Origin of the sequence: Terrisporobacter othiniensis, assembly GCF_000808015.1 — a bacterium.
In the GTDB taxonomy this organism is placed as follows: Bacteria; Bacillota; Clostridia; order Peptostreptococcales; family Peptostreptococcaceae; genus Terrisporobacter; species Terrisporobacter muris.
Map to the genome: position 1 here is coordinate 1 of NZ_JWHR01000113.1, position 57,671 is coordinate 57,671.

Annotated in this window: 51 protein-coding genes, 1 pseudogene and 1 riboswitch (1 of these 53 running past the window's edge); of the genes and pseudogenes, 40 read left to right on the forward strand and 12 right to left on the reverse strand. The window is 28.5% G+C overall.

All coding sequences use genetic code 11. The features are described 5' to 3' along the window. Positions 1 to 59 precede the first annotated feature (59 nt). From QX51_RS13975 to QX51_RS14020, 10 genes are all read left to right on the forward strand, one after another. On the forward strand, positions 60 to 776 hold the full coding sequence (locus QX51_RS13975) for a DUF5714 domain-containing protein (RefSeq protein WP_242842747.1): 717 nt from the start codon (positions 60 to 62) through the stop codon (positions 774 to 776). A 32-nt stretch (positions 777 to 808) separates the two neighbouring features. Then, the gene (locus QX51_RS13980) at positions 809 to 2,332 is read left to right on the forward strand and encodes an NAD(P)H-hydrate dehydratase (protein WP_039680514.1); all 1,524 of its coding nucleotides are present in this window, start codon (positions 809 to 811) and stop codon (positions 2,330 to 2,332) included. 70 nt (positions 2,333 to 2,402) lie between these two features. Further along, entirely contained in the window at positions 2,403 to 2,840 is a 438-nt protein-coding gene (locus QX51_RS13985) for an NfeD family protein (protein WP_039680515.1), read from the forward strand. 42 nt (positions 2,841 to 2,882) lie between these two features. Continuing rightward, positions 2,883 to 3,836, forward strand: a complete 954-nt coding sequence (locus tag QX51_RS13990) for an SPFH domain-containing protein (RefSeq protein ID WP_039680516.1) — start codon at positions 2,883 to 2,885, stop codon at positions 3,834 to 3,836. Between the two features lie 293 nt (positions 3,837 to 4,129). Next, the gene (gene glgB / locus QX51_RS13995; protein WP_039680517.1) at positions 4,130 to 6,025 is read left to right on the forward strand and encodes a 1,4-alpha-glucan branching protein GlgB; all 1,896 of its coding nucleotides are present in this window, start codon (positions 4,130 to 4,132) and stop codon (positions 6,023 to 6,025) included. Between the two features lie 105 nt (positions 6,026 to 6,130). After that, positions 6,131 to 7,279 carry a glucose-1-phosphate adenylyltransferase gene (locus tag QX51_RS14000; RefSeq protein ID WP_039680518.1) on the forward strand — a complete coding sequence of 383 codons (1,149 nt, stop codon included), beginning with the start codon at positions 6,131 to 6,133 and terminating at the stop codon, positions 7,277 to 7,279. A gap of 15 nt (positions 7,280 to 7,294) precedes the next feature. Beyond that, entirely contained in the window at positions 7,295 to 8,425 is a 1,131-nt protein-coding gene (gene glgD / locus QX51_RS14005; protein ID WP_039680519.1) for a glucose-1-phosphate adenylyltransferase subunit GlgD, read from the forward strand. A gap of 20 nt (positions 8,426 to 8,445) precedes the next feature. Continuing rightward, a complete protein-coding gene (gene glgA, locus QX51_RS14010; RefSeq protein WP_039680520.1) occupies positions 8,446 to 9,885 on the forward strand; it encodes a glycogen synthase GlgA in 1,440 nt (479 codons plus the stop codon). Between the two features lie 12 nt (positions 9,886 to 9,897). Further along, complete coding sequence (locus QX51_RS14015; protein WP_039680521.1) at positions 9,898 to 12,354, forward strand: glycogen/starch/alpha-glucan phosphorylase; 2,457 nt, start codon at positions 9,898 to 9,900, stop codon at positions 12,352 to 12,354. Further along, complete coding sequence (locus tag QX51_RS14020) at positions 12,332 to 14,239, forward strand: glycoside hydrolase family 13 protein (protein ID WP_039680522.1); 1,908 nt, start codon at positions 12,332 to 12,334, stop codon at positions 14,237 to 14,239. Before QX51_RS14015 ends, QX51_RS14020 begins: the two co-directional genes overlap by 23 nt. Before the next feature lie 44 nt (positions 14,240 to 14,283). On the opposite strand, the gene QX51_RS14025 is transcribed toward QX51_RS14020, so the two are convergent. After that, positions 14,284 to 14,697: a single-stranded DNA-binding protein gene (locus QX51_RS14025; protein ID WP_039680523.1), complete on the reverse strand. Its 414-nt coding sequence runs from the start codon at positions 14,695 to 14,697 to the stop codon at positions 14,284 to 14,286. Positions 14,698 to 14,897: 200 nt separating this feature from the next. Here QX51_RS14025 and QX51_RS19605 point away from each other — a divergent pair, with 200 nt between their 5' ends. Further along, the gene (locus QX51_RS19605) at positions 14,898 to 16,784 is read left to right on the forward strand and encodes a PAS domain-containing sensor histidine kinase (protein ID WP_052233066.1); all 1,887 of its coding nucleotides are present in this window, start codon (positions 14,898 to 14,900) and stop codon (positions 16,782 to 16,784) included. 39 nt (positions 16,785 to 16,823) lie between these two features. On the opposite strand, the gene QX51_RS14035 is transcribed toward QX51_RS19605, so the two are convergent. Then, entirely contained in the window at positions 16,824 to 17,255 is a 432-nt protein-coding gene (locus tag QX51_RS14035) for a GtrA family protein (RefSeq protein ID WP_039680524.1), read from the reverse strand. A 118-nt stretch (positions 17,256 to 17,373) separates the two neighbouring features. On the opposite strand from QX51_RS14035, the gene QX51_RS14040 reads away from it, so the two are divergent. The 9 genes from QX51_RS14040 to QX51_RS14080 all read left to right on the forward strand — a co-directional run bounded on the left by QX51_RS14040 (position 17,374) and on the right by QX51_RS14080 (position 26,527). Beyond that, positions 17,374 to 18,231: an Mrp/NBP35 family ATP-binding protein gene (locus QX51_RS14040; protein ID WP_039680525.1), complete on the forward strand. Its 858-nt coding sequence runs from the start codon at positions 17,374 to 17,376 to the stop codon at positions 18,229 to 18,231. A 21-nt stretch (positions 18,232 to 18,252) separates the two neighbouring features. Beyond that, positions 18,253 to 18,441 carry a hypothetical protein gene (locus tag QX51_RS14045; RefSeq protein ID WP_039680526.1) on the forward strand — a complete coding sequence of 63 codons (189 nt, stop codon included), beginning with the start codon at positions 18,253 to 18,255 and terminating at the stop codon, positions 18,439 to 18,441. Positions 18,442 to 18,584: 143 nt separating this feature from the next. After that, on the forward strand, positions 18,585 to 19,850 hold the full coding sequence (locus tag QX51_RS14050; RefSeq protein ID WP_039680527.1) for a pyridoxal phosphate-dependent aminotransferase: 1,266 nt from the start codon (positions 18,585 to 18,587) through the stop codon (positions 19,848 to 19,850). Between the two features lie 30 nt (positions 19,851 to 19,880). Further along, the gene (iorA, locus tag QX51_RS14055; protein WP_039680528.1) at positions 19,881 to 21,665 is read left to right on the forward strand and encodes an indolepyruvate ferredoxin oxidoreductase subunit alpha; all 1,785 of its coding nucleotides are present in this window, start codon (positions 19,881 to 19,883) and stop codon (positions 21,663 to 21,665) included. Position 21,666: 1 nt separating this feature from the next. Continuing rightward, entirely contained in the window at positions 21,667 to 22,266 is a 600-nt protein-coding gene (locus QX51_RS14060) for an indolepyruvate oxidoreductase subunit beta (protein ID WP_039680529.1), read from the forward strand. Between the two features lie 123 nt (positions 22,267 to 22,389). Beyond that, on the forward strand, positions 22,390 to 23,475 hold the full coding sequence (gene buk, locus QX51_RS14065) for a butyrate kinase (protein ID WP_039680530.1): 1,086 nt from the start codon (positions 22,390 to 22,392) through the stop codon (positions 23,473 to 23,475). Positions 23,476 to 23,570: 95 nt separating this feature from the next. Continuing rightward, on the forward strand, positions 23,571 to 24,392 hold the full coding sequence (locus QX51_RS14070; protein ID WP_039680531.1) for a MerR family transcriptional regulator: 822 nt from the start codon (positions 23,571 to 23,573) through the stop codon (positions 24,390 to 24,392). Between the two features lie 16 nt (positions 24,393 to 24,408). Continuing rightward, positions 24,409 to 25,320 (forward strand): bifunctional enoyl-CoA hydratase/phosphate acetyltransferase, encoded by a 912-nt coding sequence (locus tag QX51_RS14075; protein ID WP_039680532.1) that lies wholly within the window; start codon positions 24,409 to 24,411, stop codon positions 25,318 to 25,320. Position 25,321: 1 nt separating this feature from the next. Continuing rightward, the gene (locus QX51_RS14080; RefSeq protein WP_039680533.1) at positions 25,322 to 26,527 is read left to right on the forward strand and encodes an MFS transporter; all 1,206 of its coding nucleotides are present in this window, start codon (positions 25,322 to 25,324) and stop codon (positions 26,525 to 26,527) included. A gap of 244 nt (positions 26,528 to 26,771) precedes the next feature. On the opposite strand, the gene QX51_RS14085 is transcribed toward QX51_RS14080, so the two are convergent. Then, complete coding sequence (locus tag QX51_RS14085) at positions 26,772 to 28,157, reverse strand: APC family permease (RefSeq protein WP_039680534.1); 1,386 nt, start codon at positions 28,155 to 28,157, stop codon at positions 26,772 to 26,774. Between the two features lie 298 nt (positions 28,158 to 28,455). Here QX51_RS14085 and murI point away from each other — a divergent pair, with 298 nt between their 5' ends. Continuing rightward, positions 28,456 to 29,232 (forward strand): glutamate racemase, encoded by a 777-nt coding sequence (gene murI, locus QX51_RS14090; protein ID WP_039680535.1) that lies wholly within the window; start codon positions 28,456 to 28,458, stop codon positions 29,230 to 29,232. A 110-nt stretch (positions 29,233 to 29,342) separates the two neighbouring features. Here the strand turns inward: murI and QX51_RS14095 are convergent, their stop codons facing one another. The 3 genes from QX51_RS14095 to QX51_RS20710 form a co-directional block, all read right to left on the reverse strand. Further along, complete coding sequence (locus QX51_RS14095) at positions 29,343 to 30,854, reverse strand: HAMP domain-containing sensor histidine kinase (protein WP_242842748.1); 1,512 nt, start codon at positions 30,852 to 30,854, stop codon at positions 29,343 to 29,345. A 91-nt stretch (positions 30,855 to 30,945) separates the two neighbouring features. Further along, positions 30,946 to 31,668, reverse strand: a complete 723-nt coding sequence (locus tag QX51_RS14100; protein WP_039680536.1) for a response regulator transcription factor — start codon at positions 31,666 to 31,668, stop codon at positions 30,946 to 30,948. A gap of 192 nt (positions 31,669 to 31,860) precedes the next feature. Beyond that, the gene (locus QX51_RS20710) at positions 31,861 to 32,004 is read right to left on the reverse strand and encodes an ATP-binding protein (protein WP_161791928.1); all 144 of its coding nucleotides are present in this window, start codon (positions 32,002 to 32,004) and stop codon (positions 31,861 to 31,863) included. Between the two features lie 1,033 nt (positions 32,005 to 33,037). Here QX51_RS20710 and QX51_RS14105 point away from each other — a divergent pair. The 3 genes from QX51_RS14105 (at position 33,038) to QX51_RS21255 (ending at position 35,501) form a co-directional block, all read left to right on the forward strand. Then, positions 33,038 to 33,820: a PIG-L deacetylase family protein gene (locus QX51_RS14105; protein ID WP_052233068.1), complete on the forward strand. Its 783-nt coding sequence runs from the start codon at positions 33,038 to 33,040 to the stop codon at positions 33,818 to 33,820. A gap of 114 nt (positions 33,821 to 33,934) precedes the next feature. Further along, positions 33,935 to 35,176, forward strand: a complete 1,242-nt coding sequence (pepT, locus tag QX51_RS14110) for a peptidase T (protein ID WP_039680537.1) — start codon at positions 33,935 to 33,937, stop codon at positions 35,174 to 35,176. Positions 35,177 to 35,315: 139 nt separating this feature from the next. Then, positions 35,316 to 35,501: a YitT family protein gene (locus QX51_RS21255; RefSeq protein ID WP_242842749.1), complete on the forward strand. Its 186-nt coding sequence runs from the start codon at positions 35,316 to 35,318 to the stop codon at positions 35,499 to 35,501. 293 nt (positions 35,502 to 35,794) lie between these two features. Here QX51_RS21255 and QX51_RS14120 read toward each other — a convergent pair whose 3' ends face one another. Next, the gene (locus QX51_RS14120) at positions 35,795 to 36,730 is read right to left on the reverse strand and encodes a D-aminoacyl-tRNA deacylase (protein ID WP_039680539.1); all 936 of its coding nucleotides are present in this window, start codon (positions 36,728 to 36,730) and stop codon (positions 35,795 to 35,797) included. A 5-nt stretch (positions 36,731 to 36,735) separates the two neighbouring features. After that, positions 36,736 to 37,974, reverse strand: a complete 1,239-nt coding sequence (gene dpaL, locus QX51_RS14125; RefSeq protein WP_039680540.1) for a diaminopropionate ammonia-lyase — start codon at positions 37,972 to 37,974, stop codon at positions 36,736 to 36,738. 182 nt (positions 37,975 to 38,156) lie between these two features. Between dpaL and QX51_RS14130 the strand changes: the two genes are divergently transcribed. The 6 genes from QX51_RS14130 to QX51_RS14150 all read left to right on the forward strand — a co-directional run bounded on the left by QX51_RS14130 (position 38,157) and on the right by QX51_RS14150 (position 42,669). Beyond that, entirely contained in the window at positions 38,157 to 38,369 is a 213-nt protein-coding gene (locus QX51_RS14130; RefSeq protein WP_039680541.1) for a hypothetical protein, read from the forward strand. A gap of 39 nt (positions 38,370 to 38,408) precedes the next feature. Then, positions 38,409 to 39,062 (forward strand): DMP19 family protein, encoded by a 654-nt coding sequence (locus tag QX51_RS14135; protein ID WP_039680542.1) that lies wholly within the window; start codon positions 38,409 to 38,411, stop codon positions 39,060 to 39,062. Positions 39,063 to 39,136: 74 nt separating this feature from the next. Continuing rightward, a complete protein-coding gene (locus QX51_RS14140) occupies positions 39,137 to 40,504 on the forward strand; it encodes an MATE family efflux transporter (RefSeq protein WP_039680543.1) in 1,368 nt (455 codons plus the stop codon). A 78-nt stretch (positions 40,505 to 40,582) separates the two neighbouring features. Continuing rightward, a complete protein-coding gene (locus tag QX51_RS19610; protein WP_052233069.1) occupies positions 40,583 to 40,789 on the forward strand; it encodes a MerR family transcriptional regulator in 207 nt (68 codons plus the stop codon). Positions 40,790 to 40,803: 14 nt separating this feature from the next. Next, positions 40,804 to 41,409 (forward strand): hypothetical protein, encoded by a 606-nt coding sequence (locus QX51_RS14145; RefSeq protein ID WP_052233070.1) that lies wholly within the window; start codon positions 40,804 to 40,806, stop codon positions 41,407 to 41,409. A gap of 33 nt (positions 41,410 to 41,442) precedes the next feature. Then, positions 41,443 to 42,669, forward strand: a complete 1,227-nt coding sequence (locus QX51_RS14150; RefSeq protein ID WP_074429492.1) for an MFS transporter — start codon at positions 41,443 to 41,445, stop codon at positions 42,667 to 42,669. Positions 42,670 to 42,835: 166 nt separating this feature from the next. Here QX51_RS14150 and QX51_RS14155 read toward each other — a convergent pair whose 3' ends face one another. Further along, positions 42,836 to 43,477, reverse strand: a complete 642-nt coding sequence (locus QX51_RS14155; RefSeq protein ID WP_039680545.1) for a cyclase family protein — start codon at positions 43,475 to 43,477, stop codon at positions 42,836 to 42,838. A 112-nt stretch (positions 43,478 to 43,589) separates the two neighbouring features. On the opposite strand from QX51_RS14155, the gene QX51_RS21265 reads away from it, so the two are divergent. Both QX51_RS21265 and QX51_RS21275 read left to right on the forward strand, forming a co-directional pair. Beyond that, positions 43,590 to 43,742, forward strand: a complete 153-nt coding sequence (locus QX51_RS21265; protein WP_242842750.1) for a hypothetical protein — start codon at positions 43,590 to 43,592, stop codon at positions 43,740 to 43,742. A gap of 30 nt (positions 43,743 to 43,772) precedes the next feature. Then, positions 43,773 to 44,771: pseudogene (locus QX51_RS21275) on the forward strand (M20 metallopeptidase family protein). A gap of 60 nt (positions 44,772 to 44,831) precedes the next feature. On the opposite strand, the gene QX51_RS14165 reads toward QX51_RS21275, so the two are convergent. Beyond that, positions 44,832 to 45,347 carry a spore coat protein gene (locus QX51_RS14165; RefSeq protein WP_039680546.1) on the reverse strand — a complete coding sequence of 172 codons (516 nt, stop codon included), beginning with the start codon at positions 45,345 to 45,347 and terminating at the stop codon, positions 44,832 to 44,834. A gap of 140 nt (positions 45,348 to 45,487) precedes the next feature. Between QX51_RS14165 and QX51_RS14170 the strand changes: the two genes are divergently transcribed. The 8 genes from QX51_RS14170 to QX51_RS14210 all read left to right on the forward strand — a co-directional run bounded on the left by QX51_RS14170 (position 45,488) and on the right by QX51_RS14210 (position 56,460). Next, the gene (locus QX51_RS14170; protein ID WP_039680547.1) at positions 45,488 to 47,152 is read left to right on the forward strand and encodes a ribonuclease J; all 1,665 of its coding nucleotides are present in this window, start codon (positions 45,488 to 45,490) and stop codon (positions 47,150 to 47,152) included. 123 nt (positions 47,153 to 47,275) lie between these two features. Next, entirely contained in the window at positions 47,276 to 47,935 is a 660-nt protein-coding gene (locus QX51_RS14175; protein WP_200886405.1) for an ABC transporter ATP-binding protein, read from the forward strand. Then, positions 47,916 to 51,266: an ABC transporter permease gene (locus QX51_RS14180; RefSeq protein ID WP_242842753.1), complete on the forward strand. Its 3,351-nt coding sequence runs from the start codon at positions 47,916 to 47,918 to the stop codon at positions 51,264 to 51,266. The genes QX51_RS14175 and QX51_RS14180 overlap by 20 nt, the downstream gene beginning before the upstream one ends. A gap of 102 nt (positions 51,267 to 51,368) precedes the next feature. Further along, positions 51,369 to 51,572: a hypothetical protein gene (locus QX51_RS14185; protein ID WP_039680550.1), complete on the forward strand. Its 204-nt coding sequence runs from the start codon at positions 51,369 to 51,371 to the stop codon at positions 51,570 to 51,572. 352 nt (positions 51,573 to 51,924) lie between these two features. Beyond that, entirely contained in the window at positions 51,925 to 53,430 is a 1,506-nt protein-coding gene (locus QX51_RS14190; RefSeq protein WP_039680551.1) for a DUF1846 domain-containing protein, read from the forward strand. A gap of 81 nt (positions 53,431 to 53,511) precedes the next feature. Further along, the gene (gene dinB, locus QX51_RS14195; RefSeq protein ID WP_039680552.1) at positions 53,512 to 54,609 is read left to right on the forward strand and encodes a DNA polymerase IV; all 1,098 of its coding nucleotides are present in this window, start codon (positions 53,512 to 53,514) and stop codon (positions 54,607 to 54,609) included. A 101-nt stretch (positions 54,610 to 54,710) separates the two neighbouring features. Beyond that, positions 54,711 to 55,634, forward strand: coding sequence for a cation diffusion facilitator family transporter (locus tag QX51_RS14200; RefSeq protein WP_039680553.1), 924 nt, complete (start codon positions 54,711 to 54,713; stop codon positions 55,632 to 55,634). Positions 55,635 to 55,691: 57 nt separating this feature from the next. Then, positions 55,692 to 55,881: riboswitch (cobalamin riboswitch) on the forward strand. Between the two features lie 141 nt (positions 55,882 to 56,022). Further along, complete coding sequence (locus QX51_RS14210) at positions 56,023 to 56,460, forward strand: SoxR reducing system RseC family protein (RefSeq protein WP_039680555.1); 438 nt, start codon at positions 56,023 to 56,025, stop codon at positions 56,458 to 56,460. Positions 56,461 to 56,557: 97 nt separating this feature from the next. On the opposite strand, the gene QX51_RS14215 is transcribed toward QX51_RS14210, so the two are convergent. Together QX51_RS14215 and QX51_RS14220 are read right to left on the reverse strand one after the other, a co-directional pair. Further along, the gene (locus QX51_RS14215) at positions 56,558 to 57,040 is read right to left on the reverse strand and encodes a threonine/serine exporter family protein (RefSeq protein WP_039680556.1); all 483 of its coding nucleotides are present in this window, start codon (positions 57,038 to 57,040) and stop codon (positions 56,558 to 56,560) included. A gap of 4 nt (positions 57,041 to 57,044) precedes the next feature. Further along, a protein-coding gene (locus QX51_RS14220) for a threonine/serine exporter family protein (protein ID WP_039680557.1) crosses the window boundary here: on the reverse strand, positions 57,045 to 57,671 show its 3' portion. Its footprint extends 156 nt past the window's final position; only the last 627 of its 783 coding nucleotides appear in the window; its start codon lies beyond the right edge, outside the window; the stop codon is at positions 57,045 to 57,047.

The window sequence follows — 57,671 nt, forward strand, 5'->3', positions numbered from 1 at the left end:
AATTTATCCTTTATTTTTTATATTAAAAGAATTACTATTTCTTATAAGAAGAATTAAATATGAAAGGATTTTTAATAAAAATGAATAAATCTAATTGTTTAATTTGTAATAAAGAACTTGTATATTTTAATGAAAGTAAAAAAATGAAATGTTATTATTGTGATAAAGAATTTTACTCTACTACATCATGTGAAAATGGACATTATGTATGTGATATATGCCATAGCAATGATGCAAATAAAATAATTAAAACTTATTTAATAAACTCAAAAGAAAAAAATCCCTTTATAATGGCAAGATCTTTGGAATATCATCCATCCATAAAAATGCATGGCCCTGAACATCATTTTTTAGTTCCAGCAGTACTTACTACGGCATATTTAAACACAATAGGAGAAGAATATAAAAAGGGTGAATACTTAGATGAAATTGAAAAGAGAGCAAAGAATGTATTAGGGGGATTTTGTGGTTTTTATGGTGCTTGTGGAAGTGGTATAGGAAATGGAATTTTTATGAGTGTAATATTAAATGCTACACCATTATGTAATGAAGAATGGTCACTAAGTAATTTGATAACATCAAAAACTTTGAAAATAATAAGTGACTATGGTGGACCAAGGTGCTGTAAAAGGGTATCTAATATTGCTATGGAAACAGCTATAGACTTTATTGATGAATATTTTCAAGTGAAATTAGAAAAAGAAGAAAACTTTAAGTGTGAATTCAAAGAGTATAATAAGGAATGTATAAAAAATAGATGCAAGTATTTTAAATAAGTAAAATATACTTACATTAAGAGGTGATGTAAATGAGAATAGGAACTTCTATGTCAACTAAGAGACTAGATGAGGTTTGTGTTAATGAGTACAAAATTCCTCTAATAGTTATGATGGAAAATGCCATATTATCAGCAATTAAGCATTTAGATATGGATTTATATGATAAGTATATAGTTGTTAGTGGTGTAGGAAATAATGGTGGAGATGGTCTTGGAATAGCAAGACAATTAAAAGCTAGGGGGAAGGATGTAAAGGTATTTGTAGTTGGAAGTATGGAAAAAATCACACCATGTTCAAAAACCAATTTAGATATACTAAAGGCTATGAATATATCTTGTAGAACTTTAGATATAAAAGGAGAAAATATCAATATATTAGAAGAGTTAAAGACTAGTATAAAAAATAGTGATGTATTAGTTGACTGCATTTTTGGAACTGGTTTAGAAAGAGAAGTTAAAGGTGTTTTTAAGGATATTATAAATATTATAAATACAAATAAGAATTTAGTTTACTCTATAGATGTACCATCTGGAATAAATGCAACCACAGGTGAAATTTTAGGAGTATGTATAAAAGCTGATAAAACAATATCATTTGAGTTTTATAAAAGAGGTTTTTTAAAGTATGAAACAAAAGAATATATTGGAGATGTGGTAGTAGAGCACGTAGGAATACCTGAGCATATAATAAAAAAATATGATGACAATGAATATATTACATCGATAGATTTTGTTAAAGGTAATATAAAATCAAAAAACAAATTTAGTTTTAAAAACAATTTTGGTAAGGTTACTATATTCGCCGGATCAAAGGGATTTTCTGGAGCTGCATTTATTGCTAGTGAGGCGGCTATTAAAAGTGGCAGTGGATTAGTTACTTTAGTTTGCGATGAAGATATACAAGATATAATTAGTTCAAAAGTAAGTGAAGGAATGACTGCCAATTATAAAGAGGAAAATCGAATCAACAAATTAATTGAAACTTCTAGTGCCATAGGATTTGGGTGTGGAATGGGAGACAATAAATTAACATTAGAAAGATTAGAATATGTTTTAAATAAGAGCAACTGTCCTATGATAATAGATGCAGATGGACTAAATGTGCTAAAAAATAATATAAATATATTAAAGAAGTGTGAAAATAGGATCATAATAACGCCCCATTTGGGTGAGATGTCTAGATTAACAGGAAAGTCAATTTCATATATAAAAGAAAATAGACTAGATGTAGCAAAAGAATTTGCAAAAGAAAATAATATAATAGTTTTACTCAAAGGTTATGAGACTATTATCACCGATGGAAACATTTTATATATAAATCCAACTGGTAATAGCGCCATGGCAAATGGAGGTATGGGAGACTGTTTGCTTGGTATGATAACTTCTTTTATTGGGCAAGGGCTAGAAATATTTAATGCAGTAGTGTGTGCAGCATATATACATGGATACATAGGTGATATTTTATCTAAAAAACTATATACAGTAAATGCAACACAAATTATAAATGAAATTCCTAGTATTATGAATGAGTTTGATATTGAAATTAATTTGTAACTATTACCAATATTTATATTGTTATACTATTATAAAGAAAATGAATTTCTAAATGGAGAAGAGGGATATAATGAATACAGTGTGGTTAATTGTTGCAGTAGCATTTGGAATAGCTGAATTAATGACAACAAGTTTAACTTTAGTATGGTTTAGTATAGGGGCCTTAATTTTAATGGTTTTAAGTACATTTATAGAAAGCATAATAATTCAGATAGCATTATTTGCTGCTATTTCAATTACTTTATTAGTTGTATTTACAAAATACTTTGTGGATAAAGATAAAACCTATAAATATAACACAAATTTACAAGGTATAGAGCAAAAAACAGGTATTGTTAAAGAAGAAATACCTCAATATATGACAGGAATTGTAACATTGACAGGAGAAGATTGGACGGCTATATCTGAAGATGGTGAAAAAATTCAAGTAGGACAATTAGTTAAGGTAATAAGAATAGAGGGTGTCAAGTTAGTTGTAAAACCTGTTAACAATCAAGAAGAGAAGTAATTAATAAAATTAATTATAAATTTATAAAAAGGAGAAAAAGGTATGATAAAATTAGTAGTCATAATACTTATAGTAGTAGTTCTAAGTTTAAGTTGTGTAAAAGTCATTAAACAATCAAAAGTCGGTATAGTAATTAGGCTTGGTAAGTTTCACAAAAAAGCTGATACAGGAGTTCACTTTTTAATACCATTCTTAGATCAAATGGCTTATGTTATTGATTTGAGAGAAAATGTGGTTGATTTTCCACCACAGCCAGTTATAACAAAAGATAATGTAACTATGCAAATAGATACAGTAGTTTATTTCCAAGTTACAGATCCTGTTAGATATGTATTTGAAATATCAAATCCAATATCTGCCATAGAAAATTTAACTGCAACAACTCTTAGAAATATAATAGGGGAGTTAGATTTAGATGAAACTCTTACATCGAGGGATTTAATAAATACAAAAATGAGATCTATACTAGATGAAGCAACTGATAAATGGGGTATAAAAGTTAATAGGGTAGAGCTTAAAAACATAATGCCACCACAAGATATACAAGTTGCAATGGAAAAACAAATGAGAGCAGAAAGAGAAAGAAGAGAGTCAATACTTCAAGCAGAGGGGAATAAAGCAGCGTCAATACTTCAAGCAGAAGGAGAAAAGCAATCAGCGATACTTAGAGCAGAAGCTCAAAAGGAAGCAATGGTTAGAGAAGCAGAAGGAGAAAAACAATCTCGTATACTTAGAGCTCAAGGGGAAGCAGAATCTATAAGACAGATTGCTCAGGCCAAGGCAGAAGGTGAAGCAACTATAATTAAAAATGTATTCCAAGCAATGAAAGAATCTGACATTGATGATAATATGTTAGCTCTTAAATCTATGGAGGCTCTTGAAAAACTTGCAGAAAGTGATTCTACTAAACTTGTTCTTCCATCAGAAACAGTTAATTTCTTAGGTTCTTTTAAAGGAATTAAAGAAGTTTTAAGTAGCGATAAGAATAATAAATAATTAAACGAAGATACTCTAAAGACAATAGATCTTTAGAGTATTTTTTTGTCTTATAAAAAGTGTACAATTGGTAAAAAATATATGGAAATTTTTAATAAAGTGATATACAATTAATTTTAAAAAAAACTAATTGTTAATTTTAGTACGAATTATAACTAAAATTAACCGTTGTAAAAATTGAATAAAGTTAGTTAAAATTTTATAAAAAAAAAGGGGGATTTAGATTTTACTAGAAATATATAAGATGCAAAAAATTATCATTTGGGGGGATTAAGATTAAATATTTAGACATAATTACTAAAGAAAAAATAGACAAATTTATTTCAGGAAATTCTTTAGATAGTTATAAATTTCTTGGAAATCATAAAGTGGAATATAAAGGGGAAGTTGGAAATTCTTTTGCTGTATGGGCACCAAATGCAAAAGCTGTATATCTAGTGGGGGATTTTAATAATTGGAATGAAACATCCCATTCTTTAACAAACATGTATGATAGTGGTATTTGGTCAATATTTACTACAGATCTAGGGGAAGGGGAAATTTATAAATACAATGTGGTTGGATGTGATGGAGTAAGCCGATTAAAATCAGATCCATATGGTACATTTTCTGAATTAAGACCTAAAACAGCATCAGTAGTATATGAGGGAATAGATTATAAGTGGAAAGATAAAAAATATTTAGAAAAAAAGAATAAGATAATAACAAATAATGAACCTATGAATATATATGAGGTTCATCTAGGTTCCTGGAAGAGAAAATGGGACGGGGGGTTTTTCTCATTTGAAGAGTTATATGAAATGATTGATTATGCAAAAGATATGGGATATACACATATTGAGTTAATGCCTATAACAGAACACCCATTAGATATGAGTTGGGGATATCAGACTGTAGGGTATTATGCTACTACAAGTAGACATGGTAATCCTGATGAATTTAAAGCATTTGTAGACAAATGTCATGAAAATAATTTAGGAATAATATTAGACTTTGCATATAGTCATTTTTGTAAGGATGAGCACGGTTTATATAGATTTGATGGCTCTCCTCAATTTGAATACGAAGATCCATTAAAAGCAGAAAATTTAGGATGGGGAACGGTTCACTTTGATTTAGGAAAACCTGAGGTTAATAGTTTTTTATTATCAAATGTAATGTATTGGTTTAAAGAGTTTCATGTGGATGGTATTAGGGTAGATGCTGTTAGCTCCATATTATATTTGGACTATGATATAGGTGATTGGAGACCAAATAAATATGGAGGACGAGAAAATATAGAAGGAATAGATTTTCTAAGACGATTAAATGAAGTTGTTTATGAGAATATAAAAAATCCATTAATAATAGCTGAAGAATCAACATCATGGCCAATGGTTACATCACCTACTTATTTAGGTGGATTAGGGTTTAGTAATAAATGGAATATGGGGTGGATGAATGATACTTTGAAATACATGGAGATGGACCCTATATATAGAAAGCATCATCATAATTTAATAACTTTTTCATTTATGTATGCATTTTCAGAAAACTTTATTTTACCACTATCCCATGATGAGGTTGTTCATGGCAAAAAGTCATTGCTAGATAAAATGTCAGGAGATGAATGGCAAAGATTTGCAAGTTTAAGATTATTATATTCTTACTACATGATACATCCAGGTAAAAAATTATTGTTTATGGGAGGAGAATTTGGCCAAGGTCTTGAATGGAGATACGCCTATGGTTTGGAGTGGCAATTGCTAGATAGAGAACAGCATGCTAAAACAAAAGTTTTTGTAAAAGAATTAAATAATTTATATAGAAAAGAAAAAGCTTTATATGAAATTGATAATTCATATGAAGGATTTGATTTCATAGACCCTCATAATGAGGATCAAAGTATAGTTACATTAATGAGAAAAGGTAAAGATGAAGGTGAGTTTATTATAGGTATTTTAAACTTTACACCTGTAGTTTACTACGATTATAAGGTTGGAGTGCCTTATTTAGATATATATGAAGAAGTATTTAATAGTGACGATGAAAAATACTGGGGATCAAATCAAACTATGAAAAATACTGAGTTATATGCTATTGATAACAAATGGCATAATCAACCTTATCATATAAAAATAAAAGTACCGCCATTGGGAGCTACATTTATAAAACTTAAATCTAATCCAATAAATAATAAAAATGAGTAAATAAGAAAAAGTAATAAATCTACAAGTCTTATTAAATAAGTAATAAAGGCAAATAAGCTTAATGAATTATGGGAGTAATTGAACTTTAATAAAGGGGGAAACTGAATGAAACAAGAGATGCTAGCAATGATTTTAGCTGGGGGGCAAGGATCAAGATTAGGTGTTTTCACAAAAAGAATAGCAAAGCCAGCAGTATCATTTGGAGGAAAATATAGAATTATAGACTTTGTTTTAAGTAATTGTTCTAATTCCGGTATAGATACAGTTGGAGTACTTACACAATATAGACCAAGGATTTTAAATTCGCATATTGGAATGGGAAGTCATTGGGATTTAGATAGAATAAATGGAGGAGTTTATATACTTCAACCATATATGAGTGAAAAAGAGGGGCACTGGTATAATGGTACAGCAAATGCAATATATAAAAATATGAACTTTATAGATGATTATGATCCAGAATATGTATTAATTTTATCTGGAGATCATATTTACAAAATGGATTACAGCAAAATGTTGGAGTTCCATAAGGAAAAAAATGCAGAAGCTACAATTGCAGTTATAGAAGTTCCATGGGATGAGGCAAGTAGATTTGGAATAATGAATGCAGATGATGATAAAAAAATATATGAATTTGAAGAAAAACCTGAGAATCCTAAAAGTAATTTAGCTTCCATGGGTGTATATATATTTAACTGGAGAACATTAAAACAATATTTTTTAAGAGGAAGAAAAACTAAAGAATGTTTTGATGACTTTGGAAAAGATGTAATTCCAGCGATGTTAAAAGATAATCAAGAAATGTATGCATATCCTTTTAAAGGATATTGGAGAGATGTTGGTACTATACAAAGTTTATGGGAAGCAAATATGGATTTGATTAAAACTCCAGAAGCTGTGGATTTAAGCGATTCAAATTGGAGAATATATACAAATACGATGGATCTTCCACCACAATATATTGGACAAAATGCCAGTATAAAAGAAGCTTTAATAGCAGATGGTTGCTCAGTACTAGGAACAATTGATAATACGGTTTTATCACATAAGGTTGATGTTGGAGAGGGAAGCATAATCAGAAACTCTGTAATAATGCCAAATGTTACTATAGGTAAGAATGTAGTAATAGAAAAAGCAATGATAGCGGAAGGTGCAGTAATTAAGGATAATGCCGTGATAAAAAGTGATACAAATGAAATAAGTGTTGTGTCAGAGTATGAAGTAGTTAATGCTAAAGAAAAAGTTGAAGCTTAAAAGGGGGAGAAGATTATGAAAAATCAATGTATGGGATTAATTAACCTTGATAAAAAAGGCAATCCAAATATAAATATATTAAATTATGCAAGACCATTAACGTCTACTCCAATAGCTGGTAGATATAGAATTATAGATTTTGTTTTATCTAATATGGTTAATTCAGGTATTACTAATGTTGGAATCTATGCTAAAGAAAAATATAGATCATTAACGGATCACTTAGGAAGTGGAAAAGACTGGGATTTGAGCAGGAAAAAAGGTGGACTTTATATATTTAGTCCAGAAAATACTAAGTACAATAACAATTATGGATTTAGAACGGGAGATATATACTCTATACTAGCAAATATAGATTATATAGAAAAAAGTAAAGAAGAATATATACTTATTGCGCCAGGATATATGTTGTGTAGCATGGATTATAAAGAAGCTCTTAAATATCATAAACAATCAAAAAATGATATTACTGTTATATATAAACATATAACAAACGCAGATGAAGATTTTTTAGGGTGTATGACATTAAATATGGATAGTAATAATAGAGTTTTAAATATAGGTGGAAATATAGGAGCTTTCCCTAGTGCAAACATATCTATGGAAACTTATATTATGAAAAGAACTGATTTTATTAAATGTATATATAAAATAGCTAGTTTGGGAACTCATTCATATTTTGAAGACTATATAAAGAGAGAAATATCTAATATACAAGTTGGAGGATATGAGTTTAATAATTATTTAAAATGTATAAATTCTATTCAAAGTTATGCACAGGCAAGTAAAGAAATGTTAAGACATGATGTGGCAGCAGAACTATTTAATTCTGAAAGAAAAATATTTACTAAGGATAAAAGTCAAGCACCAACTATATACATGAAAAATGCTAATGTGAAAAATTCCTTTGTGGCAACAGGTTGTAAAATTGATGGAACGGTTGAAAACTGTACATTATTTAGAAAGGTTGAAGTAGGAAAGGGAGCTATAGTAAGGAACTGTGTAATAATGCAAAATTGCAAAATAGAGCCAGGAGTAGTTTTAGAAAATGTTATATTTGATAAAAATATTACAATCTCAAAAGGAAAAGAATTAAAAGGAGATAAGGACTACCCTATGGTCATAGAAAAAAACCAGAAGCTTTAAGAGTAAAAGGGGGAAAATAAATGAAGATACTTTATGTGACTGCAGAATGCTGGCCATTTGTAAAAACAGGAGGTTTAGGAGATGTTTCCTATGCCCTTCCAAAAGCTCTAAAAAAAGAAGGGGTTGATGTAAGGGTTATAATGCCGAAATACTCTACCATACCATCATATTTTAAAGACAAATTTAAACCGGTTGCAGAGTTTAGTGTAAAAGTAGGATGGAGAAATCAATATTGTGGTATAGAAAGCATGGAATTAGATGGTGTCACATTTTATTTTATAGATAATGAATTTTATTTTAAGAGGTCTGATCAACCAAGTATATATGGACATGGTGATGATCCAGAACGATTTGCATTTTTTAGTAATGCAGTATTATCATCTATGGAAAAATTGAATTTTTATCCAGATGTTATTAACTTAAATGATTGGCATACGGGGATGATACCATTATTGCTGAAAGAAGACTATGCTCATTTGAAGAAATATCAGGATATAAAGACAGTTTATACTATACACAATTTACAATATCAGGGCATATTTAATAAAGAAATAGTAGGAAATATTTTTGATATATCTTATGATCACTTTAATAATGGAAATATAGAATTTTATGGAGATATTAACTTTATGAAGGCTGGAATTGTTTTTGCCGATAAGGTTACGACTGTAAGTAAAACTTATGTAGAAGAAATACAAACACCTTTTTATGGTGAAGGATTAGACGGACTTTTGAAATCAAACTCTTATAAATTAGAGGGCATTTTAAATGGTATCGATTATGATTTAAATGATCCATCTACAGACAAAGCTATATTTGAAAAATTTGATGTAAATTGTATTCACAAAAAAGTAGAAAATAAAATAAAATTACAAAAAATATTAGGATTAGAAGTTAATCCAAATATTCCTTTAGTGGGGATTGTATCTAGATTAACTTCACAAAAAGGCCTAGATTTAATTAACTATATGATGCCTGAAATAATGAGAGAAAATTTGCAAATGGTCGTACTAGGTACAGGTGAGCATCAATATCAGTCTATGTTTAATTATTATAATTCAAATTTTAGTAACAAATTATCTGCAAGAATTACATTTGATAGCGCCTTTGCACAGCAAATTTATGCTGCATGTGATATTTTTCTGATGCCATCTTTGTATGAACCTTGTGGAATAGGGCAAATGCTTGCCATGAGATATGGTGCAATCCCAATAGTAAGAGAAACCGGTGGACTTAAAGATACTGTAACTCCTTATAATAAATATACAGGTGAAGGTAATGGATTTAGTTTCGCTAATTATAACGCTCATGAAATGTTCTTTACACTTCAAAAAGCAATTAGATTGTATCAAGATAAAAAGGTTTGGAATAACCTAATTATAAATGCAATGAATACAGATAATAGTTGGAAGAAATCTGCTCAAGACTATATAAGAATATTTAATGGCTTAATAAGCTAAAGGGGCGATTTAATGATTACAATAAATAAAAAGCGATTTAAAGAATATTTCAGAAGAAAAATGAATAATTTATATGCTCAAACCCTTGAAGAAGCAAGCAATGAAGAACTTTTTAATGTATTATGTTATGTTATAAAAGATATGATTTCAAGGGATTGGGAAGGCAGTAGAATATATGAAGAAAAAGCAGTATTTTATTTTTCTATAGAATTTTTACTGGGAAGACAATTAAAATCTAACCTATTAAATCTTGGATTTGAAGATACTATAAGACAAGGTCTAAATGAACTAGGAATAAATTTAGATGAAATAGTTGAAGCAGAACCAGATCCAGCTCTAGGAAATGGGGGGTTGGGTAGATTAGCCGCATGCTTTCTTGATTCTATGGCATCCGTTGGAATTAGTGGTCATGGATATGGAATAAGATATAAATACGGATTATTTGAGCAGAAATTTGTAAATAATTCTCAGGTTGAAGTTCCAGATAATTGGCTTATAAATAGTTCTTATTCATGGGAAACAGTTAGACCAAATAGGGCAGTATTAGTAAAGTATGAAGGAAAAATTGATATGGAAGAAGATGATGAAGGTAATCTAAGGGTTACCCACAAGAACTATATTCCTGTGATGGCAATGCCTTATGATATACCTATAATTGGTTATGAAAATGAATGCATAAACACACTTAGAATATGGAAAAGTGAAATACCAACAAGAGATTTTGGGAGGTCATCTCTATATGCTAAAAATCAAGCGGCTAGTTATGAGGATGCATTAAAATATAAGTATTATGCAGAAGAAATTTCTCAAACTTTATATCCAAATGATTCAAACTATGCAGGCAAATTGTTAAGGTTAAAGCAAGAATATTTCTTCGTTAGTGCAGGAATTCAAGATATATTTAGAAAATGTAGAAGATATAAAATTAAACCGCAAGAATTACCAAATAAAATTGCTATTCATATAAATGACACTCACCCAGCTTTATGTATCCCTGAAATGATGAGGATATTATTAGATGAAGAAGGATTATCTTGGGATGAAGCATGGAATATTACTACAAGGGTAATATCTTATACAAACCATACAATATTATGTGAAGCATTAGAAAGATGGTCGGAAGGTATAATGAAAAAGCTTCTACCAAGAATGTATATGATAATTGAGGAAATTAATAGAAGATATGTTAATGCTTTAAGAAAAAAAGGTTATGGTGAAGATAAGGTAAAAAGAATGGCTATTATGTATGATGGAGAAATTAGAATGGCTAATTTATGTATAGTTTCAAGCTATAGTGTAAATGGTGTAGCAGCTCTTCATACTAAATTATTAAAAGAAGAAGTTTTAAAGGATTTTTATGAAGAAGAGCCTTATAAGTTCAATAATAAAACAAATGGTATATCTCATAGAAGGTGGCTTATGAGTTCAAATCCAGAACTAGCTAATTTAATAACAGAATTGATTGGGAATAAGTGGATAAAAGATACAGCTCATTTAAAAGAATTAGAAAAATTTGTGGATGACGAGAATGTATTGAATAGATTAGAAGAGATTAAGTTTAACAATAAGGTTAAATTAGCTAACTATATAAAAGAAAATAATAATATATCAATAGATCCTAACTCCATATTTGATGTTCAAGTTAAAAGACTTCATGCTTATAAAAGACAACTTATGAATATTTTGCATGTACTTGCTTTATATCATGAAATACTAGATAATATGGATTTAGAGTTGGATATTCAGCCACGAACTTTTATATTTGGAGCAAAGGCAGCACCAGGATATTACTTAGCAAAATGTATAATAAAATTAATAAATTGTGTTGCTGATTTAGTAAACAATGACCCTAGAGTAAAAGACAAAATCAAAGTTGTATTTATAGAAAATTATGGTGTATCACTAGCTGAAAAAATAATTCCGGCAGCTAATGTGAGTGAACAAATATCAACTACTACAAAAGAAGCATCAGGAACTAGTAATATGAAGTTTATGATGAATGGTGCTCTAACATTAGCTACACTAGATGGAGCTAATGTGGAAATATGCCAACAAGTAGGCAAAGATAATATGTTTTTATTTGGACTTAGTGCTAAACAAGTATTGGATTATGACAAATATGGTGGATATTCATCTAAAGACTTGTATCATTCTAATAAGTGGCTAAGAAGAGTTGTTGATGATTTAGTTAATGGATTTATACCTGGCCTTGGAAAAGAAGGTAGGGAAATCTATGATGCATTAATAACTTATAATGATGAATATTTTGTTCTTAGAGATATTGATGAATATGCTGAGGCACAGCAAAGGATAAGTAATCTTTATAAGGATAAAATTAAGTGGAATAAGATGTCTCTTATAAATATTGCAAACTCTGGAATTTTCTCTAGTGATAGAACTATAAATGAATATATAGAAGATATTTGGTTTAAAGGGTGTGATGAGGATGTGCAAAACAATATCATTTAACTCCTGGAATGAATATTTTAAGGCTCCATTTGGAGCCTTAAAAGTTAATCAAGGAGCAGATATTAAGGTTAATACAAATATTAAGGTTAATACAAATGAAGAAGTATACAGTATTTATTTAGTAATAACAAAAGAAGATGAAAACTTAAATAGTGAAGAGATAAGACGAATTCCACTAATTAAAAAAGAGGAAAATATATATGAATGTAAAATAGAACCATTATTTATTCCAGCGATATATTATTATTATTTTGAAGTAGAAGTTAATAGTGATGGACAGAATAAGAAGAAATTTTATGGAAAAATAAGACAAAATGGAGAAGCTTGTGAATATAGTTTCGATAATTTAAATAAATATCAGTTAACAGTTTACGAAGAAAGTAAATCACCAACATGGTTTAAAGAAGGTGTTTTATATCACATATTTGTAGATAGATTTAACAACGGTAATAGAACCGGTAAGCCAAGCAATCCAAAGAAAAATAGTTTTATATATGCTAACTGGGAAGATGATCCTATGTATATAAAGGATGAAAATGGAGATATCATAAGATGGGATTTTTATGGAGGTAACCTTAAGGGAATTATTAATAAATTGGGATACCTTAAGAAACTTGGAATAAGTATTATATATCTAAGTCCAGTTTTTGAATCTTCTAGTAATCACAAATATAACACAGGAGATTATAAAAAGATTGATCCTATGTTTGGAGATGAAGAAATATTTTCAGAATTGATAGAAAAAGCTAATGCAAAAGGTATATCAATAATACTTGATGGTGTATTTAGTCATACAGGAGCTGACAGTATTTATTTTGATAAATTTAATAATTATGATAGTAAAGGTGCTTATAATAATGAAGACTCTATATACAGAAGTTGGTATACTTTTGATGATTCTAAGGTAGGTTACAAATGTTGGTGGGGAATTAAAGACTTACCAAACGTAAATGAATTAGAACCTTCATATATGAACTACATAATTAAAGATGAAGAAAGTGTTTTAAATAAATGGACAAAGATGGGAGTTAAAGGATGGCGACTAGATGTAGTAGATGAATTACCAGATGAGTTTTTAACTGAATTTAAAAAGGAGCTAAAAAAATCCGAAAGCGATTCCGTTTTGATTGGAGAAGTATGGGAAGATGCTTCCAATAAAATAAGTTATGGGCAACGAAGAAAATATCTCTTAGGTAAACAATTAGATTCGGCCATGGGATATCCATTTAGAAAAGGAATATTATCTTTCCTAAGAGGTGAGATGGCATCTTATGAACTTAATGATTTATATATGAATATAAAAGAAAATTATCCACCAGATGCATTTAAAGCTAACCTAAACTTATTGGGTACTCATGATGTAAGAAGGGTAAAAACAGAGCTTGATAATGACAAAGATATGATTAAACTTGCTGTATTAGCACAGATGACATTTGAAGGAGTTCCATATATTTATTACGGTGATGAGGCAGGCCTTGCAGGTGGTAAGGATCCAGATAATAGAAGAACTTACCCTTGGAAAAATGAAGATAATGAGATGATAGACTTCTATAGAAATTCTATTCAAACTAGACATAGGATAAAAGCTTTATTAAAAGGAGAAACTAATTTTATTTACACTAAGGATGATGATGTTTTTGCTTATGAAAGATTTATTGATGAGGATAGTTGTTTAATAATTATAAATAGAAGTGAAGAGTATAAATATATAGATTTTGATTTAGACTATGATTTATTAGATGAGATAGGAATAAAATACACACCAGGTGACTATGGAGTTACTTTAGAAAAGGAAAATGGGAAATTTGTAATAGATATTGAACCAAAATCTTTTATGATATTTAAAATGAAAAATATTACAAGGGAAGCATTTGAACAAGTATAGAAAAAATGTGTAGATTATTAATTTAATCTACACATTTTTCATCATTAAAATGGAATTTCGCTTTCACATATATTGTTATCAAAAACTTCGTCTGTAAAGATTTCTTCACTATTAAAAGTATTTTCAGTTTTTTTACTTTGTTTAGAATCTATAAATCTAAATGAATCACAATGGATTGTTATAGATTTTCTGTTTTCTCCATTTGTAGATAAATATTTATCTACTTTTATTTTCCCCTCAATATAAACCAATCTACCTTTGGCCATATATTCACTAAAAACCTCTGCTTGCCTATTCCATACTTCGCAGTTAATAAAATCAGTATCATGCTCTCCTTGAGCATTTTTATAACTTCTATTAACAGCCAAAGTAAATTTAGTTACAGCTATATTTTTTTCACCTAAATATTTCAGTTCTGGATCATGACATAATCTTCCTACTAATATGACCTTATTCATTAAAAGCCTCCTTGTATTAAAAGAATTATAAATATTAGTAAAATTATGGACAAACATAGGTTCGTATATACATATAGTTAGGAAAAAATTTAATTTTATGAACTGAAGAAAAAAATATGAAAGGGTGATATAATTAAAATAATAATGAACGTTAAAATCTATGTTAATTTGATAGAGAATTAAAAATAAGGGGTTTTATTATGAAAAAAGAAATTTATGAAAGTATAATAAAAAATAGCAAAATAGCTTACTTAATAATAAATTGTAAGATGGATAATCATAATAAATATATTGGCATAGAGGTACTTGAACAAAATAAAGAATTTGAGAAAATTTTTAAATTATTAACAGAAAATAATGTATTTGAAAAGGAAGTAACAGAATTAATAATAAATAATTGGATAAAGAAAAGTTTTAAAGGTGATGAACTTGATAAGTTTATAAAAGATGTAATAAAAACTGGTCATAGGAAGATAGAATACACAACTGAATTAAATGGTAGAAATTCAATCGTAGATATGTATTACTTAGAAGACTATTTTATGTTAATATATTCAATCGATTGTAATATAGGTCATAAGGAAGAAAACTTAAAAATATATAATTGGGCAAAAGACTTGAATGGAGTATATATTGATATACATGAAGGTTGTAATCACGACTTAAAACTAGGTAATAAAAAGAGCACTCTAGGAAAAAGAGATATAGATTTATGGGAAGAATCTGAAATTATTCAATTTAGAAATCAAGAGAATATTGTAATAGCAAATAAAAATGCAAAAACTTTTTATCAAACATTAACAAAAAAAGATGGTAATAAAATGTACTTAGAGTCAACTTTATGGCCCATCATAGATGATAATGATAATGTAATAGGAACTAGGGGCTTTAGTATAAAAATTAATGATAAGTTGATTTTTGAGAAAAGTTTAGAGCAAAATCAAGAAAATTTTAGGGAAATAACAAAATATTGTGACTCAGTATTTATTATTAGAGATGAAGAAAGAGCAACTTATATTAGTCCAGCTTTTAGAAATGTTTTTGAATCTAATCCAGATGATTTGTATAAAGATATTAGTAAATTAGATGATTATTTTAAACGAGTAGAAAGCAATGATTATAATATAAGTTACGAATTTGAATTTGATGAATGTAACGAAGGAACGGGAAAAGTAAAATTAGATAACGGAAAAGAAAAATGGATTTGGTATAAATTTTTACCAATAAAGGATTCTAAGGGAAATGTATCAAAAAGAGTAGGTATTTTAACAGATGTAACAGAAAAAAGAAAAGTAGAAGATGAGAAAAATCAACTTAAATTAGATTTTTTTGCAAATTTATCTCATGAGTTAAGAACGCCAATCAATCTTATATCAAGCACAATTCAGTTAATCAAACTAAATTTAACGAAATTATCACCACAAGAGGCTAATAAACTTTACAAATATATAGATATCATGGAAACTAATAGTTTAAGACTTGTAAGACTTATAAATAATTTATTAGATTCAACGAGAATTGATGCGGGATTTATAAGTTTTACTCCGATAAATGCAGATATAGTCAGATTTATAGAAGACATATGTGGCTCTATTGTAGAATTTATAGAATTTAATAATATGCACTTAATTTTTGACACTAATAAGGAAGAAGATATAGTTCTATTTGATCCAGATATTATAGAAAGAACGATGCTGAATTTATTATCAAATGCAGTCAAATTTAATAAAAAATATGGGAATATATATGTGAATCTATGTACTAAAGAAGATAAAATTATAATTAGCGTGAAAGATGAAGGTATAGGAATTCCAAAGGAAAAAGCTAATTGTATATTTGAAAGATTTGAGCAAGTTCAAAGTAAAGATAGAATAGAAAAACAAGGAAGTGGAATAGGATTATATTTGGTAAAATCTCTTGTTACATTGCACGGAGGAAGTATAAAGGTAAATAGTAAGGTTAATCAAGGGAGTGAGTTTATAGTGGTTATACCTAAACAAGTAATAAAAAACGGTGAAGAGTTTTTGATGAAAAAAAATGAAGAAGTTAGATATAGCAGAGCAAATATAGAGTTTTCAGATATATAAGAAATGAACACATTATTAATTTAAAAATTAGTAATGTGTTTATTTCTTTTCTTCTGAATGTTTTATAACTAATCTCATTAAAAAGAACACTGGAATAGTTGAAAAAATAGGAGCTATTATGGGAGCTATAGCTTCATCTAAATCTAATAGATTAACTAATGCCAATATAATTCCTAGATTTAGAGCATATTCAAATACATAAACTAAAAAACTAAGCAGGTATTTCTTTAAAGAATACTTTTGATCTTTAAATGTAAACTTGGAGTTTAAATAATAAGATGCAGTAATACTTATAATGCTTGTAGTAGTATAGGCAACTAGATAATTAATTTTGAAAACTAGATATAAAGTTAAATAAAATATTTGAGCTACCACAAAATTAGCAGTCCCAATAAGATTAAATTTTATATATTCTATAATTTTATCTTTATATAACTTTAGTTTATCTATAATTGTATTCTTAATAGTCAACACATCCTTTTAAAAAGTGATTATTTATATTTTATATTATTATTATGTTCATTGACAAAATAAATATAAAGAACTATATTTATTTTGTAGATATAGCTATTATTAGGGGGGAGTAGAAATGTCAAGTTGTAATTCGTGTCCATCAAATGGATCTTGCAATAAGGAACAATCAAGCTGTTTAGTTGAGAATAATCCACTAAATAAAATTAAAAAAATTGTAGGTGTTATGAGTGGTAAAGGTGGAGTAGGAAAATCTACAGTATCAGCATTAATAGCAAAAAATTTAGCAAAACAAGGGTATAAAGTAGGTGTATTAGATGCTGATATAACAGGACCTAGTATTCCAAGACTTTTGGGAGTGGATAAGCAAAGAGCAAGAGCAACAGAGGAATTTATATATCCAGCAGTAACAAAAGATGGAATAAAAGTAATGTCTTTAAACTTATTAATAGAAAATGAAGAAGAGCCTGTTATTTGGAGAGGGGCAATGGTTTCTAATGCAGTGAAACAGTTTTATACAGATGTTTTATGGGAAGAGTTAGATTACCTTATAATAGATATGCCTCCAGGAACAGGAGATGTAGCACTAACAGTTATGCAATCTATTCCTATAAATGGTATAGTAATGGTTACAGTACCTCAAGATATGGTATCAATGATAGTTACAAAAGCTGTTCATATGGTTCAAAAGTTAGATATAGATGTTATAGGTGTAGTTGAAAATATGAGCTACATAACATGTCCAGACTGTGGTAAGAAGATTCAAATATTTAATGGACAAAATAATAGAAAATTCCTTGATGATATGAATTTGGAACTTTTAGGACAATTACCAATGAATTCTGGAATAGGAAACGTATCCATAGGTATTTATAAGGATGGTGATGAAGAGGTAGAAGGATTATTTAATCCTATAGTAATAAATATGGTTAAATCATTAGAGAAAAAAGAAAAAGAAGTTTCAAATGTGTTTTAGGTATAAATAAGGAGTAAAAAAATGAAATTAGGAGATGTTTTTGTTTTTGGTGTTGATTTAGTATTATTTACATATTTTACTCAAATAGCACTAAATACCACAAGTATGACAATTAGAATAGCGGCATGTTTTGCTATGACAGCTGAAATATTCTTTATGAGACAACATTTAAAAATGATGAAGATAATTTCCAATAGAAGAGAAGATTAAAAAATACACAGTTCAATATATTGAACTGTGTATTTTTTTTTAGATTGATTAAAATCTATTGACATTCCAGTTAATGGAATGTTTATTATAATATTAGGAAGTACTGTGAGTATAAAAATAGTAAAATAAATGGGGGGAAAAATATGAGATTAAGTATGGTTGCAGATCATGCAAGATGGCCGAGGGAAAACGATATTATATTTAACTTGTCTGAAAGAGCTCAAAATGCAGAAAAAGAGATAGGTAAAGAAAATGTTGTTAATGCTACTATTGGTGCCTTAATGGATGATGAAGGAAAGTTAATAACTATGAGTAGTGTTTTTGAACAATTAAAATCATTGCCAAATAATGAAATATCTGCTTATGCTTCTATAGCAGGACAAGATGACTATAAAGAAGCTGTAAAAAAAGTTTGCTTTCAAGGAAATAATCCAGATGGATATGTAAGAGTTGTAGCTTCTCCTGGTGGAAGTGGTGCTATTAAGTTAGCAATGTGGAACTATACTAATCCAAATGATGTGATTCTAACTTCAGACTGGTATTGGAGTCCTTACGGAATTATAGGAGAAGAAGCCGGTAGAGGAGTTTCAAATTATAAGTTATTTAATGATGAAGGAAAATTTAATATGGAATCCTTTAAATCTAAATTTAAAGAAATTATAGATAAACAAGGAAACATATTTACAATAATTAATACTCCTGGTCATAATCCAACGGGTTATAGCGTGTCAGATGATGAGTGGGATGAAATATTAGACTTTGCAAAAGAAGTTGCAAAGGATGAAAGTAAAAAAATAGTTTTATTTATAGATGTTGCTTATATAGATTTTGTGAAAGATGATGTAGCAAGTAGAAAATTCTTTAAAAAATTTGGTAACTTACCAGAAAATATACTTACAATAGTTGGATTTAGTATGTCAAAAGGATTTACTGCCTATGGAATGAGAATGGGGGCAGCTATAGGAATATCTTCAAGTGAAGATATAGCAGAAGAATTCTACTATTCATTAATGCATTCTTGCAGAGCAAACTGGTCTAATTGTAATAGAGGGGCTATGTCTATTCTTTCTCATTTAATTGCAGATGAGAAAAAATATTCAGAATATAAAATAGAGAAAAATCAATATAAAGATATGCTTGTGAAAAGAGCAGAAGCTTTTGTACAAGGTGCAGAAGAAGTAAATCTTGAAATATTACCATACAGAGATGGATTCTTTGTAAGTATACCGTGCAATAATCCAAAGGAAATTTGCGAAGAGCTTACTAAAGAAAATCTTTATCTAGTTCCATTGAAGATGGGATTAAGGTTTGCTGTTTGTGCAGTATCGGAAGAAAAATGTAGGAAAGCACCAAAGGTTATAAAAGAAGTTCTTGAAAAAACTAAATCATTAGACACAACTTTAGCATAAAAAAACATAAAAATAAGGGGGACTATTAACATGAAGAAATTAATGACAGGTAACGAGGCAATAGCTCGTGGAGCCTATGAAGCTGGTGTAAAATATGCTTCAGCTTATCCAGGAACTCCAAGTACAGAAATATTAGAAAATATAGCTTTATATAAGGATGATATTCTTGCAGAATGGGCTCCGAATGAGAAGGTAGCAGTTGAGGCAGCTGCAGGTGCCTCAATAGCAGGAGCGAGAACTGTAGCATCTATGAAACATGTTGGTTTAAATGTGGCGGCAGATCCACTGTTCACAGTAGCATATACAGGTGTAACTGGAGGATTTATAATAATTACAGCAGATGAGCCAGGGCAACATTCATCACAAAATGAGCAAGACAATAGAAATTATGCTAGAGCAGCTAAAATTCCAATGTTTGAACCATCAACTAGCCAAGAAGCTAAAGATATGTTCAAGGAAGCATTTGAAATAAGTGAGAAATTTGATACGCCAGTTTTATATAGATTAACAACTAGACTATGTCATTCAAAGGGGATAGTTGAGTGTGAAGATAGAAAAGAAGTTGGAATAAAAGAGTATGTAAAAGACGCACATAAATATGTTACAGTTCCTGCAAACTCAAGAGTATTAAGAGGGAAGGTAGAAGAAAGACTTCACAATTTAGAAAAGTTTTCTAATGAAACTGATCTTAACTCTATTGAATTAAATGATACTAAAGTAGGAATTATTGCATCAGGAATGTGTATAAATTTTGCAAAAGAAGTGTTTGGAAATGATGCATCTTATTTAAAACTAGGATTTACTTTCCCAATGCCAGATGAAAAAATAAAAGAGTTTGCATCTAAAGTAGAAAAAATATATGTTATAGAAGAAAATGATGAATTTATAGAAGAGCATGTTAAAGCTTTAGGCATAAATTGTCATGGTAAAGATGTATTTCCAGCATATGGAGAAATGACACCGGATGTTATAAGAAAAGCTATATATGGAAAAACATTTGATCACTTAGAAGCAAATGAAGAATTATTAGTTCCAAGACCACCAACATTCTGTGCAGGATGTCCACATAGAGGTTTATTCTATGAACTAGGGAAAAGAAAAGATGTAGTTATAACTGGAGATATAGGATGTTATACTCTAGGATTTGCACCACCATATAATGCGATGGATTGTGTAGTTTGTATGGGTGCATCTTTGGGTTCAGGACATGGAGCACAACAAGTTTTCAACATGGTAGAAGGAAATAAGAAAAGAGTTGTAGGAGTGCTTGGAGATTCAACATTCTTCCATACAGGAATAAATGGGCTTTTAGATATTATTTATAACAATGGTAATGCAATATCAATAATATTAGATAATAGAATTACTGGTATGACAGGACATCAAGAAAATCCAGGTTCTGGATTTAAATTACAAGGTGAGCCAACTAATGAAATAAGTATAGAAGAAGTAGTTAGAGCTTGTGGTGTGAAAAATTTAAGAGTAATAAATCCTAATGATTTAAAAGAAGTAAATGATACTCTTGATTGGGCATTTGCGAATGAAGAGGCATCTGTAATCATTACAAGATGGCCATGTGCTCTTAAAAAATTCTCTAAAGAAGATATAGAAGAGTTTAATAAGCCATTTACAACAAAATGTGAAGTTGTAGAAGATTTATGTATAGGATGTAAAAAATGTACTAAGACAGGATGTCCAGCAATTTCATACAATAAAGAAACTAAAAAATCTAAAATAGATAGAAATCAATGTTTAGGATGTGAAGTATGTGCACAAGTATGTCCTAAAGAAGCGATAGTAAAGGAGGTAAAATAATATGACTAAAAGTATTATGTTAGTAGGTGTAGGTGGTCAAGGGACTATACTTGCAAGTAAATTATTAACTATAGGATTAATGGAAGCTGGATACGATGTAAAGATGAGCGAAATACATGGTATGAGCCAAAGAGGTGGATCAGTTTCTTCTCAAGTAAGATATAGTGATGATAATGTTTATTCTCCTGTTATTGAAATTGGTGGAGCAGATATGATAGTTTCTTTTGAAAAAATGGAAGCTTTAAGATATTTAAAATATTTAAAACCAGAAGGAAAAGTAGTTGTAAATAATTATAGATTAAACTCAGTATCTACATTAGTAGGAAAATTTGAATACAAAGAAGAAGAAATAGATTTAGAATTAAAAAGATTAAATGCAAAAATTATAGATGCAGCAAAAAAAGCTGAAGAATTAGGAAATGCAAAAGTAATGAATGTTATATTATTAGGTTCTTTAGTAAAATCAATGAAGTTAGAAAAAATTGACTGGGAAGATATAATCAGAAAAAATGTAAAAGAAAAGTTTGTTGATTTAAATATAAAAGCTTTCCGAATGGGAATGGAGCTAGTAGAATCTGAAGTAAGTAAAGCAGCTGTTTAAATTTATTTAGCCATATAAAATCAAAAGCTATTATAAGTTTTTCTTATAATAGCTTTTGATATCTATCTTGGTGAAAGGTTAAATTTTTAAAAATATAAAAAATTATAAAAAGGGGATAAAAATATGACTTATAGAGTTTTAGCCATAAATCCTGGCTCAACATCAACGAAATTTGCAGTATATGATGGAGAAAATCAAGTTTTTGCAAACACATTAAATCATTCAGTTGAAGAATTATCAAAATTTAAGTCTATAATGGATCAATTTGAAATGAGAAAAAATGAGGTAGAAAAAGCTTTAAAAGAAAATAACATAGAATTAAAAAGTATAAATGCAGTAGTTGGAAGATGTGGAGGATTACCACCAGTCAAATCAGGTGCATATTTAATAAATGAGGAAATGATAGACAGATTAACTAATAGACCTACATTAGATCATGCATCGAACTTGGGTGCTATAATTTCATATTCCATTGCCAATGAAATAGGTGTTAACTCTTATATATATGATCCAGTTTGTGTTGATGAAAGTGGCGATATAGCAAAAGTATCAGGACTTAATGGCTTGGATAGAGTTTGTTTAACTCATGCTTTAAATACTAGAGCAATGGCAATAAAATATGCCAAAATGAATCATAAAAACTATAATGATTTAAATTTAATAGTTGCTCATTTAGGTGGAGGTATAAGTCTAAATGTTCATGAGAAAGGAAAGATGGTAGACTTTGTTTCTGATGAAGAAGGACCATTTTCACCAGAAAGAGCAGGAAGACTGCCTGCAAAAATGTTAGTTGATTTATGTTACTCTGGTAAATATACTCATAAAGAAATGGTTAAAAATGTAAGAGGTAAAGGAGGCATAGTTTCATATTTAGATACTGTTGATGCTAGAGAGGTTGAAGAAAGAATAGCAAATGGTGATGAATATGCAAAATTAATATATGATGCTCTAGCTTTACAAGTTGCAAAATCTATTGGTGAACTTGCTACAGTTGTTAATGGTGATGTGGATGCTATAATTATAACTGGTGGAATTGCATACTCTAAATATATGAGCGAATCCATAGTTAAGAGAGTTAAGTTTATAGCACCAGTTGAAGTATTAGCTGGAGAAAATGAATTAGAAGCTTTAGCTTTTGGAGCTCTTAGAGTATTAGATGGCGAAGAAGAAGCTACAATATATAGGGAATCTGATATGGTGAAGGCTTAGAAAGAAAATTTTATAAGTGATTAAATTAACACAATTGGATATACTCCTCTAATTTTATATAATATAAATATAATTAAAATTAGGGGAGTTGTCATATGAAGGACTTTTTTACCATCGGAGAAATATCTAAGCTGTTTGATATAAATAAAAAAACATTAAGATATTATGATGAAATAGATTTATTTAAACCTAGCTTTGTTAATAAAAACAACAAGTATAGATATTACACATTAGATCAATTTCAATATTTGGAGACAATAAAGTATTTGAAAGAGTTAGGACTTTCTTTGGATAAAATAAAATATAATCTTAATAATGTGAATGCAGAAGATGTAATACATTCTTTAGAAGAACAAAATAATATTATTAATCAAAAAATAAGTGAATTACAGCTTATAAAACATAAAATTAATAATAAAATAATGCAAATTAAAGATTCTACAAGAGAAGACTTATTAGGAATTATTAGAGAACTAGATTATGATGAGAGGCAAGCTGTTAGGCTTAGACATAGTATTAAGACTGATTATGATATTGAGCTTTCTCTTAGAAAATTGACTAAGATGTCTGAAAACAAAATATTTCTAACTTATGGAACTGTTGGAGTATCCATATCTAGAGAAGATTTAATTAAGAGAGAATATGGAGAGTATAAATCTATATTTGTCATGATAGAAGAGGAAAAATACGATAAAAATTTAATTAAAATTTTTCCAAAAGGGACTTATGTTTGTATTAGATTTAATGGTATTCACAAAGATGCAGCACCATATTATGAGAAACTAATAGATTATATCAATAAGCAAGGGTATGAAATTTTAGATGATTCATTGGAGATGGAGTTAACAGATCCAAGTTTATCTTTAACTGATAAAGAAGTAGTAATGGAGTTACAAATTTTAGTTGAAAAATCTTAAATAAAGGGGAATAATTATGATAAATAAATTAGAGGATATATTACAACAATTAAAGGGCGACAAAAAAGTTATATTATCAGTGGCAGCAGCCCATGATGAAGAGGTTTTATTGGCTATACAAAGTGCAGTAGAGAAGAATATAATAGTTCCTGTTTTAATTGGTGAAGAGAATAAAATAAGAGATATTAGTAAAGAAATTGGATTTAATTTAGATGGAATTAAAATAATACAAAAAAATACAATAGAAGAATGCGCTGAAACTGCTGTAAAATTAGTTTCTTCAAAAGAAGCTGATTTTGTAATGAAGGGGTTACTGGACACATCAGTTATATTAAAAGCAGTTTTAAATAAAGAGTGGGGGCTTAGAACAGATAGTTTATTAAGTCATGTTATGGTTTATGAAATACCTACTTATGACAAGTTACTTGTAACAACAGATGGAGGTATGAACATATCACCTGATTATGAACAAAAAGTAAAAATATTAAAAAATGCAATAGAAGCAACAAAGCCTTTAGGTTTAGAAGAAATAAAGGTTGCTTGTTTAGCTGCAAAAGAAAAAGTAAATCCTAAGATGCAAGCTACAGTAGATGCAAGAGCTTTAGAAGAAGCTTGTGAAAAAGGTGCGTTTGGTGAAGGTGTAATTGTAGAAGGACCTTTAGCATTTGACTTAGCAGTATCAAAAGAAGCAGCAAGAATAAAAGGATTTGAAAGTAAGGTAGCTGGTGAAACAGACATAATGTTAATGCCAACTATAGAAGTAGGTAATGGAATAGGAAAAGCATTAACATATTTTGCAGGTGGAAAGTCTGCTGGAATAATAATGGGTGCAAAAGCTCCTATAGTTTTAGTTTCTAGAGCCGATAGTCATGAGTCAAAATTATATTCTATAGCGTATGGTGCCTTAATAGCAGGCCACAATAAATAATATGAAGAAGTTAAATCGCTGGGTATATGCTATTGTAGGAACTATAGCCTTATTATTTGCAGGCCTTATATATGCTTGGAGTGTACTATCATCTCCCATTGCAGAAGAATTTGTAAACTGGTCTACAGCACAACTGTCTTTAACCTTTACTATAGGAATGACTATGTTTTGTTTAGGAGGATTAGTTGGTGGATTATTGTCAAATAAAATTAATGTCAGAATTAATGTATGGACATCATCAATTTTATTTTTTATTGGATTTTATTTAGCATCAAAAACAACTACATTGATGGGGCTTTATTTGGGTTTTGGAGTTTTAGGTGGATTTGCTTCTGGTTTGACATACAATGCTGTAATGAGTACTATGTCAAAATGGTTTCCAGATAAACAAGGCTTAATATCAGGAATACTATTAATGGGATTTGGACTGGGAAGTTTTATAATAGGTAAAGTTTATCAAGCTTATACTCCAACAGAAATAGGTGGATGGAGAACATCCTTTATGATTTTGGGAGTTTTATTATTTATAGTTATAGGAATTGGAGGATTTTTCTTTGTAAAACCAGGAGAAGATTTTGTACCTCCAGAGACTGTAAAGAAAAAGAGAATTATAGAGCGAGGTATGGATGTTAATGCGTTAGTTATGATAAAAAGACCAACTTTTTGGTTATTTTTCTTTTGGTCATTTTTATTAAATGGAGCAGCGCTTGCTTTAATATCACAGGCAAAAGGTGTTGCTATGGAGGTTGGTCCACACTTTGACTTAAGCACTATAGCAACAGTAGTTGGATTGATTTCAATATTTAATGGTGTGGGACGTGTGGTTTATGGTGCTATGTTTGATAAAATAGGAAGACGAAAAACCATGTGGACAATTAACATAGTGTTTTTTGTATCAGCAGGAATATTAATACTTGCTTTTATAAACGATAACTTTTTATTAATGAGTTTTGGATTTATGTGCTGTGGATTTTCTTATGGAGGTATTCCAACGATAGGTTCAGCATTTATAAACACATTCTATGGTTCAACACATTATCCTGTCAATTTCTCTATAATTAACTTAAATCTAATTATTGCATCTTTAGGAAGTACTATAGCAGGTGGATTATACGATAGTAGTGGATCATACTTTAGTACATTTATATTTATGATAGGTATTATAAGTATTGGTTTTATATGTTTAATAGGTATAAAAAAGCCATAAATATTTAATATAAATGCAAAAAATTACTGGAATATAAGTTCCAGTAATTTTTTAATTGTAAGTAAATTATATGTTATCTGTTATGTGGATAACGTATAATTTCCAACTTTGTTATTTGAGCAACGGGCGAAGCCGTTGGCAATAGGAAGTAGAGCGCCCACGCAGAGGCTTAAAGTGTTTCGCCGACACGTCGCTCAAGCAAAGCGAATTTTTTATGCTTATAAAGCTCTACATTTTAGATTATTTAATTATATCTAGGTTCACGTGCTTCTATACCACTAAGAGCAGCCCAAACATAGAATATTAATCCTAAAGCTGCCCAACCAAGAATGATACCCCATTCATAAGGCCAAGATAATGAAGCTGGAGCACCAGGTAAATACATTATTCCTAGGAATAAACACATACAAATAGATACGAAGCCTACAAATCTAACTCTCTTAACTTTGTATGGTCTTAACATGTTTGGCTCTTTTCTTCTTAGTACTAAGAATGATAAGCAAACCATTGAATAAGATATTACTATACTACAACCACCTGCATTAGATAACCAAGTAAGCATATTTCTTCCTAAGAACGGTGATAAGGAAGTTAGGATACCGATTAATATTATTGCATTGCAAGGTGTTTTATATTTAGGATGTAACTTTGCTAAGAATGGTGGTAGCATACCACAAGCTGCCATAGAATAAATAGCTCTACTTCCACCTACATAGAAAGAATTCCAGCTAGTAATTATACCAGCTATTCCACCTAAAATTAATATTTTAGAAGCTATTGAACTGTTATTGTAAACTTTAGCCATAGCATCCGCTGTAACTAGAGCAGAACCTTGAATTTCTGCATGATCCATAGCAAGAGATACACCAAGTATTATCATAGCATACCAAATAACTGCCATAATAACAGATAGAATTAATATTTGGCCAATTTTCTTAAATGGTATATTCATTTCTTCTGCTGCTTGTGGGATTACATCAAAACCAACATACATGAAAGGTGTCATAACAGCTACAGCCATAAGTCCACCGACTCCATCATTAAATAGAGGTTGTATGTTTGAAGTTGAACCATTTACAAAAGATCCACTAATTAGGGCTAAACCAACTAATGTAATTAATACAGTACATAAACCTTGTAGAAATGCTGCTGTTTTTACTCCAATGTAATTTATGATAGTGATTACTATGGAACTTACTATACCCACTATAACCCATGTAGCATAAACATCAAATCCAGCAATAGTGTACATATATCCTTTCACGTAATTTGGAAATAGATACTGTAACACTGTTGGAAGTGCAACTGTCTCGAAGGCTATTACAGATATGTATCCTAATATTATCGCCCAAGTACAGATAAAAGACGCATTTCTTCCCAGCGCTCGATAACTAAAGACTTGCTCTCCACCGCACTTAGGCATAGCAGATGTTAGTTCTGCGTATGCTTGTCCTACAAATAGTACCATTACGCCACCTATAACAAAAGCTAAGATAGCACCTAAAGTTCCTGCTGTTTGTATCCATTCTCCGGATAAAACAACCCATCCCCAACCAATCATTGCTCCAAATGCAAGCACAAATACGTCAGACTTGTTTAGGACCTTGTCAAAATTATCGTTTTTACTCATATAAAGACCCCCTAAAATTTTAAATACTTACTTTGTTAAAATTTTATATAGTATAATAATATAATAACAACTTTGGTAATAAATGTAAATTGGTTCTTTTATATTCTTGTATAAAAAGTATCATATACATATAAAATCTGAATTGTAGCCTTTAAAAATTTTTCTTTGTATTAACAAATAAGATATTTTATAATAAAAAGAGTAAACAATATGATTATAAAAGTTTTATTTAAATTTAAAATGATAAATAATTTGTACTGCTGATATATATAAAGAGTAAGTATTGGAGGTTGTAATAATGAATAATAAAGATAAGGCAATAGGTGTTTTTGATTCTGGCCTAGGTGGAGTAAGTGTATTAAAAGAATTAGTTCAAGCTATGCCAAATGAAAAATTTCTATACTATGGAGATTCTGCAAATGCTCCTTATGGAATAAAAACAAAGGAAGAAATAACTGAAAGGTGTGTAGACATTATAGAGTTTTTCCTGGCTAAAGGTGTGAAAGCCATAGTAATAGCTTGTAATACGGCAACTTCTGCAGCGGCTAATATGCTTAGAGAAAAATATTCTCACCTACCAATCATAGGAATGGAGCCAGCACTAAAAGTTGCTGCTGATGGAAAGATAGATAATACCATAGTAGTAATGGCAACACCTCTTACACTAAAAGAAACAAAGTTCAATGATTTAATGGCGAGATACAGTGATGATAATACTGTAATAAAAATGCCATGTCCAGAACTTGTAAATATAGTGGAAAATGACTTATTAGATGATGAAGAAGTTGTTGAAAGCCAATTAAAAGATTATTACAAAGACTTGGATATGAGTAAAATCAATAGTGTAGTTTTAGGATGTACTCACTTTGTATTCTATAGAGAATATATGGAAAAAATATTAAATCATAGTATAAATATAGTTGATGGAAATTTAGGAACTACAAATCATTTAAAAGAAATTTTAAAGGATAAAGACGAGTTAAGGGATTATGATGAAGAGGGAAGTGTAACAATTTATAACTCTTCAGGAGATAAGAGGTTTATAAAATTGTCAGAAAAACTATTAAATAGATAAAAAACAAAGTATTAAATACTTTGTTTTTTATATTGAAGGAAATAATATGTTATATGTTTTGTATATAACGTATCATTTCCAACTTTGTTACTTGAGCAAAGCGAATTTTTTTATTCACATATTTTAAATTGTAAAATTACCTTAAATAAATCACCATCTATATTTAAATCCATAGTACCATTTTGAGTATTAATGATACTTTGAGTAATAGATAGGCCAAGACCTGAACCTTCTGTATTTCTAGAAGAATCACCACGTCTAAATCTTTCTAAAAATTCATCTGGACTTAAATTTAATCTATAGTTAGATATATTTTTAAATATTATAGATATAGTATCATTTTCAACAAATAAATCTATATAAACTCTAGTGTTAGGAGCAGAGTATTTTGTAATATTTGTTATTAAATTTTCAAAAGCTCTAAAAGTTCTTTTACCATCGGCCATAGTAAATATAGGTTCATCTGGTGTGTCTATAATAAAATCGAGTCTACTTTCTTGAATTTTATCGTCTAATTCAACAACACTTTGTATTAAAAGTTCTTTAATATCAGTTTTTTCTATATGGAATTCAATTTCACCACTACTAAGTTTTGCAGCTTCAAAAATCTCTTCAACTAGAATCTTAAGTCTTTTAGATTTTTTATCTAGAATAGATAAATAAGCTTTTCTAGTATTATCATCAATATCCTCACTTCTTAACATGTCCACATAGTTTATTATGGATGTTAAAGGTGTTTTTAAATCATGAGATACATTTGTGATTAACTCTGTTTTCATTTTTTCACTTCGAATAGCGTTATCTACTGCTTTTCCTAAACCTTCGCTCATATTATTAATGTTATTAGCAAGTCTGGCAATTTGATCATTGCCCCTAACTTCTAATTTATAGTCTATTGAACCTTCTTTTATAGATTCGATTTCTTTTGAAATATAATCTACATAATCGAATTTTTTACAAATTATTCTGAATAGATAGATACAAAGTACAAAAGTAACAAAATCTATAAATAATACAAATTTATAAGAGTATATAAAACCACCAGATATAGAATTAAGTATAATGAATAAAAATATAGTTTCTACGATTAATCCTACACATAAAGAATAAGCTAATTTTCTGTTTATTGTTTTTTTACTTTTCTTACTAAATAAAGCTTTTATAAATGGAGATAAATAAGCTTTATTTAATAAATTATTTTTGTTATAAATAATATAATTAATTAGAAACAGCAGCAATAACAAGCAAATTGCATCATAAAATACAAATTTATCATAAAAATATATATGTCTATTCATGCTATTTATACTTAAAAATACAGATATAATAACAAATAATAACGGTGCTTCTATAGTAAGTTTGTCGTATAAGTAAATCATATATTTACTGAATCGAGTTTTAGCTTTAAGATTTTTCCTATATAGATTAAAACATATAAAAATTGCAATAATTGAAACTATGCAAATAGCTACTATTGTAGAAGCCACAATTCTATTATCTGTATAATAAATTCCTGGACCAAATAGAATAAATTTTCTAACTTCTGTCTGACCATACCAACCATAATTATTCAAAAGATCTTCAAGGGTATATCTAATCAATGCAAAATGATCTCTAATCAAAAATAATAATGTATTAAAAAATAAAGAAGCAAATACAACCATTAACAAAAGAGTAACAATCTTTATATAGGGATTTTTTGAAATGAGGTCTTTATTTAATTTTTTCAATTTTATAGCCAATACCCCACACCACCTTTAAGTATTTTGGATTTTTTGAATCTATTTCAATTTTTTGACGAATTCTTCTAATATGAACAGCCACAGTTTTTTCACAATTATAAGCATCTTCCTCCCAAACTCTTTCGTATAGCTCATGAGAAGAAAACACCCTTCCTTGATTAGAAAGAAGTAATTCTAAAATTTTATACTCAATAGGTGTAACCTTTATATCATCTCCATCTAGAGTTACAGTCTTCGTTTCTTGGTTTAATTCTAAACCACCGCTTTTTAAAATTACCTTTTTATCTTCAATAGTGGAAGATGAATTTGTATCAGACATATTACCTAGATTTATATATCTTCTAAGGTGAGAACGAACTCTTGCAGTTAGCTCTAAAGGATTAAATGGTTTAGTTATATAATCATCAGCCCCCATATTTAATCCTAAAATTTTATCCATATCTTCAGATTTTGCAGACAATAAAATAATTGGTATATTTTTATCTTCTCTTATTTTCATAGTTGTTTTAAGACCATCCATATTTGGCATCATTACATCCATGATAATAAGTTTAATATCATTTTCTATAAGCATTTCTAAAGCTTGTAAACCATCATAAGCTTTTAAGATATTATATCCCTCAGGCTTTAAATAAAATTCAATAGCATCAACTATTTCTTTTTCATCATCAACAACTAAAATATTTTCATTCATAAATTCACCCCTTACAAAAATTATAGACTAATTAATTATATCAAAATAAATTACCAATAACAGTGTATAATTATTACAAATTTATAGCTATTTCTTCTTAATATGATAATTAACAAATGTAGTTGATTTAGTTATCATTATGATGATATTTTTCAAACTTTAAAATTACCTTGAATAAATCACCATCTATATTTAAATAGTACCATTTTGAGTATTAACAATACTTTGTATAATAGAAAGACCAAGTCCAGAGCCTTCAGTATTTCTAGAAGAATCGCCTCGTTTAAGTCTTTCTAAAAACTCATCTTGACTTAAATTCAGTCTATAATTTGACATATTTTTAATATTATGGATATAGTATTATTTTCAACCAATAAATCTATATAAACTCTCCTATTAGGAGCAGAGTATTTTGTTATATTTGTAATTAAATTCTCAAAAGCTCTGAAAGTTCTTTTGACATCTATATATGGTAAATACAGTTTCATCAGGTGGATCCACAATAAAATTTAATCTACGTTCTTGAATTTTATCTTCTAGTCCCACTACATTTTGTATTAAAAGTTCTTTAATATCAGTTTTTGCTATGTTGAATTCTATCTCACTGCTACTAAGTTTTGAGGCTTCAAAAATTTCTTCTACTAAAATTTTAAGTCGCTTAGATTTTTTATCTAAAATAGATAGATAAGAGTTTTTAGATTAATATTTTTTGCAATAAGGGAAATTTAATCATTACCTTTGATTTGCAATTTACAATCAATACTTGCATTTTTAACAGATTGAACTTCTTTTGAAATATACTCAATACAGTCGAATTTATTACATATCAATTTAAATACAAAAATATAAAATGTAAAATTTATAAAAACAAAATAAAAAAAATAATGCAGATGGATGTAAACACCCAGAATATATGGGAAGTACCATAACGAACTCCAGAGCCAAATAAAAAGAATTGTCTTATGAGAATACTAGATAATCAAGGTCTATTATTATAAATTTCATTAAAAAAATAGTCAAAAAACTTGGTCTCTATAAATAAATCCTATTGTTTCTGCAAAAATAGATGCAGATAAAAACATAAAAAATAAAGAAAATATTTTTAAATAGGAATTATAAGCTCTTAAATTTTTAATGTAATTTTTGATGCTTAGAATCAAAGATTATTACCTCCTTTTATATAATTTCTCTTCATCCAATCAATTATATCAAAAGAAAATATCAAAAGTAGTGCTTAATTATTACAAATTTATAACGATTTATGCGCAATATTACGTAATTGTAAGAAAATTGTTATTCTGTCGTAATCATTTAGTAATTTATAAAAGGTATAATTGATTTAAGACATGAGGGAGAAGGAGTGAATATTATGATGAATAATAAGATTAAGCTAGCAATAAGTATAGCGGCATTATTAATGTTACCATTGTTTATAACAGGATTTGAAAATGAAGAAGGTTATGGAGATACAAAATTTAAGGATAATGTAGTATTTTATGCACAACATCAAGATGACGAGACACTTTGGGCATCAGCAGCAATTATAGAGGCAATAAATGAAGTAGGAGCAGACCATGTTTATGTGGTACAGGTATCTTATGGAACGGGAATAAAGATATTTGATAAGGAAAAAACTTTTGAAAACATGAGTGAAATGGAAAAGTATAAATATAGAGAAAGAGAATTTCTTGCAGCTGTTAAGGCGTTAGGTGTAAAACGAGAAAATGTAGTTTTATTACCACAACTAAATAAAACAGGTTCAACAAGCTTTAATTTAATGGAGGAAGTTGCTTTAAAATTTGAAAAGGAATTAAAAAGTGTAACACATGTTGCTCATACTTATAAATTAGACTGGCACTTACAACATTTAAAAAATGGTGCAGTAATTCAATCTTTATATAATGCAGGACAAATAAAAGATGTAAAATATTTTGTAAAGCCGGAGTATAAAAAAGATATTCCAGAGAGTGAAAGGATATTTTATAAAGCTATAAAAAAAGAAGATAGAGATAAAATAAGAAAAGCTTGTGAACAGTATAAAATAATAGATAAAGATAAGAAAAGAGAAGGTATAGGGTATAAGTCAGATCATAGATCTTTCGATAGACTTATGGAAAACTATGATTCTATACTACACACAGCAAGTATATAAGAAAAAGGGATTGCTACAAAATTTGTAACAATCCCTTTTTTATGTGTTAAAAGTTATAATTATTACAAATAATAATAAATATGTAAAAAATTAAAATAAATAGGAGGACTAGAGATGGAAAATTTAATAGAACGTTTTGTTAAATATGCAAAAATATATACAACAAGTGATGAAGATTCAACAAGTACACCGAGTACAGAAATACAAAAAAATCTTGCTAAAATCTTAGTGGAGGACTTAAAAGAAATAGGTGTTGAGAACTCTTATATGGATGACAATGGTTATGTTTACGGATTTGTACCATCAAACACAGATAAAATGTGTAATACAATAGGTTTCATTTCTCATATGGATACTGCACCAGCAGCTTGTGGAGAAAATGTAAATCCACAAATTCATAAAAATTATAATGGTAAAGATCTTATTTTAAATAAAGAAAAAAATATTGTTTTATCCATAAATGAATTTCCGTATTTAAAAGATCAAGTAGGAAAGACTCTAATTACATCAGATGGAACTACATTGCTTGGTGCTGATGATAAAGCAGGTATAGCAGAGATTATGGAGGCTATAAAATATATAATTGAAAATAAAGACATAGAGCATGGTCCTATTGCTATAGGTTTTACACCAGACGAAGAAGTGGGGAGAGGTGCAGATTTATTTGATGTGAAAAAATTTAATGCTCATTTTGCTTACACCATAGATGGAGGGTATTTAGGAGAGTTAGAATATGAAAATTTCAATGCAGCAGGTGCTATAGTGAATATTACAGGGAAAAGTGTTCACCCTGGTTCAGCAAAGGATATTTTAATAAATGCAACTACAGTAGCAATGGAATTTCATTCATTGTTACCAGAAGATGAAGTACCAGAAAAAACAGATGGATACGATGGTTTTTATATGATAACAGATTTTAAAGGTAGTATAGAAAACGCGACGTTGAAATATATAATTAGAGATTTTGACCTAGAGAATTTACAAAAGAGAAAGGATTTATTAAAAAATATAGGTGATAGAATTAATAAAAAATATGAAAAAGAAATAGTTAAAGTAGAAGTTAAAGATGAGTATTATAATATGAAAAAAGTAATAGAGCCAGTTATGTATGTTATAGAGTTGGCTAAGAAATCCATGATAGAAGCTGGAGTAAAACCAAACATAATTCCGATAAGAGGGGGTACTGATGGTGCTAAGCTATCATATATGGGACTTCCAACGCCAAATATATTTACTGGTGGAGCAAATTTTCATGGAATCTATGAATATGTTTCAGGAGAAGATATGTTAAAAGCTAAGGAAACCATAATTAATATTATAAAAAATGATGTAATAAACCATGATAATATTAAATAACTTCTAAATAGTACAAATAGTGGAATATAATTATTAATATAGAGATTAAAAGTTTAAGAGTGTTGTTTATATGTTCAAAAATAAAGAATATAATTCTTGGGTGGTTGTTGTTATTATTATTCTTCTTTCCTATATATTTATGACTATATGCATCTTATTGGCAGCACTAGCCTTGGAAGTATTTCTAATTCAAGTTTCCTTTGCTATGATTCTATTCTCTCTATTGCTTGAAGTATTTAAGTTTGTTGAAGAGGTTATTAACGATATACTTATGGCAATTGTATTTGGTGGTATACTTCTGGGAATAGGAGTGGTTTTATTATAAGATATGGAGCTTGCTTAGATACAGGGTCAGAAGGTTTAGATCAAGCAAAAGTAGACTTATATGCTGTTGTTACAAGGCTAGAAGTAAGAGGACTTAAGAAAATAGTTGAAGCGGATGATGTATCTGATTTTCTGACAATCACAGATGTGGGTAAAATCGTTGGACAACATATTAAAGACAAAGAAAGTTTAAATATAAATAGATAATTTAAAGATACAAAAAGCATATACTAAGCAAAATTATAAGAGTCTGATACTTTACTTAATATATGCTTTTTAATTATGTAATGAATTTTACCAAATAGGTAAATCCTTTGGAGTTCTTAGTTTTTTATGTTTAAAAGTAGGTACATTTAATTCTTCGGCAAGCTTTTTAATTTGATTTTTATAACCAGACTTTAAATTATCATGAATTACTATTCCGTCAATACTACCAATAATAGAGTCAGTACACTTTTTTAATAAATCATATTTTTCATCTTTATCATATTCACCTTGAACTAACCATTGATTAGGAAGAACATGTCCCACAGAAATTTTATAATCCTTATCTATAATAATATTTGAGAAAGTTTCCTCAAAGTGCATACCGCCAGTGCAAAGAAGGATTTTTACTTCTTCTTCATCAGAGAAAACCTCTTGCAAAGATGTAGCCAGGGTCTTTACAGCAGTTTCATTAGTCCAACTCTCCAAAGTACTGCCTATTTCTATATCAAATAGAGGAACTTGATATTTATCTATTAAATTAATATTTCCATCTCTTATGGTACCTGTCCAATGAGTTCCTTCAGTCATTACCTTAAAATCATCTAGATTATTTTCAACTCTATGTTTTTCTATAGAAACTAATAAATTTCTTAAATATAGAGGATTGGAAGGAGCGTACACTCCTCCTACAACATCACCAGTTGAATGAACTGTAAGAATTTTATCTGGAGCTTTTTCTCCACCATGCCAGTTTACAACACCAGCTATGTCATAGTCTGAAAAGAACTCATTTAAAATAGGTATGTATTTATCGTAATCATAGCTTAAAACTTTATTAGTCTCTACATAAGTAAATAAATTATTATTTTTATCAACATAATTATAAATATCTCTGTTATCAAATTTTGTATTGCTCAACTTAAGGGGATAATTATTTTTTAAGTAGTTAAGAACCCTTGGTGCAACTTCATCTCTTTCATAATCTGTACAGAAAAAATATACAGCTTTTTTATTATAATTCATTGAAATTACCTTCCTTCCACAAATGAACTTGGATTTTTACCATCATAAATTATTTCATCATATCCTATAGGGTCAGTATTGCCTTCTGTACTAAATATTAAAACTACAGAGTCTGAATTTAAATTCATAGCTTCTTTTATTTTTTTTAATTCATCTCTTTCCATTAATAAAGATAGTAACCCAAGACCAACTGCTCCAGATTCTCCAGAAATAATTTTTTTATCATCTCCTATAGGAGATGATAAAATCCTCATTCCTTTAGCACTTACATAATCAGGACAAGCAGCATAGAAAGATGCAAAATCTCTAAGAATAGGCCAAGTAGCAGTATTGGGTTCACCGCAATTTAGACCCGCCATTATTGTTTGTAAATCTCCAGTAACTGCATGAGGATTTCCGTCACCAGACAAAGCTGATTTATAAATACAAGCAACAGTTTTTGGCTCCACAATTGTGGTAATAGGAGGATTACCTTTATACTTATTTGCGAAATATCCTAAAACTCCTCCAGCCATTGAGCCTACACCAGCCTGCAAAAATAAGTGAGTAGGTTTTTCAATACCATATTCTTGTAATTGATCATAAGCTTCATTTGCCATTGTCGTATACCCTTGGGTAATAAAATTAGGAACATCTTCATATCCACCCCAAGCTGTATCTTGAACTAGATACCAGTTATTTTCCTCAGCTAACTTAGCAGCTTTTCTTACAGCATCATCATAATTAAGGTCCGTAATAGTTACTTCATAAGCTCCAACTTGGCGAATTGCCTCAGCTCTAACTTCTACAGTTCCTTTTGGCATAAGAACTATAGATTTGCATCCTAATTTTGATGCAGCAAATGCCACACCTTTACCGTGATTTCCGTCTGTAGCAGTTATAAAAACCATATCTTTCAAATATTCTTTTATTTCAGGGCTTTGCAAATCTTCAAAAGTTGTTTTGCTATCATCTAGATTTAGTTTTTTACATACTATTTTAAAAATAGCATATAAACCACCCAAACCTTTAAAAGCATTTAAATTAAATCTATAGGATTCATCTTTAATATAAATTCCTTTAATATTTAGTTTTTTTGCTAAATTGTTTAAAGATATAAGAGGTGTTATTTTATAGTTACTAATTGATGAGTGAAAATTCCTTACTCTGTCAGATATTTCTTCATTTAAAAATAGAGGTAAATTATGATTGTCCGTAGATGTTGAAATTACATTAATTCCTAATTGTTCTTCAAAGCTTATCATCTTATATTCCTCCAAATATATAATTTATAAAAACTAGTATAAAATAATTATAGCAAAATATAGCTGTTGTTATTGAAGGTAAAGATAAAATACTTGTAGTATTATAAGTTTATATTCCAAAATGAAGAAAAAGTATAATATAATAATTGTATTAATAGAAATAAATACAAGGATGTGAAAAAATGCAAAATAAAAACTCTATTATGGCAACGTTCTTTATAGGTACTATAGGGGTTATGCTTATATTGAGTGGAATAATTTTTCTTATTTATTGTTTTTCATATGAGGTGAAAAATAAGAAAAAAGTGTACAATGAATCAAAGATATTAGCCATAGTATGTATAATAATTGGAATAATAATGTCGACTTTATCATTTTTATATTTTACATATTAGGGTATTATAAATTATCTAGAATATAAGGGGGGATGTATTATGTCATTTACAAGTAAAATACTTTTGTTTTTTGTAATCTTGGGGGCAATTAATATAATCATACTTTTAGTAATAAAGAATAAATCTAGATCTATAAAGGTTGAAAAAAAGGAAAAACGCAAAAAAGGTGATATAAGAGTATTAAATTATGATGATGAAGATTTACTTTGTATGGTGGACAATGATTTAGAGTTTAAGTATGGGTATGGATGTAGTGATTTAGAAGTATTTAAAAATATGAAGACAACTCATAGAAATATGTATACTTTACTCTGGTTTGATACAGAGATGCAAAATGGAGGATTAGGAGAATATTTTTTTAATGTAAGCAATATAACTATGAATTATTTAGAAAAAGCGCTTGAAGACGTGAAGGCTTTGGAATTATTCAAAGAATATAGGCAATTTATGGAAAAAAATAATGTCATAGAAGCAATAAATTATATAAATAAAAGAAGTGTTGAAGAGTATTCTGAATTTATGAGTGAGTTTGATTTTTCTAACTTTAATAACTTATACGAAAAAATAGATTTAAGATTATTTATGGCTAATTATATTAGAGAAAATATAGTTGATTTTTCTGATTTAAGTGAAGAAGAATTAAAAATTTTAAGAGAAATGGAAGAAGAACAAAAGTTAATAGAAAATAATTAAGTGAATATAAAATGCCACCCATTTTGGGTGGCATTTTATAAGCTTAAGATAAAATACTTTATAGAGGAGACGTTATGAGCGAACAAATTGATTTAACTAGTGGTAATATTGTTGAAAAATTGGTAAAACTATCATTACCGATAATGGGAACTGCTTTTATACAAATTGCCTACAGCCTTATAGATATGATTTGGGTTGGAAAAATAGGTAGTAAGTCTGTGGCTGCAGTTGGAACAGCAGGATTTTATCCTTGGCTTGCCATGGCATTTATTATGATTTCGAAAGTCGGTGGAGATATTAAAGTTGCACAAAGTGTAGGAGAAAAAAATGAAAAAGGCACTAAATACTATATTAAATCTGCAATTGAGATTAATATGATTTTATCTTTTTTGTATAGTTTAGTTCTAATCTGTTTTAAGAGTCCGCTTGTTGGATTTTTTAAATTAGAAGATATGGAAGTTATTAATATGGCTGAGCAATATTTAGTTATTGTAGGATTCGGTATGATGTTTTATTTTATAAACCCTGTATTTACATCAATATTCTTAGGCCTAGGAAATAGCAAGTCACCATTTAAAATAAATACAATAGGTTTAGTTACTAATATTATTCTAGACCCAGTGTTAATATTTGGGATAGGACCATTACCTGAAATGGGGGTGGAGGGTGCTGCTCTTGCTACGATTATATCTCATATAGTTGTGTCATTATGTTTTATCTATTTAATTATGAAAGATAATGCAAATCATTTTAAAATTAAACTATTTAGGGAAATTGATTTTAGTTATTATAAAACTTTATTTGTACTTGGGATACCAGTGGCACTTCAAAATGGATTATTTACTATTTTTTCTATGATAATGGGAGTTATAGTAGCATCTTTTGGGCCAGTAGCAATTGCAGTTCAAAAAGTAGGGTCTCAAATAGAATCCATATCTTGGAATAGTTGTGAAGGATTTGCATCGGCTTTATCTAGTTTTGTAGGGCAAAATTATGGTGCTAAGAAAATTGATAGAATAAATAAAAGTATTAAATATGCATTAATAGGTGTATTTATATGGGGTATTTTAACAACAGTAATATTAGTATTTTTAGGAGAGCCAATATTTAGATCTTTTATAAATGAACCAGAGGCAATTTTAAAAGGCGTAGATTATTTAAAAATACTAGGATATTCCCAACTTTTTATGTGTTTAGAAATTACAGTTGCTGGAATTTTTAAAGGATTAGGTAGAACATATATACCTTCAATAATAATTGCAGTATTAACTGGTTGTAGAATACCATTAGCAATTTTACTTTGCAGGCCTGATATACTTGGGTTAAATGGAGTTTGGTGGAGTATAACATTAAGTAGTATGGTAAAAGGTATTTTATTGGTGAGTATTTTGGTTGTCCTTAGGAAAACACATAAATTATATTTGAGTGAAGATTATCTATAAGTAAAAACTATTGCATTATAGACTATGGAGTTACACCATAGTCTATAATGTTTTTAGAAATAAAAAGGAGTTGAGAAATTGAAGTTTTCAATAGGACAGGTAAGTAAATTATTTGAGATAAGTAAAGATACTTTAAGACATTATGATAAAATTGGAGTTTTAAAGCCAGAAGTGAATGAAACTAATGGATATAGATATTATTATGAAGAAGATCTTGAGAAGTTAGGATTAATACTTGAAACTAAATATCTTGGAATACCTCTTTCTGAAATAAAAAAACTATAGAAAGTGAAAGTTTAATGCAGTATAAAAATTTAATTGAAAAACAAGAAGAATCTATAAAGAAACAAATAGAAGAATTAAGGATAAAAGAAAAACACTTACAAGAATCTAGAGAAACACTAGATAAAATAATAAAGTTTAAAAATGAATATGATTTTAGTAAGTTAAATATATATGAAAAATCAATGAATCTTTATGGAATTAAGTTCAAAAAAATATTTGATGGAAGCTTTTATAAACAATTTTTATTAGAGTTAGAAGAAGGTTTAGGATTTGATGAAGAAGAGTATTACTACATTCATCAAATTTTAGAAGATGGAACCTTAGAAGAAAATCAATATGAGATTTATATAAAAGAAAATAAAAATAATAAAGATTTAATTCAAAAGTATATAGCTAAAAAAGATTTAGAAGTAAGTAAAAAATATTTAAGTGGTAATGTTATTTCAACTTGTTTTTATGGAAATGAAGAGGAATTAAATGAATATATAGTATCTCTTAGTAAGTATTTTAATGAAAATAAATGTACAAATGTTTATATAATGTATGATTTTTCTTTGCCAAAACAAAATAATAAGGACGATTATTTTGTGAAAATAATTTTAGAAATAAAAAATAGTTGACTGTAGACTTACTCCATTCTTTAGAATAAGAAAATGAAGAAAGAATTAGGAGGTAAAGTTTTGAATTTATTTAAAAATAGAGTATTCACAACAATTTTATTTACAGATATAATACAGCAAGCAGCTATCTGGATAAGAAATATATCTGTAATGTTTTTTATTATGGATGTTACCAATAAGGATCCAATGGCAATTTCTGCACTAAATTTTGTAGAAATGGTACCTATGTTTTTATTAACTTTTTTAGGGGGAATAATAGCTGATAAATATAATCCTAAGAAATTAATGTTTCTAGGGGATTTTTTAAGTTTTATTTCTTTTGTGATTTTAGGGTCTTTAATTAGTAAAGGATATATGGTAGCTATATTTATAACAGTGTTAATATCGGCTATAGTTACGCAATTTTCTTATCCTGCATCACAAAAATATTTTAAAGAATATGTAGATGAGAAAGAGATTGATTTGGCTATAGGGATCTCTCAACTATTAGCATCCATATTTCCTATAATAGGACCATTTTTAGGATCATATTTTTATTTTACTTTTGGAATAGGAAAAACATTATTAATAATAGCCTTTATGTTTTTACTTTCTGTGGCTCTTATCATTACACTACCAAACAAACAATTTGAAAAAATAGAAAGTGATGGATTTATAGAGGATGCAAGGCTTACATTTAATTACGTGAACAATAAAAAGGTGATAAAAGTTTTTGCAAAAATGTTATTTATTCTTTCCTTTGGTATTGGAATATCAGGTAATTTAGATATATTTTTGATTACAGAAAGATTGGGATTAAATGAAGAGTTTTATCAGTTTTTCTCAGGTATTGCAGGAATTGGGGCGGTAGTTGGGGGATTATTATATATTGCAATATCCAAATATTTAAAAGATATGAAGATCGTATATTCTTTAATAGGAGTATTTGCTATAACAGTATTTTTAGAAGGATATTCAACATTACCTGTATTTACAATGATTTTACAATTCATAGATAATGTTATAGGTGCTTTATTAAGTGGATATGTAATGACACTTATGACTAAAATAACAGATCAAGAATACTTGGGTAAAGTAAATGGACTTACATCAACATTAATGTATTTTGGATTGATGATATCATTTGTTTTATCGGGTGTAATACTTAAATATTCATCAATAGTAATAGCATTTTCTTTAGCGAGTTTTACATTTGTTGTATGCTTTATAATGCTTTATAGAGAAATTAAAAGAGGATTATTGGATGATTTAAATAATTAGTTAAAATCAAATTTATATTATATAACTGCAATTATAATATAAATTTGATTTTTTTATTGTAAGGAAATTATATGTTATCTGTTCTATGGATAACATATAATTTATAACTTTGTGACTTGAGCAACGGGCAAAGCCGTTGGCGACATAAGCGAAGCGAATTTTTTATTTAGTCTAGCATAGCAATAGCTCTTATTGGAGCTCCATCAGAGTTTTCAAATTTAAGCGGTAAAGCACAAAATATAAAAGTATCGCTATCTATTAAATCCAAGTTAGTTAAGTTTTCAAATATTAAAATGTTATTTTTAAGAATTTTATGATGTTTAGCTAAAACAGACACATCTATAGGATCAACAGAAATTGTATCAAAAGCAATCCCTTTCTTTTTGGAAGTCTTAATAAAATCCACAACTTCATCACTTATAACAGGATATTGGCCTAAGTATTTGTCCGTATTCCAATATTTACTCCAATTAGTTTTAAATACTATAAATTCACTATTATCAATAGCTTCTTTATTTTTTTCAATGAAATCATAAGTAATAATATCCCCTTCTCCTAAAGATGAACAATCAATAAGAGCGGCAGTGCCTACAAAATTTATTACATTAATTTTATCAAGGGAGATTCCATCTTCAAAAACATGGTTAGGAGAATCCATATGAGTTCCATTATGTGAGCGAATATGTAATTCAGTTTCTTTATATCCATTTTCAGATACGGTACTTATTATTTTATTTTGTGGTTTTGGGCCTCCAGGATATACAGTCATATTATTTGCGATAGAGTGAGTTAAATCAATTATTTTCATTTTTACCTCCTTAAAAATATAAAGTTAATATACAAGATGCAACAATTCTAATTAATGTCCTATACTATAATTATATTATATATGAAATTTGCATATACTATGGGGGTATAATATGAATTTTCAAGAGATAATTAACACAGTAAATGATTTAAATGAATGGATAATTAGTACTAGAAGAGATATACATGAGACATCAGAGCTTGCCATGGAAGAATATATAACGAAAGAAAAAACAAAGAAATATTTAGATGAAATTGAAATTTAATATAAAGAATTTGAAAGTCATAGAGGAATTTTGGCGTATATAATAAAAGATCCAAGTTATGAAATTATTGCAATAAGAGCAGATATAGATGTATTACCAATAACAGAACAAAATAATAAAACGTATAAATCAAAGCATGAAGGAGTTATGCATGCTTGTGGACATGATGCTCATACAGCCATGTTTATAGGAGCTTGTAAAGTTTTATATAATATGAGAAATGATTTAAAAGTAAATGTTAAATTTTTCTTCCAAGAAGCAGAAGAACGATTTGGATGAGCAAAATATTTAATTAAAGATAAATGCTTGCAAAATACTAAAGTTGATTATATGTTTGGATTACATGTTCAGGCAAATGTGGAAAAGGGATGTATTGAATGTAAAGAGGGAACTCTAAATGCTAGTTCAAATAGTGTAAAGATAAAAGGAAAGAGGACTCATGGTGCGTATCCTGAAAATGGAACGGATGCACTAGTTTTTGTGGATCAAGTTATCACACCTTTACAAAGCATAATAAGTAAAAATCTTTCGCCTTCTAATATGGCAGTATTAACCTTAGGTAAAATTTCTGGAGGGGAAGCTCAAAATGTTATATGCGAAAATGTTGAGATCAACGGAACAATCAGATTTTTAAATGAGGAAAGCAAACAGATTATAATGGACAAAGCAAAAACTATAGTAGAAAATACAGCAAAGGCTTATGGATGTAAAGGATGCATATATTTGGAAAATAAGGGGTATTCGCCAGTTATAAATGACAAAGAATTAGTATATATCATAAAATTTAATGGAGAGATACTACTTGGTAAAGAATCTTATAAAGAAAAAGCCTATCCTTCCATGGGAGCAGAAGATTTTTCATTCTATACAGAAGATTGTAAAGGATCATTTTTTCATTTAGGTTGTGGAAATAAGAAAAAAGGAATAAACAGCTTAATTCATACAGACACATTTGATATTGATGAAGATTGTTTATTTATAGGGACAGCTATGCATGTACTGAATGTAATTTATTTTAATGAAAAATAATTATAAAAATAGCCATATTAAACAAAGTGATTTGTTTAATATGGCTATTTTAAGTGGATATTAAAAATAAATAATATTATTGTACATTCCTTTTTTACTCATATAATCATTGATATACTTAAGATTTTCTGATTTTTCATCAATTATGTATTTTAAAACGTTGTAAAATTCACTTTTTTCAAATTCTAAACTAGATGCACTAGATGTTGAATGAAGCAGTTCTTCTGTAGTTAGAGCATCAAAACATATAATTTTATCACCATCTTCATAGCTGTTATTATCATATATAGAAGTTAAGGTAATATTATCTATATTTATATAATCATTGGATGTAATAGAATTATTTTTATAGTATGGATGAAGATCTTTTTTATTTATTTCGGGAATCTTACCTTGTAACATATCATCAATCATACCTAAATGTTTTTCCTCAATTTTAACCAAATTAGAAAATAGGTTTTTTAGAGTGCTATCTTGTGCTTGTAAAGCATAGTCATTGTATTTATCTATTGCTAATTGTTGTTGATATTTTTCGCCTTCTAGTAAAAATTTTTCTTTGCTAGTTAAATTTACCACTGAATCACCTCCATTTATATTTTTACTTTAAAAATATAAATTATTCATATATTGCAAATAATAATAAGAGCATACAATGTGATGAGGAAAAATATAAAATTAAAATAAATTGATTTAGACGGTGAAAAAGGAGAATAGACATGAGAAAAAGAAAATGTGTCAAAGTAATTCCACTTGGAGGATTAGGAGAGATAGGAAAAAACATAACAGCTATAGAATATGAAGATGAAATAATAGTTATAGATTGTGGTATATCATTTCCAGACGAAGATATGTATGGAGTTGACTTAGTAATTCCAGACGTAGCTTACTTAATAGAAAATAAAGATAAAGTTAAAGGTTTGTTTTTAACGCATGGTCATGAAGATCATATTGGAGCAATTCCTTATATCTTAAAACAAATTAATATGCCTATTTATGGAACTAGACTTACATTGGGATTAGTTAAAAATAAATTAGAAGAACATAAGATGACAGATATAGTAACAATTTATCCTGTGGAAAGTGGAGATATAGTGACTCTTGATAAGATTAAAGTGGAGTTTATAAAAGCAACTCACTCTATAGCAGATGCTTGCTCTTTAGCTATAACAACTCCTATAGGAGTAATTATTCATACGGGAGATTTTAAAATAGATTATACACCAATAGATGGAAGGCTTATGGATTTGAATAGATTTTCAACTCTTGGTAAAAAAGGAGTGTTATTACTTTTAGCTGATAGCACAAATATAGAAAGACCAGGTCATTCGTTATCAGAAAAAACCATAGGCGAAACTTTAAATAGAATTTTTACAGGAGCAAAAGGAAGAGTTATTGTGGCTACATTTGCATCTAATATTCATAGAATGCAACAAATAGCAAATGCTTCTATAAAGGAAAATAGGAAAATAGTTTTTAGTGGAAGAAGTATGGAAAATGTGTCTAGGGTGGCAATTGAGCTTGGATATTTAAATATACCAGCAGAATCATTAATTGATATAGATGATATGAATAGATATCCAGATGAAAATATAACTATTATAACTACAGGAAGTCAAGGTGAAGCAGGAGCAGGACTTTCAAGAATTGCTTTTGGTAGCCATAGAAAAATAGAAATACACTCAGATGATTTATTTATTATTTCAGCTTCACCAATTCCAGGTAATGATAAGATAATCTCGAGGGTTATTAATCAATTATTTAGAAAAGGTGTGGAAGTTATTTATGAAGATTTAGAAGATATACATGTATCTGGTCATGCTTATCAAGAAGAGCTGAAATTAATTCATACACTAGTAAATCCAAAGTATTTTATGCCAGTACATGGTGAGTACAGACATTTAAAACATCATGCTGACTTAGCAATAAAACTTGGTATGAATCCTGAGAATGTTTTCACTTTGGAAACAGGTCAAGTATTGGAAATTACATCTAAAGGAGCTTCTGCAACAGAAAGAGTTCATACAGGAATATTATATGTTGATGGTCTTGGTGTAGGTGATGTTGGAAATATTGTTTTAAGAGATAGAAGAAATCTAGCTAAAGATGGAATGGTTATAGTTGTGATTGCAATTGATAAATTAAATTATGAAATTGCTTCAGGGCCAGATGTGATTACTAGGGGATTTATTTATGTGAGAGAGTCAGAAGATTTAATAAGAGAAATTAAAAATTTATCTAAGGAAAAGATAGATGAATGTTTAGCAAGTGAAATTATTGAATGGCAAGTACTAAAATCAAGTGTAAAAAAATCTGTAGAACAATTGCTTTATGATAAAACAAAAAGAAGACCTAGCGTATTCCCAATAATTATGGAAATATAAGTGGAATGCGTTTGCAAAAATATATTTATCCTATGATATAATTAATTAACAAATATTTATAGAATTGAGGGGGAATAAGTGAGCGATTATATTGAATTTAGGGATGTTAAAAAAATATATAAAATGGGTGAAGTTAATATAGAAGCTCTAAGCGGAGTAGATTTTACAGTTAATAAGGGTGAATTTGTTGTGGTTGCTGGTGCAAGTGGAGCTGGAAAGAGTACAATATTAAATATTCTTGGAGGAATGGATAGTCCAACTAGTGGTCAAATTATTGTAGATAATAATGAGATTAACAAATACACTAATAAAGAGTTAGTCACCTATAGAAGGTATGATATTGGATTTGTATTTCAATTTTACAACTTAGTACAAAACTTAACTGCTCGTGAAAATGTTGAACTTGCAACACAGATTTGTAGAGATCCGTTAGATATAGATGAAGTTATGGAAGCTGTAGGTCTTAGTCATAGAAAAAATAACTTTCCTGCTCAATTATCTGGAGGAGAGCAACAAAGGGTAGCAATAGCAAGAGCATTGGCAAAAAATCCAAAGTTATTACTATGTGATGAACCAACGGGAGCCTTAGATTATAATACTGGAAAATCCATATTGAAACTTTTACAAGATACTTGTAGAAAAATGAAAATGACAGTAATAATAATTACACATAACTTGGCTCTAACTCCTATGGGAGATAAAGTTATAAAGGTCAAAAATGGAAAGATAAGTTCTATTACTATCAATGAAAATCCAACACCTGTTGAAAGGATTGAGTGGTAGTATGATAAGAGCTCTAAATAAAGATTTTATAAGAGGTATATTAAAATCTAAGGGAAGGTTCTTTTCTATAGTGGCAATTGTTGCTTTGGGAGTAGCATTTTTTTCAGGAGTAAAATCTGCTCCCATAGTAATGAAAACATCTTCTGATAAGTATTATGATGATTACAATTTAATGGATATTAGGTTAATTTCAACTTTAGGATTAACAAATAAAGATGTAAATGAAATAGATAATATTAATGGAGTAGAAGCAGTTTATCCTACCTACTCCTTAGATGTAATTTCAACTTATAATTCCAATGAAGAAGTAGTGAAAGTCCATGGTTTAAATCTAAATAAATTAAATGATGATAAAAATTATATAAATAAACTTAAGCTTATTAAAGGTAGATTACCTAATAAAAGTGGAGAATGTGTTTTAGAAGTACCAAAGATTAAAACATTGAACTATCCTATTGGAAGTGAAATTGAACTAACTTCAGGTACAGATGACAAGCTAAGTAATTCATTATCTAAGTTAAAATATACTGTTGTAGGATATGTTCAAACACCTTATTATTTATCACATGAAAAAGGAAATAGCTCTATTGGTGGTGGAGTAGTGGAAGGTGCCATTATGATACCACAAAGTGATTTTAAGCTAGACGCTTATACAGAAATGTTTTTAACTGTACAATCTGCAAAAGATTTAGATACGTATAGTGATGAATATTTTAACTTAGTAAAAACAGTAACCGATAAAATAGAAAGTTTAAAAGTTAAGCTGGGAAACAGAAGATATAATGAAATTTTAAAAGATGCTGAGGATAAGCTAGATAAGCAAGAAAATAAATTATCTAAGGCAAAAGAAGATCTTGAAAAAGGCAAAAAAGAATATGAAGAAAATAAACTAAAAGCAGAAAATAAGTTACAAGAAGCAGAAAATAAGATAAATAAATATGTTCAACAAATTGAAAATGGAGAAAAACAACTAAAAAGTGAGAAACATAATACTTTTGAGAAGATAAGGCAAGGACAATCTCAGATAGAAAAAGCAGAAGTTGACTTAATAAATGGTGAGAAAGAATATGAAAAAGCATTAAATAAATTTAATGATAAAAAAGAAATTGCTCAAGTTGAAATTGAAAATGGAGAGGAGCAACTAAAAGATCTTAATACTCAAATTTATAATTTAAAAAGTGGAAATACATTAATAGAAGAACAACTTAAAAATGAAAACTTGACACAAGAACAAAAAACTGAGTTGGAAAATAAGTTAAATGAAAATTTATATTTATTATCTATATTGGAAAAAAACTATAAAGATTGTAGTGCAAAATTGGAAAGTAGCGAAGAGCAGCTAAAAGCTGGTGAAGAAAAACTAGAAGAAAGTAAATATACATTAGAAAAAAGTAAAAAAAAGATATCATCAGAAAAGTTAAATTTAGAATCTTCTAAACAGATGGCAGAGAAAAAGTTTAAAGATACTGAAGATGAATTATCACAAAGTAAAGAAGAAATTAAAAAAGCTAAAAAAGAATTAAAAGAGAATAAGAAAAAAGTAGAATCGGAATTAAGTAAAGCAGAAAATAAATTACAAAGGGCAGAAGAAAAAATTAAAACTGGAGAAGAAAAAATAAAAGATGCTAAAAAAGAAATAAAGAAAATAGAAAAACCAACTTGGTACATTTTAGATAGAGATAGTCATCAATCTTTTGTTGAATATGAAGGATGTGCTAATAGTATAGATGCATTAGCAAAAATATTTCCAGTATTTTTCTTTGCTGTTGCAGCTTTAGTTTGTTTAACAACTATGACAAGGATGGTAGATGAACAAAGGATTAATATAGGAACATTAAAAGGATTAGGATATAAAACTAGTCAAATATCCAAAAAGTATATTCTATATGCATTAATAGCTTGTTTAATAGGTAGTTTATTAGGTTTAGCCATAGGATTTACTTTGTTCCCAACGGTTATATATTTTGCTTATGGAATGATGTATTCAGTTGATAAAATAATTTATACTTTTAGTGTGCCAATAGCAATAGGCATTACTAGTGTAGCATTAATAGTAATAACATCTTCTGCATACTTGGCGTGTTATAAAGAATTAAAAGAAACACCAGCTGTATTAATGAGACCTAGGTCACCTAAAAATGGTAAGAGAATACTATTAGAGAGAATTACTTTTATATGGAATAAATTTAGTTTTATTAGTAAGGTTACTATAAGAAATATTTTTAGATATAAAAAGAGATTTTTAATGACTGTTTTAGGTATTGCAGGATGTACAGCCTTAATACTTGCAGGATTTGGAATAAAAGATTCCATAGAAATTATTGTAACAGGACAATACGGAAAATTGTTTAAATATGATATGTCTATAGTTACGCAGTCTAATATGACTGATAATGAAACTAAACAATTGAAAGATAAATTATCAAATATAAATGAAATAAATAAATACGAATTTTTCAGCTATGAAAATGGAGATGTAAAAATTAATAATACAACTAAAGAAATAACCATAGTTGTACCACAAAATCTAAATGAAATGGATGAGTTTATTCATTTGCAAGATAGAAAAACTCAAGAGTCCATAACCCTTAAAAATGATGGAATAGTTATAACAGAAAAAATAGCTAAAGATTTAGGCGTAAAAGTAGGAGATGAGATAGAGTTAATTAATGATGATGATAAAAAAGTAACAGTAAAAGTTAGTAATATAACAGAAAATTATATATCACATTATGCTTATATTTCACCTGAAAGTTATAATAATTTATTTAAAAAAGATCTGAAATTTAATAAGGTTTTAGGTGTTTTAAATAATCCAAACGTAAAAATGGAAGAAGAATTATCAAAGACATTATTTGAAATAAAAACTATCAATGGTGTAGGATTTAATACATCAGCAAAAGAAACTTTCCACAATACTATAAAAAATCTTAACTATGTAGTATTAATTATGATAATGTCTGCGGGAGCCTTAGCTTTTGTTGTTTTATATAATTTAACAAATGTGAATATATCAGAAAGAATAAGAGAAATTGCAACTATAAAGGTTTTAGGTTTTTATGATAATGAAGTATCGGCTTATATTTATAGAGAAAATATAATTCTAACAATCATAGGGACAATAGTAGGATTAGGACTTGGAACTATATTACATCAGTTTATTATGGTAACAGTAGAAATTCAGTCTATGATGTTTGGTAGAGTGATAGATAAAAATAGTTATTTTATAGCTGCTATATTAACTATAGTTTTAAGTTTATTTGTGAATATAGCAATGTTCTATAAGCTTAAAAATGTAAAGATGGTAGAATCATTAAAATCAATAGATTAAAAAATATTTATTTTTTATAAAAAAGTAATGTCAAAAACGTACCTACTTTCATAGTATATTTTAGATAACAAATTTATTTAATATCAACAAGGGGGTAACGTAATGTTAGATAGATTCTTTGGTGGATGTGAAGATGGAGGATTCTTTGGAGCTGGATGGTGGATAATAATATTATTCTTCTTATTCTTAGCATTCCAAGACTGCTGGACAGAAATAGATATTTGTGCTTGGATACCATTCTTAATACTATTATTAATAGTTTGCGCATGTGGTTTTGATGGTGATGACGGTTGTGGATGCTGCTAATAAAAATATTATAATTTAAATTATAATAACCTATTTGGATTTTTCCAAATAGGTTGTTTTTTTTTATAAAAACTATTGACTAATAAAAAATATTATCATATAATAGAACTCCACCACAAAAAAAGTGGTGAAATTATGCGCCTATTTTTCACTAAAAACTAATAAAAACAAACCCAATAAAAATCTATAAATACAAGCCTTAAAGATAGAAAAATACTACTATCTTTTATTTCTGTTTGAAAAAATCCCAAAAAATATAAAAAACTTCTTGAAAAAAATTACTTGTATGGTATATAATAATGCCTTAGTGAAAAATAATAAGGTTAAAAAATAATTTTTGAAGAGGTGCATAATGAGAGTCGGATTTGATCATGAAAAATATCTAAAAGAACAGTCTAAATATATCCTAGAGAGAGTAGAAAAATTTGATAAATTATACTTAGAGTTTGGTGGAAAACTAATGGGAGACTTACATGCAAAAAGAATACTTCCAGGGTTTGATGAGAACGCTAAAATAAAAGTTTTACAAAATATAAAAGATAAAGTAGAAGTTGTAATATGCGTTTATGCAGGTGATATAGAACGTAATAAAGTAAGAGGTGACTTCGGTATAACTTACGATATGGAAGTTCTAAGACTTATAGATGATCTAAGAAGTTATAATCTAAATGTAAATAGTGTAGTTATAACTAGATTTGAAGGACAACCTGCAACAACAGTGTTTATAAATAAACTAGAAAGACGTGGAATAAAAGTTTACAAACATGCTCCAACTAAAGGATATCCATCAGATGTAGATACGATAGTTAGTGATGAAGGATACGGAGCTAATCCATATATAGAAACAACTAAACCAATAGTAGTAGTAACTGCTCCAGGACCAAATAGTGGTAAGCTTGGAACTTGTTTAAGTCAGTTATATCATGAAAACAAAAGGGGTAATTCAGTTGGGTATTCAAAATTTGAAACATTCCCAGTTTGGAATTTACCATTAAATCATCCAGTTAATATAGCTTATGAAGCTGCAACAGTTGATTTAAAAGATGTTAACATGATAGATTCATTCCACTTAGATGCTTATGGAGAAAAATCGGTTAACTACAACAGAGACTTAGAGTTATTCCCAGTATTAAAGAAAATAATAGAAAAAATAACTGGAAAAGAATCTATGTTTAAATCACCAACAGATATGGGTGTTAATAGAGTTGGATTTGGAATAATAGATGATGAAGTAGTTCGTAGAGCTTCAATAGATGAAATAATAAGAAGGTACTTCAATACTGCTTGCCAATACAAAAAAGGTGAAGTAAACAAAGATGCTTATGATACAATATCTTTAATACTTGAAAAAATTAATGTTAAACCAGAAGATAGAGCCGTAGTTATGCCTGCAAGAGAATACTCAGAAAAACTAAAATCACAAAGTAATAATCAAGATATTTGTCCTGTAGTTGCTATGCAAGTTAAAGATGGCACAATAATAACAGGAAAAAGTTCTGATTTAATGTGTGGATCTGCAGCAGCAGTATTAAATGCAATCAAATATATGGCTAATATTCCAGATGAGATGTATTTAATATCGCCAGTAATATTAAATCCAATTATAAAATTAAAAACAGAAACTTTAGGGGGGAAAAATGTATCACTTAGCTTAGAAGAAGTTTTATCAGCACTTGCTATATGTGCAGTAACTAATCCAACAGCAGAACTTGCTATGGAAAAACTTGAAGAATTAAAAAATATACAAGCTCATTCAACTACAATAATAAGCAAAGATGATGAACAAACATTTAGAAAGTTAGGAATGCATGTAACTTGCGATCCCAATTATCCATCTCAAAATTTATACTATAACTAATAAGATACTTGAGGCCATATTGATAATCAATGTGGCCTATTTTAAAATAAAGTAAACGATAAGAAATAAAGGGTGATGATTATGAAAAATAAAAGGAAAATAATTCATATAGATATGGATGCTTTTTATGCTTCTATTGAACAAAGGGATAACCCTGCCTTAAAAGGAAAACCGGTAATTGTAGGAGGTAATCCTCAGGGAAGAGGAGTGGTAGCAACATGTTCTTATGAAGCAAGAAAATATGGAATTCATTCTGCTATGCCATGTAAAACTGCTTATAAAAGATGTCCATATGCCATATTTTTAAGACCTCGATTTGAAGTATATAAGCAAGTATCTTATGAAATAAGAGAGATTTTTCATAAATATACGGATTTAGTTGAGCCCTTATCTTTTGATGAAGCCTATTTAGATGTGACGGATAACAAATTAAATATAAAATATGCTACAGAAATTGCAAAATTGATAAAGAAAGAAATTTATGAAAAAACAGGATTAACTGCATCTGCAGGAGTATCTTACAATAAATTTTTAGCTAAATTAGCATCAGATTATAACAAACCAAATGGACTAACTATTATAAGAGAAGATAATACACAAAAATTTTTAGATAACCTTCCTATAAGTAAATTTTTTGGAGTTGGAAAAGTGACACAAAGAGTACTTCATAATTTAGGAGTTGAAACAGGATATGATTTAAGACAATTAGATATAAATGAATTAGAATCTATTTTTAAAAATAGAGGATATTTATTTTATCAACTGTCGAGGGGGATAGACCATAGAGCTGTTGAACCTTATCGAGAAAGGAAATCTATTGGAGCAGAGACTACATTGAGCGAAAATTTAGACATAGAAGATGAAAAATTAATTAATATTTTAGATGAACTTTGTGAAGAAGTTGCTTATAGGGCGGAGTATTTAAAAAAAATGGGAAGGACAGTAACTCTAAAAATAAAATATGGTGATTTTAGGCAAATAACTAGAAGTGCTAGCTTAATAAACCCCATATTTACTCATGAAGATATTAGAACTAATATTTTTAACTTATTCAAAAACATTGAACATAATCATAAAGATATAAGACTTGTAGGTGTTACATTATTAAATTTAATTAACAAAGAAGAAGGAACAAATATCACCCTATTTGAATATATTGATAATAGAAAAACTAAATAAATATTTTTTAATCCATGGGCTTTGTCCATGGATTTTTGAATATATGGGACGATGATAAAAGTTATTAACTATTAATATAACTCAAAATTGGAGGGAGATTTATGGAAAAGGTAATTAATTATGATAATGATGAAAAAAATAGTTTAAAGGGGAATTGTAAAAAAGTTAAGTTTGTTTTATGGATAATACTGTTTGCTAACTTAGGTGTGGCTATAACTAAAATGGTAGTTGGTTATTTAATAAATAGTGCTAGTTTAAGTACAGATGGGATTCACTCCTTATCTGATGGACTTTCTAACGTGGTAGGTTTAATAGGGATTACTATAGCAAGTATACCAGTGGATAAAGAACATCCTTATGGTCATAAAAAATCTGAAATAATTGCTAGTTTATTTATTGGAGGCATGCTTTTATTTTTAGGCTTAAAGACATTGATTACTGGATTTGGGCGTTTTGTTAATCCTGGAGAGATAAGTATAACGTTAATAAGTTTGATTTCACTAATATTAACTATCGGTATAAATATTTTTGTAACTATATATGAAAGAAGAAAAGGCGAGGAATATAATAGTTTTATATTAATATCTGATTCAATTCATACTAAAAGCGATATTTTCATATCAGTAGGAGTTTTGATATCTTTGATAGGAATTAGGATTGGGCTTCCTCAAATTATAGATCCCATTATATCTATAATAATATCTTTATTTATACTTAGAGCATCTTATGAAATTTTTAAAGAATCCATTGGCATATTGCTAGATAAAGCGATGATAGGAGAAGAAAGAATTATTGAAATACTAAATACTTTTTCAGAAATAAAAAATATTCATAATATAAGAAGTCGAGGAGTAGAAAATGATATATATGTAGATATGCATATAATGATAGATGCTAACACAAGTATTGAAGATGCTCACAAACTATCTCATAATATAGAAAGAGAAATTAAAAATAATATTAATCCAAACTGCCAAGTGATAATTCATATTGAACCATATCATAAAGATGAAAATGTATTGTAGAAAAAAAATTTATATTTTATAATTAAGATGCATACTAAAATATGCATTTAACTAGAGAATGAGTATGTTATTCAAGGTGCCAAATGGCTTAAAAGGGAATGTGGTGAAAATCCACAGCAGCCCCCGCTACTGTAATAATGACGAAAACTTAGAGCTTTGGAGAGCTTTAACTCCACTGGTAAAATGGGAAGGAGAAGTGAGTAGGATGATTTTAAGTCAGGAGACCTGCCTAAAAATACATGATCTTTCGGGTGTGAGAGAAATACTGTAATATGGGTTATTAATAAATAGGTATTAACGGAACATATTATAGAAAAAAATTAACTTTTTTGTAAAAGAGTAATAACTTATTCTCTAGTTAAGGTTTCTAAATGAAGGGGATGAAATTATGAATCAACAGGGATTTATTATAGACATTGTAGACAATAGAACTGCTAAAATGATAATGCAACGTCATTCAGCATGTGCATCTTGTGGAAAATGTAGTAAGTTATCGTCTGAATGTCAGGATTTAGTGGTGGAGGTAGACAATTCTATAGGAGCAAAAAAAGGAGATCATGTAGAAGTTAGTATGGAAAGTGTAAGGGTGCTTAAGGCAACTCTGCTTGCCTATTTAGTCCCTTTAATATTTTTGCTTGTGGGAACAATATTGACATATTACATATTGGATTTAATTAAATTCTCGGGACCGACTGAAGTTATAAGTGGAGTAGTTGGTTTAATTTGTACTTGTATATCTTATTTGTTACTAAGAAAAAATGATGACAAATTTAAACAGAGTAGACAGTATATACCTAAGGTAACTAGAATAATAGAAGAAAAGTAGAATTGTTTATAATAAAAAGAAGCATTTATTTATGAATGCTTCTTTTTATTATAAACTTTATTGTATTTTAATATCTTATTTTATATATAATAAAAAATTATTTTATAAGTTTTTTTAACTGGAGTTTTTTATTATTGATTTTAAAACAAATTATATAATAAGTTTTAACTAGTGAAGTGATTAATAGTACGCCCATTGCGATTGAAGCACTTACAAAGAGTGAGTTAGTACCAATTGACATAGCATTTGTATAATTTCCTTCAACTAGAGATAACATAGTATTATAAAGTCCTAACCCTGGTATTAAAGGTAAAATACCTGGTATAACAAATATAATAGCGGGATACTTCATTTTTCTAGCTAATATTTCACTAAGAAGTGAAATTAGTGCAGCTGCAAAGAAGTTTGCTAAAATAGCATTACCAGAGAAATTAAATAATATGATATAAACAGTCCATCCTATTCCACCAATAATTCCAGCAGGAATTAAAGATTTTATAGGAGAGTTAAAGAATATTGAAAATCCTATAGTAGCTAAAGATGAAAAAAAGAAACTCTCTAATAAATTAAATAAACTCATTCAACTAACCTCCAAATCTAACAGTTAAGTCAAGTACAACACCCACGCCTACAGCAATAGCAGCTGATATCAAGCATGATTCAACGATTCTAGATACACCGGCGATTAAATTACCAGAAATTAAATCTCTCAGTCCTTTAATAAAGGCAACTCCAGGTAAAAGTGGCATTATAGAACCAACTATCAGAGAGGTAGAATTTTCAATTACATTATATTGAACTAATAAATTACCTAAAACAGCTATGGAAAATGAACTTATAAGCGTTGCAAAAAATGGTATTTGATTAAGTTTTAACGTTTTATTATAAATGATAACTCCTATGGTAGCTATAATTAATGTAAGTACAAAGTCTAAAACACTAGTACCACCAATTAAATAAGCAAATGATGCAGAAGCCATGGCTGTACCAATAAAATATACAAATTGATTATAATCCTTTACTGCATCAACTTCTCTCAATCTACCGATGGCCTCCAATGGATCAATATCTTCATTTTGAACAAAATCTCTAGAGATGTTGTTTAACCTATCTATCTTAGTAAGGTTAATTGTTCTTCTAGATATAGTTTTCATAAAAGTAAGACCATCAAATTTCTCGTCTGATATTATTACACAAGTTGGTGTAGTAAA

Coding starts and splice junctions, on each gene's coding strand:
- QX51_RS13975 (WP_242842747.1), top strand. CDS start 60: ATGAAAGGATTTTTAATAAAAATGAATAAATCTAATTGTTTAATTTGT.
- QX51_RS13980 (WP_039680514.1), top strand. CDS start 809: ATGAGAATAGGAACTTCTATGTCAACTAAGAGACTAGATGAGGTTTGT.
- QX51_RS13985 (WP_039680515.1), top strand. CDS start 2,403: ATGAATACAGTGTGGTTAATTGTTGCAGTAGCATTTGGAATAGCTGAA.
- QX51_RS13990 (WP_039680516.1), top strand. CDS start 2,883: ATGATAAAATTAGTAGTCATAATACTTATAGTAGTAGTTCTAAGTTTA.
- QX51_RS14000 (WP_039680518.1), top strand. CDS start 6,131: ATGAAACAAGAGATGCTAGCAATGATTTTAGCTGGGGGGCAAGGATCA.
- glgD (WP_039680519.1), top strand. CDS start 7,295: ATGAAAAATCAATGTATGGGATTAATTAACCTTGATAAAAAAGGCAAT.
- glgA (WP_039680520.1), top strand. CDS start 8,446: ATGAAGATACTTTATGTGACTGCAGAATGCTGGCCATTTGTAAAAACA.
- QX51_RS14015 (WP_039680521.1), top strand. CDS start 9,898: ATGATTACAATAAATAAAAAGCGATTTAAAGAATATTTCAGAAGAAAA.
- QX51_RS14020 (WP_039680522.1), top strand. CDS start 12,332: ATGTGCAAAACAATATCATTTAACTCCTGGAATGAATATTTTAAGGCT.
- QX51_RS14025 (WP_039680523.1), bottom strand. CDS start 14,697: ATGAATAAGGTCATATTAGTAGGAAGATTATGTCATGATCCAGAACTG.
- QX51_RS19605 (WP_052233066.1), top strand. CDS start 14,898: ATGAAAAAAGAAATTTATGAAAGTATAATAAAAAATAGCAAAATAGCT.
- QX51_RS14040 (WP_039680525.1), top strand. CDS start 17,374: ATGTCAAGTTGTAATTCGTGTCCATCAAATGGATCTTGCAATAAGGAA.
- QX51_RS14045 (WP_039680526.1), top strand. CDS start 18,253: ATGAAATTAGGAGATGTTTTTGTTTTTGGTGTTGATTTAGTATTATTT.
- QX51_RS14050 (WP_039680527.1), top strand. CDS start 18,585: ATGAGATTAAGTATGGTTGCAGATCATGCAAGATGGCCGAGGGAAAAC.
- iorA (WP_039680528.1), top strand. CDS start 19,881: ATGAAGAAATTAATGACAGGTAACGAGGCAATAGCTCGTGGAGCCTAT.
- QX51_RS14060 (WP_039680529.1), top strand. CDS start 21,667: ATGACTAAAAGTATTATGTTAGTAGGTGTAGGTGGTCAAGGGACTATA.
- buk (WP_039680530.1), top strand. CDS start 22,390: ATGACTTATAGAGTTTTAGCCATAAATCCTGGCTCAACATCAACGAAA.
- QX51_RS14070 (WP_039680531.1), top strand. CDS start 23,571: ATGAAGGACTTTTTTACCATCGGAGAAATATCTAAGCTGTTTGATATA.
- QX51_RS14075 (WP_039680532.1), top strand. CDS start 24,409: ATGATAAATAAATTAGAGGATATATTACAACAATTAAAGGGCGACAAA.
- QX51_RS14080 (WP_039680533.1), top strand. CDS start 25,322: ATGAAGAAGTTAAATCGCTGGGTATATGCTATTGTAGGAACTATAGCC.
- QX51_RS14085 (WP_039680534.1), bottom strand. CDS start 28,157: ATGAGTAAAAACGATAATTTTGACAAGGTCCTAAACAAGTCTGACGTA.
- murI (WP_039680535.1), top strand. CDS start 28,456: ATGAATAATAAAGATAAGGCAATAGGTGTTTTTGATTCTGGCCTAGGT.
- QX51_RS14100 (WP_039680536.1), bottom strand. CDS start 31,668: ATGAATGAAAATATTTTAGTTGTTGATGATGAAAAAGAAATAGTTGAT.
- QX51_RS20710 (WP_161791928.1), bottom strand. CDS start 32,004: ATGTCAAATTATAGACTGAATTTAAGTCAAGATGAGTTTTTAGAAAGA.
- QX51_RS14105 (WP_052233068.1), top strand. CDS start 33,038: ATGATGAATAATAAGATTAAGCTAGCAATAAGTATAGCGGCATTATTA.
- pepT (WP_039680537.1), top strand. CDS start 33,935: ATGGAAAATTTAATAGAACGTTTTGTTAAATATGCAAAAATATATACA.
- QX51_RS21255 (WP_242842749.1), top strand. CDS start 35,316: ATGACTATATGCATCTTATTGGCAGCACTAGCCTTGGAAGTATTTCTA.
- QX51_RS14120 (WP_039680539.1), bottom strand. CDS start 36,730: ATGAATTATAATAAAAAAGCTGTATATTTTTTCTGTACAGATTATGAA.
- dpaL (WP_039680540.1), bottom strand. CDS start 37,974: ATGATAAGCTTTGAAGAACAATTAGGAATTAATGTAATTTCAACATCT.
- QX51_RS14130 (WP_039680541.1), top strand. CDS start 38,157: ATGCAAAATAAAAACTCTATTATGGCAACGTTCTTTATAGGTACTATA.
- QX51_RS14135 (WP_039680542.1), top strand. CDS start 38,409: ATGTCATTTACAAGTAAAATACTTTTGTTTTTTGTAATCTTGGGGGCA.
- QX51_RS14140 (WP_039680543.1), top strand. CDS start 39,137: ATGAGCGAACAAATTGATTTAACTAGTGGTAATATTGTTGAAAAATTG.
- QX51_RS14145 (WP_052233070.1), top strand. CDS start 40,804: ATGCAGTATAAAAATTTAATTGAAAAACAAGAAGAATCTATAAAGAAA.
- QX51_RS14150 (WP_074429492.1), top strand. CDS start 41,443: ATGAAGAAAGAATTAGGAGGTAAAGTTTTGAATTTATTTAAAAATAGA.
- QX51_RS14155 (WP_039680545.1), bottom strand. CDS start 43,477: ATGAAAATAATTGATTTAACTCACTCTATCGCAAATAATATGACTGTA.
- QX51_RS21265 (WP_242842750.1), top strand. CDS start 43,590: ATGAATTTTCAAGAGATAATTAACACAGTAAATGATTTAAATGAATGG.
- QX51_RS14170 (WP_039680547.1), top strand. CDS start 45,488: ATGAGAAAAAGAAAATGTGTCAAAGTAATTCCACTTGGAGGATTAGGA.
- QX51_RS14175 (WP_200886405.1), top strand. CDS start 47,276: ATGGGTGAAGTTAATATAGAAGCTCTAAGCGGAGTAGATTTTACAGTT.
- QX51_RS14185 (WP_039680550.1), top strand. CDS start 51,369: ATGTTAGATAGATTCTTTGGTGGATGTGAAGATGGAGGATTCTTTGGA.
- QX51_RS14190 (WP_039680551.1), top strand. CDS start 51,925: ATGAGAGTCGGATTTGATCATGAAAAATATCTAAAAGAACAGTCTAAA.
- dinB (WP_039680552.1), top strand. CDS start 53,512: ATGAAAAATAAAAGGAAAATAATTCATATAGATATGGATGCTTTTTAT.
- QX51_RS14200 (WP_039680553.1), top strand. CDS start 54,711: ATGGAAAAGGTAATTAATTATGATAATGATGAAAAAAATAGTTTAAAG.
- QX51_RS14210 (WP_039680555.1), top strand. CDS start 56,023: ATGAATCAACAGGGATTTATTATAGACATTGTAGACAATAGAACTGCT.
- QX51_RS14215 (WP_039680556.1), bottom strand. CDS start 57,040: ATGAGTTTATTTAATTTATTAGAGAGTTTCTTTTTTTCATCTTTAGCT.